Annotated in this window: 46 protein-coding genes and 2 pseudogenes (1 of these 48 running past the window's edge); 9 read left to right on the top strand and 39 right to left on the bottom strand. The window is 56.1% G+C overall.

The annotated features are described in order from the left end of the window. The 3 genes from AACY18_RS25485 to AACY18_RS25495 all read left to right on the top strand — a co-directional run. A partial coding sequence (locus tag AACY18_RS25485) for an RHS repeat-associated core domain-containing protein (RefSeq protein ID WP_339466469.1) occupies positions 1–722 on the top strand: 722 nt, incomplete at its 5' end. Next, complete coding sequence (locus AACY18_RS25490; RefSeq protein ID WP_339466470.1) at positions 722–1,090, top strand: hypothetical protein; 369 nt, start codon at positions 722–724, stop codon at positions 1,088–1,090. The genes AACY18_RS25485 and AACY18_RS25490, both read left to right, overlap by 1 nt. Further along, on the top strand, positions 1,087–1,617 hold the full coding sequence (locus AACY18_RS25495) for a hypothetical protein (RefSeq protein WP_339466471.1): 531 nt from the start codon (positions 1,087–1,089) through the stop codon (positions 1,615–1,617). The genes AACY18_RS25490 and AACY18_RS25495 overlap by 4 nt, the downstream gene beginning before the upstream one ends. 66 nt (positions 1,618–1,683) lie before the next feature. Here the strand turns inward: AACY18_RS25495 and AACY18_RS25500 are convergent, their stop codons facing one another. Both AACY18_RS25500 and AACY18_RS25505 read right to left on the bottom strand, forming a co-directional pair. Then, entirely contained in the window at positions 1,684–3,474 is a 1,791-nt protein-coding gene (locus AACY18_RS25500; protein ID WP_339466472.1) for a bifunctional diguanylate cyclase/phosphodiesterase, read from the bottom strand. A 134-nt stretch (positions 3,475–3,608) separates the two neighbouring features. Next, the gene (locus AACY18_RS25505; protein WP_339433942.1) at positions 3,609–5,693 is read right to left on the bottom strand and encodes a carboxy terminal-processing peptidase; all 2,085 of its coding nucleotides are present in this window, start codon (positions 5,691–5,693) and stop codon (positions 3,609–3,611) included. A gap of 138 nt (positions 5,694–5,831) precedes the next feature. Here AACY18_RS25505 and AACY18_RS25510 point away from each other — a divergent pair, with 138 nt between their 5' ends. Continuing rightward, the gene (locus AACY18_RS25510) at positions 5,832–6,794 is read left to right on the top strand and encodes a zinc-binding dehydrogenase (RefSeq protein WP_339433943.1); all 963 of its coding nucleotides are present in this window, start codon (positions 5,832–5,834) and stop codon (positions 6,792–6,794) included. A 116-nt stretch (positions 6,795–6,910) separates the two neighbouring features. On the opposite strand, the gene AACY18_RS25515 is transcribed toward AACY18_RS25510, so the two are convergent. From AACY18_RS25515 to AACY18_RS25540, 6 genes are all read right to left on the bottom strand, one after another. Next, positions 6,911–7,564: an HAD family hydrolase gene (locus tag AACY18_RS25515; protein ID WP_339433944.1), complete on the bottom strand. Its 654-nt coding sequence runs from the start codon at positions 7,562–7,564 to the stop codon at positions 6,911–6,913. Between the two features lie 34 nt (positions 7,565–7,598). Then, entirely contained in the window at positions 7,599–8,588 is a 990-nt protein-coding gene (locus AACY18_RS25520) for an ABC transporter ATP-binding protein (RefSeq protein ID WP_339466473.1), read from the bottom strand. Continuing rightward, a complete protein-coding gene (locus tag AACY18_RS25525; RefSeq protein ID WP_339433946.1) occupies positions 8,585–9,385 on the bottom strand; it encodes an ABC transporter permease in 801 nt (266 codons plus the stop codon). The genes AACY18_RS25520 and AACY18_RS25525 overlap by 4 nt, the downstream gene beginning before the upstream one ends. Beyond that, the gene (locus AACY18_RS25530) at positions 9,372–10,208 is read right to left on the bottom strand and encodes an ABC transporter permease (RefSeq protein WP_339466495.1); all 837 of its coding nucleotides are present in this window, start codon (positions 10,206–10,208) and stop codon (positions 9,372–9,374) included. Before AACY18_RS25530 ends, AACY18_RS25525 begins: the two co-directional genes overlap by 14 nt. Positions 10,209–10,213: 5 nt before the next feature. Continuing rightward, positions 10,214–11,020: an alkaline phosphatase family protein gene (locus tag AACY18_RS25535; protein WP_221734244.1), complete on the bottom strand. Its 807-nt coding sequence runs from the start codon at positions 11,018–11,020 to the stop codon at positions 10,214–10,216. A 99-nt stretch (positions 11,021–11,119) separates the two neighbouring features. Then, the gene (locus tag AACY18_RS25540) at positions 11,120–12,187 is read right to left on the bottom strand and encodes an ABC transporter substrate-binding protein (RefSeq protein WP_221734243.1); all 1,068 of its coding nucleotides are present in this window, start codon (positions 12,185–12,187) and stop codon (positions 11,120–11,122) included. 351 nt (positions 12,188–12,538) lie between these two features. Here AACY18_RS25540 and AACY18_RS25545 point away from each other — a divergent pair, with 351 nt between their 5' ends. Beyond that, entirely contained in the window at positions 12,539–13,252 is a 714-nt protein-coding gene (locus AACY18_RS25545) for a UTRA domain-containing protein (RefSeq protein WP_339433948.1), read from the top strand. Between the two features lie 62 nt (positions 13,253–13,314). On the opposite strand, the gene AACY18_RS25550 is transcribed toward AACY18_RS25545, so the two are convergent. From AACY18_RS25550 to minC, 8 genes and pseudogenes are all read right to left on the bottom strand, one after another. After that, positions 13,315–15,468, bottom strand: a complete 2,154-nt coding sequence (locus AACY18_RS25550) for a mechanosensitive ion channel family protein (RefSeq protein ID WP_339466477.1) — start codon at positions 15,466–15,468, stop codon at positions 13,315–13,317. A 77-nt stretch (positions 15,469–15,545) separates the two neighbouring features. Next, positions 15,546–15,722 (bottom strand): hypothetical protein, encoded by a 177-nt coding sequence (locus AACY18_RS25555; RefSeq protein ID WP_339433950.1) that lies wholly within the window; start codon positions 15,720–15,722, stop codon positions 15,546–15,548. Between the two features lie 196 nt (positions 15,723–15,918). Next, the gene (locus AACY18_RS25560; protein ID WP_339433951.1) at positions 15,919–17,208 is read right to left on the bottom strand and encodes a M18 family aminopeptidase; all 1,290 of its coding nucleotides are present in this window, start codon (positions 17,206–17,208) and stop codon (positions 15,919–15,921) included. A 178-nt stretch (positions 17,209–17,386) separates the two neighbouring features. After that, positions 17,387–18,488: pseudogene (locus tag AACY18_RS25565) on the bottom strand (hypothetical protein). A gap of 49 nt (positions 18,489–18,537) precedes the next feature. Further along, the gene (locus AACY18_RS25570) at positions 18,538–19,173 is read right to left on the bottom strand and encodes an RluA family pseudouridine synthase (RefSeq protein ID WP_007960625.1); all 636 of its coding nucleotides are present in this window, start codon (positions 19,171–19,173) and stop codon (positions 18,538–18,540) included. A 91-nt stretch (positions 19,174–19,264) separates the two neighbouring features. Continuing rightward, entirely contained in the window at positions 19,265–19,519 is a 255-nt protein-coding gene (gene minE / locus AACY18_RS25575; RefSeq protein ID WP_007940845.1) for a cell division topological specificity factor MinE, read from the bottom strand. Next, complete coding sequence (gene minD / locus AACY18_RS25580) at positions 19,519–20,331, bottom strand: septum site-determining protein MinD (protein ID WP_007913953.1); 813 nt, start codon at positions 20,329–20,331, stop codon at positions 19,519–19,521. The genes minE and minD overlap by 1 nt, the downstream gene beginning before the upstream one ends. Positions 20,332–20,500: 169 nt before the next feature. Further along, on the bottom strand, positions 20,501–21,238 hold the full coding sequence (minC, locus tag AACY18_RS25585; RefSeq protein ID WP_339433954.1) for a septum site-determining protein MinC: 738 nt from the start codon (positions 21,236–21,238) through the stop codon (positions 20,501–20,503). A gap of 117 nt (positions 21,239–21,355) precedes the next feature. Between minC and AACY18_RS25590 the strand changes: the two genes are divergently transcribed. Continuing rightward, positions 21,356–22,288 (top strand): lipid A biosynthesis lauroyl acyltransferase, encoded by a 933-nt coding sequence (locus AACY18_RS25590; protein ID WP_339433955.1) that lies wholly within the window; start codon positions 21,356–21,358, stop codon positions 22,286–22,288. Positions 22,289–22,320: 32 nt separating this feature from the next. Continuing rightward, complete coding sequence (locus AACY18_RS25595) at positions 22,321–23,478, top strand: patatin-like phospholipase family protein (RefSeq protein WP_339466478.1); 1,158 nt, start codon at positions 22,321–22,323, stop codon at positions 23,476–23,478. A 103-nt stretch (positions 23,479–23,581) separates the two neighbouring features. On the opposite strand, the gene AACY18_RS25600 is transcribed toward AACY18_RS25595, so the two are convergent. From AACY18_RS25600 to puuE, 11 genes are all read right to left on the bottom strand, one after another. Continuing rightward, positions 23,582–25,384, bottom strand: a complete 1,803-nt coding sequence (locus AACY18_RS25600) for a hypothetical protein (protein ID WP_339466479.1) — start codon at positions 25,382–25,384, stop codon at positions 23,582–23,584. A gap of 249 nt (positions 25,385–25,633) precedes the next feature. Next, positions 25,634–28,522: a calcium-binding protein gene (locus AACY18_RS25605; RefSeq protein WP_339466482.1), complete on the bottom strand. Its 2,889-nt coding sequence runs from the start codon at positions 28,520–28,522 to the stop codon at positions 25,634–25,636. Positions 28,523–28,543: 21 nt separating this feature from the next. Further along, positions 28,544–29,167: a hypothetical protein gene (locus tag AACY18_RS25610; RefSeq protein WP_339466483.1), complete on the bottom strand. Its 624-nt coding sequence runs from the start codon at positions 29,165–29,167 to the stop codon at positions 28,544–28,546. A 326-nt stretch (positions 29,168–29,493) separates the two neighbouring features. Beyond that, the gene (locus AACY18_RS25615; protein ID WP_339433959.1) at positions 29,494–30,279 is read right to left on the bottom strand and encodes an outer membrane protein OmpK; all 786 of its coding nucleotides are present in this window, start codon (positions 30,277–30,279) and stop codon (positions 29,494–29,496) included. A 368-nt stretch (positions 30,280–30,647) separates the two neighbouring features. Beyond that, positions 30,648–30,836, bottom strand: a complete 189-nt coding sequence (locus tag AACY18_RS25620) for a hypothetical protein (RefSeq protein ID WP_339433967.1) — start codon at positions 30,834–30,836, stop codon at positions 30,648–30,650. A gap of 43 nt (positions 30,837–30,879) precedes the next feature. Further along, positions 30,880–32,238, bottom strand: coding sequence for a nucleobase:cation symporter-2 family protein (locus AACY18_RS25625; RefSeq protein WP_339433960.1), 1,359 nt, complete (start codon positions 32,236–32,238; stop codon positions 30,880–30,882). Positions 32,239–32,460: 222 nt separating this feature from the next. Beyond that, positions 32,461–33,768, bottom strand: coding sequence for a urate hydroxylase PuuD (locus AACY18_RS25630; protein WP_339433961.1), 1,308 nt, complete (start codon positions 33,766–33,768; stop codon positions 32,461–32,463). Between the two features lie 51 nt (positions 33,769–33,819). Beyond that, positions 33,820–34,323: an ureidoglycolate lyase gene (locus tag AACY18_RS25635; protein ID WP_016982872.1), complete on the bottom strand. Its 504-nt coding sequence runs from the start codon at positions 34,321–34,323 to the stop codon at positions 33,820–33,822. 120 nt (positions 34,324–34,443) lie between these two features. Then, positions 34,444–35,439, bottom strand: coding sequence for an allantoicase (gene alc / locus AACY18_RS25640; RefSeq protein ID WP_339433962.1), 996 nt, complete (start codon positions 35,437–35,439; stop codon positions 34,444–34,446). A gap of 87 nt (positions 35,440–35,526) precedes the next feature. Beyond that, positions 35,527–36,042 (bottom strand): 2-oxo-4-hydroxy-4-carboxy-5-ureidoimidazoline decarboxylase, encoded by a 516-nt coding sequence (uraD, locus tag AACY18_RS25645; RefSeq protein WP_339466484.1) that lies wholly within the window; start codon positions 36,040–36,042, stop codon positions 35,527–35,529. After that, a complete protein-coding gene (puuE, locus tag AACY18_RS25650) occupies positions 36,039–36,965 on the bottom strand; it encodes an allantoinase PuuE (RefSeq protein ID WP_339466485.1) in 927 nt (308 codons plus the stop codon). Before puuE ends, uraD begins: the two co-directional genes overlap by 4 nt. 420 nt (positions 36,966–37,385) lie before the next feature. Between puuE and uraH the strand changes: the two genes are divergently transcribed. Next, positions 37,386–37,739, top strand: a complete 354-nt coding sequence (uraH, locus tag AACY18_RS25655) for a hydroxyisourate hydrolase (protein WP_339433965.1) — start codon at positions 37,386–37,388, stop codon at positions 37,737–37,739. Between the two features lie 176 nt (positions 37,740–37,915). Here the strand turns inward: uraH and AACY18_RS25660 are convergent, their stop codons facing one another. From AACY18_RS25660 to AACY18_RS25695, 8 genes are all read right to left on the bottom strand, one after another. Then, positions 37,916–41,467 (bottom strand): calcium-binding protein, encoded by a 3,552-nt coding sequence (locus tag AACY18_RS25660; RefSeq protein WP_339466486.1) that lies wholly within the window; start codon positions 41,465–41,467, stop codon positions 37,916–37,918. 225 nt (positions 41,468–41,692) lie between these two features. After that, entirely contained in the window at positions 41,693–43,402 is a 1,710-nt protein-coding gene (locus AACY18_RS25665; protein WP_339466487.1) for a hypothetical protein, read from the bottom strand. Positions 43,403–43,750: 348 nt separating this feature from the next. Then, the gene (locus AACY18_RS25670; RefSeq protein ID WP_339466489.1) at positions 43,751–45,445 is read right to left on the bottom strand and encodes a hypothetical protein; all 1,695 of its coding nucleotides are present in this window, start codon (positions 45,443–45,445) and stop codon (positions 43,751–43,753) included. A gap of 652 nt (positions 45,446–46,097) precedes the next feature. Next, a complete protein-coding gene (locus AACY18_RS25675; RefSeq protein WP_339466490.1) occupies positions 46,098–47,489 on the bottom strand; it encodes a hypothetical protein in 1,392 nt (463 codons plus the stop codon). Between the two features lie 245 nt (positions 47,490–47,734). Beyond that, the gene (locus tag AACY18_RS25680; RefSeq protein ID WP_339433857.1) at positions 47,735–51,235 is read right to left on the bottom strand and encodes a calcium-binding protein; all 3,501 of its coding nucleotides are present in this window, start codon (positions 51,233–51,235) and stop codon (positions 47,735–47,737) included. 136 nt (positions 51,236–51,371) lie between these two features. After that, complete coding sequence (locus AACY18_RS25685; protein ID WP_339433858.1) at positions 51,372–52,001, bottom strand: LysE family translocator; 630 nt, start codon at positions 51,999–52,001, stop codon at positions 51,372–51,374. An 89-nt stretch (positions 52,002–52,090) separates the two neighbouring features. After that, positions 52,091–53,440, bottom strand: a complete 1,350-nt coding sequence (locus tag AACY18_RS25690; RefSeq protein ID WP_339466491.1) for an NCS2 family permease — start codon at positions 53,438–53,440, stop codon at positions 52,091–52,093. A 233-nt stretch (positions 53,441–53,673) separates the two neighbouring features. Continuing rightward, entirely contained in the window at positions 53,674–54,120 is a 447-nt protein-coding gene (locus tag AACY18_RS25695) for a MarR family winged helix-turn-helix transcriptional regulator (RefSeq protein ID WP_339433860.1), read from the bottom strand. A gap of 82 nt (positions 54,121–54,202) precedes the next feature. Here AACY18_RS25695 and AACY18_RS25700 point away from each other — a divergent pair, with 82 nt between their 5' ends. After that, positions 54,203–55,369, top strand: coding sequence for an aminotransferase-like domain-containing protein (locus tag AACY18_RS25700; RefSeq protein ID WP_339466494.1), 1,167 nt, complete (start codon positions 54,203–54,205; stop codon positions 55,367–55,369). Between the two features lie 130 nt (positions 55,370–55,499). Here the strand turns inward: AACY18_RS25700 and AACY18_RS25705 are convergent, their stop codons facing one another. From AACY18_RS25705 to AACY18_RS25720, 4 genes and pseudogenes are all read right to left on the bottom strand, one after another. After that, the gene (locus tag AACY18_RS25705; RefSeq protein WP_339433862.1) at positions 55,500–55,871 is read right to left on the bottom strand and encodes a glutathione S-transferase N-terminal domain-containing protein; all 372 of its coding nucleotides are present in this window, start codon (positions 55,869–55,871) and stop codon (positions 55,500–55,502) included. A gap of 102 nt (positions 55,872–55,973) precedes the next feature. Further along, a complete protein-coding gene (gene folE / locus AACY18_RS25710; protein WP_010456659.1) occupies positions 55,974–56,519 on the bottom strand; it encodes a GTP cyclohydrolase I FolE in 546 nt (181 codons plus the stop codon). Between the two features lie 88 nt (positions 56,520–56,607). After that, positions 56,608–56,775 (bottom strand): annotated as a pseudogene (locus AACY18_RS25715) (site-specific integrase); the annotation flags it as partial. Positions 56,776–56,907: 132 nt separating this feature from the next. After that, positions 56,908–57,671 carry the 3' portion of a hypothetical protein gene (locus tag AACY18_RS25720; protein WP_339433863.1) on the bottom strand. The gene runs 430 nt beyond the window's last position, so only the last 764 of its 1,194 coding nucleotides appear in the window; its start codon lies off the right edge, out of view; the stop codon is at positions 56,908–56,910.

Genomic DNA, 57,671 nt, shown 5'->3' on the forward strand with positions numbered 1-57,671 from the left:
GTCAGTATTTCGATGGGGAAAGCGGGCTGCATTACAACCGGCACCGGTATTACGACCCACGGCTGGGCAGGTATCTGACACCGGACCCGGTGAAGTTGGCGGGTGGGTTGAATCAGTATCGGTATGTGCCGAATCCGACGGGGTGGGTGGATCCGTTGGGGTTGAGTTCCAATTGTCCGCCGCCGAAACCGCCTCGTCGTCCAATGGAGTACAGCGCTGGTTGTGTGATAGTTGACGAAGGACATCCTCCACTGCCAGCGATGACTGCACAGGAGCGACGAGCGAGGATTGATGAGCTAGGCGAAGAAAATGCTTATAGGCGGTTACATGAGATGGAGGATCCAACAAATGGAGAGCATTTTCTGGAAAAGCATGGCACTCAAACCACTTTGAATTCTCAGTATGAAAGATCGACCTCAGCCAAAAACCCAACCACAGGAACCGTGGAAACTTACAATAGTGGGAGGAGGAGAGGACAGCCTATGATTCCAACGGCTGCAACACACTTCTTAAGTCATAGAGATCAGCTGAATGCTATTTACAGAGCACAACTGATTCTCCGATATACGAATCTACAAATATCAAAACGGCCAATTGATATGGGTAAGGTCATCGGTGAAGGATACAAGCGTGGAGGTCTTGACTATGGAAAGCAAACAAAGGCAGTTGTCATTCTTGAACCAAGTGGGCGAGTTAAAACCTCATATACGGATTTTGACTGATGAAAAATAAATATAAAATTGTAGATATAAAAAATTTGCTTTTTGTTTTTGATATAGAAAATACAAGGAATGATGAGAGGGAGAAAATTATAGTTTCTAAGGATGTGAACGATGATAAAGAGCTTGCTGATCTGTTTGATACTCTTTTGAAATCTGAGTTTTTAGATTATACCACTCAAGAACAGGTATCTCTAACGGAGACCGTCGCCCATTTTTTAAAAGAGGATGACAATTTTGATCGTGTATTTGGACGAATGACTACCTATTTTGATGAGGATGTTATAAATCAGCGGCGATTCATGCAGGTTTTACTTAATTGTTTGAAGCGGTATCAGCTTGAAAGCTCAAACATTGGGACTGATCAATGATTGAGGTCATTGAGGGAAGGTGGACATTCAACGACTTTAAGCGATGGACTCGCGGCGAATCGAATGCGGAGCTATTTGGCGATCAGTATAGTGAGGATCCCGATGCAGTGGATCTAAATGTTTTGAGCGAATGCGGAGACGCAGGTTTGCTGGAGCTAATATCAAATCCAAATTGTAGGGAGCGCTTGTATTTTACATGCATTTTGGTTCTTAGTCTTTGTGATGTTTTTAGGATGGGGCGAGGCTTACCGTTTCATTTTTCGAGATTGATCTGTCTTGAAAGTCGCGAAGTGTATTTGGAGAATGTGATGGTAGATGCGGGTCGCGTGTTCGAAAAGTGTAAAGTTATTGATTCAATGATTAAGTCTGATGATCCAGCCATCGAGTCTATTTATAAGCAGCTAATGGCTTTTCGACAAGACAGGATAAGTCTTGTCAGTGATTTCTATCATGGTTGTGTAGCGCGATTCGATTTGAAGCTGTTTGATGACCCACAAGGTAGTTTTGAAAAAATAGTCAGAAACTAATTGAGGATGTATGAAGTGCCCCTTCGCGAGCAAGCCCGCTCCCACAGGGAGGGGGGGCTGTGGGAATCAGCGTTGGCCGATTAGTTGTGGAGGATGTAGATCGGACGCAGTGAGGCTATCAATCACATGCACGCTATACCCCGGAACATTCTTCGCATGATGCTTGGCCTGCGATGCCATTTCCGCGAGTTGACTAGCATCGAGTTGTGCGCAGGCTTCGGGGTGTAGATGCACGACGCCGATGGACAGCGACAACAGCGGAAACTCCTGCCGCACCCCTTGGCGATTCGGTGCGATGAAACAGCCAGCTTCGAGGTGTTCGGGGCGATAGAAGCGCCGGCATTGGCTCTGGAAATCATCGAGCAGTTGATTGAGGCGTTTGCGCCAATCCTCGGGGCCAAGGACCAGGAGGAAGTCGTCGCCGCCAATATGGCCGACGAAGTCGCGCGACGGGTCGACGCGCTCGTTTAGGCATTGCGCCAGACACAGCAGGACTTCGTCACCGCGCCCATAGCCATAAATGTCGTTGAAGGGTTTGAAGCTGTCGATGTCGACGTAGCAGATGACCGACTCGCGGCCCTGTTGCAGCAGGCGCGTCAGGCATTGCTGGATCGGCACGTTGCCGGGCAGCAGGGTCAGCGGGTTGGCGTAGCGGGCTTGCTGGATTTTCAGTTCGGTGATCAGTTTGAGTACGTCGATCACGCGGCCGAGGCCGAGGTAGCTGCCGTTGAGCGTGATGATGAAGTCTTCTTCGATGCGCTGACGGGCACGGCTGGTGATCAGGCGGCTGACCTGTTGCAGCGACTGGCTCATCTCCACGGCCAGGAAGTCGTCGTTCATCAGTCGGCTGATGGGTTTGCGTGCGAACAGGTCGGTGGCGAACGGTTTGAGCAGAGCATCCGAGAGGGAATGACGATGGACGATGCCGCACGGTTGGCCTTGTTCGTCGAGTACTGCCAGTGAGTTGAGGTTGGCTTGGCGACGGAAGGCTTCCAGCACGGTGGCGGTGGGTGTGTCGCGCGGTACGGCCGATTGGTCGTTGAGCAGGGCGCTGAGGTCGCTGCCTTCGTCGTTCAGGGCCACGGCGCTGCTGTCGTGCTTGGGCATCAGGGCGCGGGCATCTCGGGGCGGGTGCTCCTGTGGACGTCCCAGCAAGTAACCCTGCACCAGATCGACCCCCATTTCGGTCAACACCGCCAACTCTTCCGGCAGTTCGATGCCTTCGGCAATGACCTGTGCCCGGGACGCTTTGGCGATTTGCAGGATCGAGCCGACAAACTCTCGCTTCAGCGCATCCTGATGAATGCCGTCGATAAAGTGTCGATCAATCTTCACGTAATCCGGACGCAGTTCCGACCATAGACGCAGGCTGGAATACCCGGCACCGAGGTCATCCAGCGCAATCGAAAACCCCATCGCCCGATAGTGATGCAAAGCGGTTTGCAGCAACTGGAAGTCATCGATCGGGGTTTGTTCAGTGAGTTCGATCACCACCTGACTCGGCGGGATCCCGAAGTCTTGCAGCAATTGCAGTGTCCGCCCTGGCTGATGCGCTGCTTCGAGCAAGGACTCCGGCGAGACATTGAGAAACAGCTTGCCCGGTAATTGCTGCTCGTTGAAGCGACGGCAAGCGCTTTGTCGGCAGGCGATTTCCAGTTCGCTTAGACGACCGGCCTGACGCGCCACCGCGAACAGCGCGATGGGCGAGTGAAGAGGGCTATTGGACGGACCACGGGTGAGGGCTTCGTAGCCAAGGATACGTCGCTCGGAGAGGCAAATGATCGGCTGGAACAGGCTGTTTAAACCGCTTTGAGTCAGGATCGAGCTCAAGGCACTCAGCTGTTCGGTCGTGGTCATGGCGATCTCTGGCGATAAAAAAAGGACTGGGAGCGTTCTCGTTGAAGAGAGTGGCTCCCAGTCCTTTATTGCACGACAGAATGATGACTGTTTGATGACGATCCGGGGATCGTCAGCATTAAATTGCCATCACCTTACTTCTTCGCCACCTGATTGCTCAGCTTCAAGTAATCCAGCAGAACCCGGCCGGTCTCGGCCAGATAGGCGTCGTCTTCCGGTTTGACTTTGTCCGGATCGGCTGCGGCGAGAGCGTCTTCGTCTTCTTTCTTCAGCTCTTTGAGCGGTTCTTCGCCCTTGGCCTTGCGACGGATGTTCTCCATCACCAGTTGCTTGGCATCGATGTCGGCATGCTGGGCGCGGCGCTCGGTCTCGTTGAGGCTGACGGTTTTCTCCTCCATCAGCTTCTGTGCCAGTGCCAGCTTGTCGCGGATGAACACGAACTCGGCGTCTTTTGCAGAGCGGGTATCATGCTCGGACTTGAGTCGCACCAGGTAGGGCTTGAACGGATCGGCCGCCGGTTTGATTGCTGCCTTGATGGTGTCCCATGGCATGGCTTCCGGCAGAGCACTCTCGCCGATTTCCTTGGTGTCGATCAGCGACGGGTAGTCGATGTCCGGCAGTACGCCCTGATGCTGGGTGCTCTGGCCGGAAACCCGGTAGAACTTGGCCAGGGTCAGTTTCAGTTCGCCGTGGTTGAGCGGCTGAATGGTCTGCACGGTGCCTTTGCCGAAGGTCTGGCCACCGATGATCAGCGCGCGGTGATAGTCCTGCATGGCACCAGCGAAGATCTCCGAAGCCGATGCGGACAGGCGGTTGACCAGCAGCGCCATCGGGCCTTTGTAGAAGGCACCCGGGTTTTCATCCTCAAGCACGTCGACGCGGCCATCGGCGTTACGCACGAGTACGGTCGGGCCCTTGTCGATGAACAGGCTGGTCAGCTCGGTGGCTTCCTGCAGAGAGCCGCCGCCGTTGTTGCGCAGGTCGATGACCACGCCGTCAACTTTGTCTTTCTGCAACTCGGTCAGCAGTTTCTTGACGTCGCGGGTGGTGCTCTTGTAGTCCGGATCACCGGCACGGAACGCCTTGAAGTCGAGGTAGAAGGCCGGGATCTCGATGACCCCAAGCTTGTAGTCCTTGCCGTCCTGTTTCAGATGGAGGATGGACTTCTTCACGGCCTGATCTTCGAGCTTCACCGCTTCACGGGTGATCGAGACGATCTTGGTGGTCTGGTCGTTCGGCGCATTGCTCGCCGGAATCACTTCCAGGCGCACCACGGTGCCTTTCGGGCCGCGGATCAGTTTGACCACTTCGTCCAGACGCCAGCCGACCACGTCGACCATCTCTTTGTTGCCCTGCGCAACGCCGATGATTTTGTCGGCCGGTGCGACTTGCTTGGTCTTGTCGGCAGGGCCTGCTGGCACCAGGCGCACGACTTTCACTTGATCGTTGTCGCTCTGCAACACTGCACCAATGCCCTCGAGGGACAGGCTCATGTTGATGTCGAAGTTTTCCGCGTTATCCGGCGACAGATAGTTGGTGTGCGGATCGTAAGACATGGCGAAGGTGTTGATGTACGCCTGGAAGATGTCTTCCGGACGGGTCTGGTCCAGGCGCGCCAACTGGTTCTTGTAGCGCTTGGTCAGGGTTTCCTGGATCTGCTTCGGCTCTTTGCCGGCGATCTTCATCCGCAGGACTTCGTCCTTGACCCGTTTGCGCCACAGGTCGTCGAGTTCTGCTGTGGATTTGAGCCAAGGGGCGTCCTTGCGATCGATCTGCAAGGTTTCCTTGGTGGTGAAGTCCATCTTGTCGACGCCTTTGTTCAGCTCGGCAAGCGCGAAGTCCAGACGCGCCTTGACGCGGTCCAGATAGCGCTTGTAGATGGTGAACCCGGCGTTGAGGTCGCCGCTTTTGAGGAAGTCGTCGAACTGGGTCTTCCACTTGTCGAATTCGGCGATGTCGCTGGCCATGAAGTAGCTGCGCGATGGGTCCAGCAGCTTGAGATAGCTCTCGTAGATGATCACCGAGCGCGCGTCGTCCAGCGGCGGCTTGCTGTAGTGGTGGCGCTTGAGCAACTCGACGACGTTCAGGCTGGCGATGACCTCATCGCGATCAGGCTGCAACTTGTCCCAGCTGTTGGCTGCGAAGGTATTGCCCGACACCGGCAACAGGCCGATACCGATAAAAAGAGCGAGGGCGGTGCTGGGGAGCAAATGCTTCATGCTGATTCGACGCGGGGACAATTGATAACGCATATTAGGCCGTCTTTGAAGTCGCCGGATCTACAAGAGCCGGTCGCATAATGCAAAAAGCCCGGCGCTACAGCTTCGGGCTCAGTCCAGACTCACTATGGAGGCACTGTGAAGGCATTGCAAGGCGTTGAAGGTCAAGTGGTATGGGTTGAAGAGGCGAGTCCTACGTGCGATGTAGGACAAGTTCGCATCCGAGTGGCGGCAGCCGGCCTTAATCGTGCCGACTTATTGCAAAAGGCAGGGCTTTATCCGCCGCCGCCAGGGGCCAGCCAAGTGCTGGGTCTTGAGTGCTCCGGGGTCATCAGCGAGGTCGGTGCGGGCAGTTCGTGGCAGGTCGGTGATCGTGTCTGCGCCTTGTTGGCTGGGGGCGGGATGGCCGAAGAGGTGGTGGTCGACGGGCGTCACGTATTGCCGGTACCTGAGGGTGTTTCGCTGGTCGAGGCTGCGGCATTGCCCGAGGTTTACGCAACCGTCTGGTTGAATGTGTTTCAACTTGCGGCGCTCAAACCGGGTGAGAAAGTTCTCTTGCACGCCGGGGCAAGTGGAATTGGTTCAGCCGCTATTCAGCTGTGCAAGGCGTTTGGCAACCCATGTTGGGTCAGCGTCGGCTCGACCGAGCGTTTGGCTTACTGTGAGGCGCTGGGGGCCCAGGGCGGGGTGGTGCGTACCGATGATCTGGAAAGCCTGCGCGACTTCGGTCCGTTCGATGTGATCCTCGATCCGGTGGGCGGCAATTACTCTGCGCTGAATCTCAAGTTGATGGCATTGGATGGGCGTTGGGTGTTGATCGGTTTGATGGGCGGCCGTGAGGCGAAGCTGGACCTGGCGCAGGTGTTGGCCAAGCGTGTCCAACTGCTGGGCTCGACATTGCGCAGTCGTGACGATCAGTTCAAGGCCGATCTGTTCAGTGACCTGAGCCAGCATGTATGGCCATTGTTCGCTGAAGGGCGGTTGAGCCCGCAGTTGGCCAAGGCCTTCCCGATCAAGGATGCCGAGGCGGCGTTTGCCGAGCTGGCGAGCAATACCGTGGCGGGGAAGGTGGTGTTGGTGATTGATGACAGTCTGAGCTGATACCACACAACCATTGTGGGAGCGGGCTTGCTCGCGAAAGCGCAGTGTCGGTCGATAGATTATTGACTGATCCACCGCCTTGGCGAGCAAGCCCGCTCCCACATTTGGATCTATGTTTACTTCCAGAGATGAATTGGCCAGCCGGCCTTTTCGGCGTGTTCAAGCAACACCGGATCCGGATTGACCACATGCGGGAAATCCACCTTCAGCAACAACGGCAGATCATTGCGTGAGTCGGAATAAAAACTCGCACCTTCCAGGTTCTCTTCCTCAGCATCCAGCCATTCCAGCAGGCGGGTGATCTTGCCTTCGCGGTAGGTCAGGGTGCCGACAGTCTGGCCGCTGTACACGCCGTGCGCCAGGTCCAGTTCGATGCCTAGAATCTCGTCGATGCCCAGTCGATCGGCAATCGGTTTGACCAGATGGGTGCCCGACGCCGAGATCACCAGAATCCGGTCGCCCGCCTTGCGATGGGCGGCGATGGTTTTGGTGGCGTCACTGAAAATGATCGGCTCGATGAAGTCTTCCACCCACGGGCCAACCAGATGTTCGACTTCTTCCGGCGAACGGCCGATCAACGGCTCCAGGCTGAACGCCATGTAGTCTTCCATGCGCAGTTTGCCATGGCTGTAGGCGTCCATCAGTTCGTTGTTCTTGCGCATGAACGACTCGGGATCGACCCAGCCCAAACGGCCCATCTGCTCACTCCAGAGGGTGGCGCAGTCGCCGTGGATCAGGGTTTCGTCCAGATCAAAAATTGCCAGGGCCATCAGTGCAGTTCTCTCTTCAACTTCAGCGAAGTCATCAGGCTACCTCACACAGGGCCGTCGGATCGATGGAAAGCGCCAGACGCTGACCGTCCGGGTGCAGATCGGCCGCCGAGCGGTTGAGTACATCCACCACCAGTTCGACGCCACGGGCTTCGATCCGATAACGGATGACATTGCCGAGCAGGCTGTGGCTGCGGATCTGTGCGTCGAGTTCGCCATTGAGGCTCAGTTCGATGGCTTCCGGGCGAATCGCGATGCGGTGGTGGATCGGCCGTTGCAGCAGTTTCGAGGCGCTGTCAGCATCGAGCAGATTGTAGTTGCCGATGAAGCCGGCGGCGAACAGATCGACCGGCGCGGTGTACAGGGTTTCGGCGTCGCCGCTCTGGACGATTTTCCCCTGGTTCATCAGGAAAATCCGGTCAGACATGGTCAGGGCTTCTTCCTGATCGTGGGTGACGAAGATCGTGGTCAGGCCGAGTTCGCGCTGGATCTGACGGATCTGTTCGCGCAGGTGTTTGCGAATGCGCGCATCAAGGGCTGACAGCGGTTCATCCAGCAGCAACAGGCGCGGGCGAGTGACCAGCGAGCGGGCGAGGGCGACACGCTGACATTGGCCTCCGGACAATTGATGCGGATAGCGGCGGGCAAAGTCGTTCAACTCAACAAGTTTCAACACTTCGGTGACGCGCTTGTGGCTGTCGTCGGCATTGACCTTTTGCATGCGCAAACCAAAAGCGACGTTTTGTTCCACGGTCATGTTGGGGAACAGCGCGTAGCTTTGAAACACCATGCCGATTCCGCGTTTCTGTGGGCTCAGCGGCACGATATCGACGCCATCGAGCAGGATCTTGCCGGCATCGACCGGCGTCAGGCCGGCGATGCAACGCAGCAGCGTGGATTTGCCGCAACCGGACGGGCCGAGCAGGGTGACGAATTCGCCCTTGTTGATTTCGCAGTTGATGTCGCTGAAAACCGTGGTGCCAGAATAGTTTTTCTGCAGATGTTGGACGCTGACATAGCTCATTGGCTTTTGTCCTTGTTCAAGATGTTGGCGATCCAGGTCAGGACCAGCACGAAAAAGAAATACGAGATGACCAGCGCACTGGTGAAGTGGCCGCTGCTGTTGCGCATGTTGTTGAGGTAAACCTGCAGGGTTTCGTAGCGCGTGCCGACGAGGATGTTGGCGAACACGAACTCGCCGAACAGGAACGAGAACGACAGCAACAAGGCCACCATCAGCCCTTTACGCAGATTGGGCAGCACCACCAGAAACGCCGCCTGAAAGGTGCTTGCACCGAGCAGTTGTGCGGCGTCCATCAGGTCGCGCAGGTTGATCGCTTGCAGGTTGTTGGTAATCGCCCGGTACATGAACGGCAGTGCCACGGTGAAGTAGCAACCGATCAGAATCCAGGGCGTGCCGACCATCGCCATCGGCCCGGAACCGTACAACTGCAACAAGCCGACCGAGGACACCACGGGAGGCACCGCGAAGGGCAGCAGGATCAGGATGTTCATCAGGGCATCGAGTTTCGGAAAGTGGTAATGCACCACAAACAGCAGCGGCAGAATCAGCACCACCGACAGCACCAGCGCGCCGACACACACCAGCAATGATTGACCGAACGCGTGCAGGAAACGCGGATCGCTCCACAACTGGATGTACCACTTGAAGGTGAAACCGCTGGGCAGGATCGTCGCCGACCAACTGCTGGCGATCGAGTAGACCAGCGTTCCGGCGAGCGGCAGCAACAGAATGGCAAACAACAGGTAGACCACGACGCGGTGGTAGAGACCGGCCGGGCCGGATTCAGCGCGAGACATGGTAGCTCCTCTTCAGCAGCAGTTGATGCACGACGGTGACGATGGTCATCAGCGCTATCAGCACCACGGCCAGCGCACTGGCCAGATTGGGATCGAGCGAAATATCGCCGGAGACCATCGCCGCGATGCGGATCGGCAGCACGTTGAAGTTACCGGTGGTCAGGGCGTAAACCGTGGCGTAGGCGCCAAGGGCATTGGCCAGCAGGATCACGAACGTGCCAAGCAGCGCCGGGGTCAGCACCGGCAGACCGATGTGTCGCCAGAACTGCCAGCCGTTGGCGCCCAGCAGCGAAGCCGACTCGCGCCAGTCTTCACGCAAGGCGTCGAAGGCTGGGTAGAGCAGCAGTACACCGAGAGGAATCTGGAAGTAGGTGTACAGGATGATCAGCCCGGTTTTCGAGTACAGATTGAAGTCTTGAATGATTCCGGTCTGCTTCAACATCAGGGTGATGCTGCCGTTGAAACCGAGCAGGATGATGAACGCGAAGGCCAGAGGCACGCCGGCAAAGTTGCTGGTCATGTTGGCAAAGGCATTGACGAAATTGCGCAGTTTCGAATCGACCTGGCGCAGGGAGTACGCTCCGAGCACGGCGATGATGATGCCGAATACGCTCGACCAGAAACTGATCTCAAGGCTGTACTGGATCGCCTGTCGATAGAACTTCGAACTGAAGATCTTGGTGAAGTTTTCCAGGCCCCAACCAAACTCTTCCGATTGCAGACTGTTGATCATCACCCAGACCAGCGGGGCGATTTCGAACACGATGAAGAACACTGCGAAAGGCACCAGGCACAGCACAGCAAGCCATTTACCACGATTCATCGCGTTCACTTGAGTAACTCCCGGCAGACGGGTTTGTCGTGTGGCACGCCGAGCAGTTCGCAGACGGTGCCACAGATGTCGGTCTGCTTTGGCGCGGCGTCAGCATTGAGGCTAAAGGCGTCGCCGAGGACGAACAGCGGCACTTGGCGTTCTTCCGCGAGCAAACCGTTGTGCGAGCGATCATTGTTCATGCCGTGGTCGGCGGTCACCAGCACTTGATAACCGGCATCGAGCCAAGCCTGTAGATAATCGGCGAGGATGATGTCCGCCGAGCGCGCGCTGTTGCGGTATTGCGGGGTGTCGAGGCCGTGCTTGTGGCCGGCGTCGTCAATGTTCATTGGATGGATCAGCAGGAAGTTCGGCGCATGGCGCAGGCGCAGGTTTTCGGCGTCGGCGAACAGGTGCGAATCCGGGTAGTGATCGTTCCAGTAGAAATGCCCATGCTGGATCGGCAGCGATGGATCGTCGGTGTGACGGTCGCGGGCGGCCTCGAACGGCGAGCGGTTATACAGTTCACTGACCCAGTGATAGGCCGCTGCGGCGGTTTTCAGGCCGGCGTCGCGAGCATAGTGATAGATGCTGCGCTGATTGGACAGGCGCGAGACGTTGTTGTGGACGATGCCGCTGTCGATGGGCGGCACGCCGGTGAGGATGCATTCATAAAGCGGTCGGGACAGGGCCGGCAACTCGCACTCCAACTGGTAGAGCGCGGCGCGTTCTGCGCCAACGTAAGCCTGCAGATGCCCCATGGCGTGACGTGCGACCTCGTAGTTGAGACCGTCGAGCACGACAAGGATGACGTTGTGCTTCATAGGGGCAAAAACTCCGCGAAATTTTCAAAAACTCTCAATCAACTCGATCCACTCCCACAGCTGGATCCCTGGTGGATCCAGTTGTGGTGAGCTACAGGGTTATTTCATCTCTACGATGACTTCTTCGTTCCACTTCTGTGGCAGAGATTTGGAGGTTTTTTCCCACGCATCGGCGTCTTTGATCGGGGTGACGTTTTTGTACTGCTCGTTCGGCAGCAGTTTGGCTTTCACGTCTTCCGGCAGTTGCAGGTGTTCGGCGCGGATTGGACGGGCGTTGCCGCGAGCAAGGTTGGTCTGGCCAGCGTCGCTGAAGATGTATTCGCGGGTCAGCTTGGCGGCGTTCGGGTTTTTCGCGTACTTGTTGATGATGGTTGTGTAGCCGGAAATCACCGAGCCGTCAGACGGGATCAGCACCACGTAGTCATCCGGGTTGGCCATCTTGGCCTTGTAGCTCAGGCCGTTGAAGTCCCAGACCACGCCGACTTCGATTTCGCCTTTTTCCATGGTGGCGATGGTCGGGTTGGCCATCGACAAACGACCTTGCTTGGCGATGTCTGCGAACATCAGCAGGGCAGGCTGGATGTTTTTCTCGTCGCCGCCGTTGGCCAGTGCCGCAGCCAGTACACCGTTGGCCGCTTGTGCAGCGGTGCTCACGTCGCCGATGGACACCTTGTATTTGCCGCCCTTGAGGTCAGCCCATTTGGTCGGCACTTCGGAGCCGTGCAGCAACTTCTTGTTGACGATAAACGCGATGGTGCCGGTGTAGGCCAGTGCCCAGTTGCCGTCCTTGTCCTTGGCCCATGCAGGCACTTGATCCCAGGTGCTTGGCTTGTAAGGTTGCACTACGCCTTGCTTGACCGCGATCGGGCCGAAGGCAGCACCGACGTCGCCGATGTCAGCGCTGGCGTTGTCTTTCTCGGCGGCGAATTTGGCGATTTCCTGGGCCGAGCTCATGTCGGTGTCGATGTGTTTCAGACCGTAGGTCTTGGCCAGGTCTTCCCAGGTGCCTTTCCAGTTGGCCCAGTCATCGGGCATGCCGACGCTGTTGACGGCGCCTTCCGCTTTCGCAGCGGCTTCGAGGGTTTTCAGGTCGGTGTCGGCCGCCATGGCGGCTGTACACATTGCGATGGTCGAGCCTAACAGTGTTGCCAGGAAAAGCTGTTTCATTACGAAGCTCCTTGGTCGTGTTCAACGCTGCGATTGCGGTTTGTGTTGGTCTAGGTCAGCAATACCTGAGCCAATTTAAGGGTGCTGGATGACACTTTGATGTCGATGGCCTTGCGCAAGACCCTTTATTTGCCCTGGATCGGCGAGTGCCAAGTAAGCGTAGACCATGCTCAAAGCCCCGCAGGGCAGGGAAACTGGCCGGTGTATTGCAAGTCGTGAGAGCGACCGCTGGGCAGTTTTGTCATCTCTCGGTCATCTGCACTGCCTAGGCTTGCTACACACTCAAACGGTTCATTGGCCGTTCGGTTTTGCCCCGAAACAGTGCTGGTCTAGTCCAGATAGGTAACGTTGATGCGCGATGAGGCAACAAAAGCGGTGACAGCCATTGGGCAAATCCTGCAGGAGCAGCTCGACCACGGGCTGTTGGCTCCCGGCAGCAAGTTGCCGGCCGAGCGCAAGCTTAGTGAGTTGTTCGGCACGACCCGCATTACGGTGCGTGAGGCCTTGTTGCAATTGGAGGCGCAGGGGCAGATTTATCGTGAGGAGCGGCGTGGCTGGTTCGTCTCGCCGCCGCGTCTGGCGTACAACCTGATGCAGCGCAGCCACTTTCACGCGATGGTCAGTGCGCAGGGGCGGGTGCCGTCGACCGAGGTGATTTCGGCACGACTGCAGCCGGCGTCGGCGGCGGTATGTGCGTGGTTGCAGTTACCGGCGCTGTCGAGCGTGATTCAGATTTGCCGGTCGCGGCGCATTGATGGGCGGTTGGTGCTTTATGTGGAGCACTATTTGAACCCGCGGTTTTTTCCGGGAATCCTTGAGTTCGATTTGAATCAGTCGATTACCGAGTTGTATGCGCGGCATTACGATTTGCACTATGGACGGGTGCGCTTCGAGATTGTGCCTACGTCGTTGTCTGTTGATGCGGCGGCGGCTTTGAAGGTGTCGGTGGGGAGCCCGGGACTGCGGATTGCTCGGGTCAATTATGACCAGCATGAGCGCTTGATTGATTGTGATCTGGAGTTTTGGCGCCATGATGCGATTCACGTCGGTGTTGATGTGGTTTGATCTTGGCGGCCTCTGGGCCGATCAGGTTCTTGTTGATGGGGTGAATATCCGCTGCTTAAGCGCTATTCCTTCGGCTGACCACCGCCGGCAGTGATCACTTGCACGCTCATCCGCGGCGTCGCCAGATCCAGTCCTGCCTCATCCAGATGTCGCTTGAGCGACAGGTTGAAGGCTCGGGAAACTTCCCACTGTTTGATCGGCGCGGTCTTGAAGCGGGCGCGCAGAATCGCGCTGCCGGATTCGAAACTTTCCACACCTTGAATTTCCAGTGGCGACCAGATGTTGCGGCGTTGCAGCGGGTCGGTGCGCATTTTCTGGCCGACTTCGCGCATCAGCTTGATCGCGTCGTCGATTTCCATGTTGTACGGCACTGCCACGCGGAAGATCGCGTAGCCGAATTCCCGCGAATAGTTCTTGATGCTTTTGATTTCGCTGAACGGGATGGTGTGGACGATGCCGTCAATGTCACGCAGGCGCACGGTGCGGATGGTCAGGCCTTCGACGGTGCCGAGGTGACCGCCGACATCCACGTAATCATCGATGGCCAGGGAGTCTTCGATGATGATGAACAGGCCGGTGATCAAATCTGCCACCAGCGACTGTGCACCGAAACCGATGGCCAGACCGATCACACCGGCACCGGCCAGCAGTGGCGTGACGTTCATGCCCATGTTCGCCAGGGCGACGATCAGCGCAATGATGAAAATCGTGATGAACAGGACGTTGCGGATCAGCGGCATCATGGTTTGCGCGCGTGCGTTGGCCAGACTTTTGCGCGAGCGCGTGAGGGCGTGGTGCACGGCGGTGTCGCTGAGTATCCAGATCAGCCAGGCGAAGATCAGCGTGCCGATCAGGCTGAACAGTTTGACGCTGATATCGTGACCTTCGCCCTCGGTGAAACCGATCAGCGACATGCCCCAGACGCGCAGCCCCAGCTCAATGAACACCAGCCACACGAGCAGGTGGGCGAGGGTGTAGAAAAAGCTCTTCAAGCGATCGGAATACAACGCATGGCGTTTCGGCCCGCGTGGGGGTTTGAGCGAATGGCGGCGCACCAGCCCGTTGATGACCATGCACAACACCAACAGCACGGTGCAGAGCAGCGACTGGCGCAGCGCGGTACTGGTGTCACCGGCGGAGACGAAAGTGGCGAACAGCGAGATGCCGACCAGCACCAGTGCTGGCACGTACCAGAAGGTACCGAGGATTTCGATGGTGTCGCTCAGGGCGCGGCGGGTCAGGCGGCGTGACAGCGGTTGGTTGCGAATCAGGTGCGCGATCGGCCGGCGGAAACGCAGGATGAATAACCCGGTAGAGAGTGCCGCAAGGACATTGGTAACCGTTGCAGCGGTATGCGCAAGATGCACGCCGAGACTCTCGATCAGGCGCGGATCGTTCAGCGCTTCGCCGAAGGCGGCGAAGCTGCCGATCAGCCACAGTGGGCGAAACGCCTGATGGCGCAGGATGTACAACGCGCGATGACGGTGCGGACCGTCGAGCACGGAAAAAGCGATCACGCAGATCGCCGAGAAACAGGTGCCGACCACCAGCGCATAGGCCAACACCATCGCCAGACTTTTGCCCAGTGACGATGGCAGGGCGTAGCTCATGTAGACGGTAATGACCAATGCAATCAGCCATGGCCCGAGTTTGCGCAGTGCGAAGCGCAGCATGTCGAGGGCCTTGGGATGCTGTGGCAGTTCTTCGGTGAGACCGAAACGCATGCGTACCCGATGACCGAGCCAGATCAGCGCGGCGGCGAGCAGACTCCAGAGCATCAGAATCACGGCGAAGCCGAAGATGATCGGCAGCCATTCACTGGCCGGCAGCATCAGGGCTTTGAGCTCATCCTTGGCCAGATCGAACTCGTTGGACCAGCGGTTGACCGGGCTGTCGGCACCGGAAAACTGCTTCTCGAAATTGGCCAGCGTGCCGCCGATCAACCCGAGTACGCCTTCTTCGGGAGAGGCTTGGGCTTTTTTCGTGGCATCGCGCAATTTCTTCAAATCGCTCAGCAACTGCGCACGTTGCTTGTCGTTTTCCAGCGACCTGATGACTTCGTCCAGCGACTGGTCGAGCGGTTCCTGAGCTTCGGGTTGGGCCTTGGTGGTGTTGAGCAGGCCCGGCAGACCGACCGCTTGCGCCGGTGCCATGGGCAGTAGCGTCATCAGGCAAATGAAGAACAGACTGGGCAAAGCAAAAAGACGAGCGAACACTAGGCGGTCAACCTCGCAAGGGGCGGATTCGCTGGAGTGTACGAGGGCGCATTACTCAATGCGAGCCGGACGCGGATTTATTCGTTGAGTTTGGCGAGGATCTTGTAAACCACGGTGGCGAGGATCATCAGCATGCCGACCCACATCGCGAACACACCCATGTTCTTGTCGCGGAAGTTGAAGCCGACGGCCAGCAGAATCATTGCGCACAGGATGGGAATGAGCATGGCGTGGAAGGAGGACATTGAGATCATGGTGACTGCCTTGTCGGAGGGGATGATTCAAGTCTAGGTCGGTTTTGTTTGAGTCGGGGTGATGTGAGTCAGAATTGAGTCGCAGCAAGGAAAAGTCGGTATTCCCCGAACTGGCGCTTTCGCGAGCAAGCCCGCTCCCGCATTTGAAATGCATTCCAGTGTGGGAGCGGGCTTGCTCGCGAAGCTTTTAACGCTGTTATGGCAATTCGCGGCAGGCGTAGAACGCGCTCAGCACTTTGACCAGGTGCGCCAGGTCGTGGCTGCCGCACAGTTCGCGGATCGAGTGCATGGCGAAGGTCGGCAGGCCGATATCGACCGTGCGTACGCCCAAGTGGCTGGCGGTGATCGGGCCGATAGTCGAGCCACAGCCCATGTCACTGCGCACCACGAAGCTTTGCACCGGCACTTCTTCGGCCATGCACAGATGGCGGAAGAACCCGGCGGTTTCGCTGTTGGTGGCGTAGCGCTGGTTGCTGTTGACCTTGATCACCGGGCCGGCGTTGAGTTTCGGGCCATGGTTGGCGTCGTGCTTGTCGGCATAGTTGGGGTGTACGCCGTGGGCATTATCGGCCGAGACCAGCAGGGATTTCTGAATGGTGCGAACGAACTCGTCACCTTCTGGCAACAGACGGCGCAGGGTCTGTTCCAGCATCGGGCCATCGGCGCCGCACGCCGAGCAGGAGCCGACTTCTTCGTGGTCGTTGCACACCAGCACGCAGGTTTCGTCGGTTTCGGCAGTCAGCAAGGCTTGCAGGCCGGCGTAGCACGACAACAGGTTGTCCAGGCGGGCGCCGGCAATGAAATCACCATTGAGGCCAATCACCGCAGCGCTTTGTGTGTCGTAGAAGCTCAGCTCGTAATCGAGCACCACATCGGCATTCAGACCATGTTCGCGGGTCAGTTGATCGGTCAGCACGGCGCGGAAGTCGACACGCTCGTCACCGGCAAACTGCGCGAGGATCGGCGGCAATTCGGTCTGGGCATTGATCGCCCAGCCTTGATTGGCTTCGCGGTTGAGGTGAATGGCCAGGTTGGGAATGATCGCGATCGGTGCTTTGAAGTCGATCAGCTGGCTTTCGACCTTGCCGTCGCGGCGGAAGGTCACGCGGCCGGCCAGCGACAGGTCACGGTCGAACCACGGGGCGAGCAGGGCGCCGCCGTAGACTTCGACACCCAGTTGCCAGAAACCCTGGCGCTGTAGTTCCGGTTGCGGCTTGACCCGCAGGCATGGGCTGTCGGTGTGCGCGCCGACCAGACGGATACCGCCATGCAAAGGCGAGTGGCGGCCCATTTTGATCGCGACGATCGAGGAGTCATTACGGGTGACGTAATAGCGACCGTTGGCTTCGGTGGTCCATGGCTCGCGCTCGTCGAGGCGCACAAAACCGGCGGCCTCCAGACGTTGAACAAGGCTGGCAGTGGCGTGGAACGGGGTAGGGGAGGCCTTGAGAAAGTCGATCAGGCCTTGGTTCAACTCTTCGCGCATAAGAAACTCCAGACAGCAGTGGGCGGGAGTTTAACGCATCGGCTCGGGAATTGGCGCGGACTGAAATCGATACCCGGGGGAGTAAGCCTGCTTGCAAAAGCGTCAGGTCAGTCGACGTCGATTCGACAGACACACTGCTGTCGCGAGCAAGCTTGCTCTCACAAGGGGAAGGTAGGGTTCACCGGGCGGCGGCCAGGCTGTTTTTCAGGTAGCTCATGATGATTTTTTCGTCTTCCGGTTTATTCGGACGCGGCAGCTCTTGCGGCCAGCGGTTGTGGCTCAGCAGTTTTTTCTGACGGCTTTCGTCCCAGCGCAGTATTTCCCGCGAGGCACATTCCCACCATTCGTGTCGGCATGCGCTGTAATACTGATACCTCGGGTATGGCGCTGCCATACAGCAGGTCGCGGCCGACCTTGCGCAGAGGGCCTTTGAGGTGGCGCAGTCTCCATTTGATTTTAAAGCGCTGCCAAGCGGACGGAAACGGTTTGACGCTCGGCACATCCGTACACAGATCCACCAGGCGTTGGCTGAACTGTTCACCATGTTGAGAGAAGAAGTACGCATGCATCCCATGGAAGAAGCGTTTTTCAGCGAAGTAGTGATAAACGTGTTGGCGCGCCTCCACCACCTGACGGCCACGCATGGCATACGACAGGGCGATCTATTCGATGGTGTGGATTTCGAAGCCATCGCGGGTCCATTCATCGATCAGGCGGATCGACTCTTCGAACAGCGCCGAATCACTACAGGTCACGCCACACAAACCACTGTTGTAGAGTTTGAAACCGTTGTCCGGCGTCACTCCGTGGCTGCGTAAGTCTCGGCCCAGTTTTTGATAGGCGGTGCGCTGGTGCACATCTTTCCAGTCGTATTCGAAGCGATCCATCACCGAGCGACTCGGCTCGATGAATTTGAACAGGCGGCTCGGGTGGCTGGTGAACAGCGTGTCGGTGTCGACGAACAGGGTCTTTTGCGCCCACTGCATACCGGCGGCGATGGCGCAGGCTTTGCGTCGGTGGTGATAGCCGTGAGTGCCTTGCCAGCGGGTCTGTGTCGCCTCGTCCAGCAGCACGGTGTCGACCGGCCAGTCGGCGTAGTCTTCGGGCCGATCGGTCAGAATCCTGATGGCTGGACGCTCGCCGTTTTTGGCATGGGACAGCGCGGTCAGGATGCTGAACTTGGCTTCGCGTCGGTACACATCCTGATTGCCATAGACCAGGTAAAGCAGTTGGTGGCGAACTTTTCTGAGGGAAGGCACCAAGGGATCAATGCAATTCATTCGAAACTAAATCCTTGTCTTAACTACAGCACTGGTACTCAAACAGTACTTAGAACGGTGCCGGGCACTCGAAGCGCAGACGTTCGCCCGTTTGCGGATGGGTGAAGCTGAGCATGCTGGCGTGCAGGCACAGGCGTGGCCAGGCGGCCAGGGCTTGCTCATGTGCGTAGAGGCCATCACCGAGCAGCGGGTGACCGATGGACAGCATGTGTACGCGCAATTGGTGCGAGCGGCCGGTGATTGGCGTCAGTTCGACGCGACACCAGTCGCCGCAACGTTCCAAAACGCGCCAGAAGGTCAGCGCATGTTTGCCGAATTCGTGGTCGACCACATGACGCGGCTTGGTCGGCGGGTCGTAGCGCAGCGGCAGGTCGATGCTGCCACTGTCCAGTTCCGGTTGACCCCACGCCAACGCGGTGTAGGCCTTTTCGGTTTCGCGGTCGTGAAACTGGCGCGACAGTTCGCGATGGGTGTCGGCGTCACGGGCCAGCAGAATGATGCCGGACGTTTCCCAATCCAGGCGATGGACGATGCGCGCTTCCGGGTAGCCGTTTTCCTGCAGGCGGGTAATCAGGCAGTCTTTGTTGTCATCGGCGCGACCGGGCACCGAGAGCAGCAGGGTTGGCTTGTCGACCACCAGTACGGCGGCGTCCTGATGGATGATGCGGATGTTGGACAACGGCATTAAAACAGCCTCGTAACAAATGCCAACGGCGGTTCAGGGCCATTCCACTGTCGGAATGGCCCTGAACCGCCGTCGTTCCTGCTGGATCGACTCAGCGATCAGGCAGGGTGATGTTGAGTTCCAGAATCGAGCAACTGCCCTGGTTTTCCAGCGCTACATGCACGTCATCGGAGCCGATGTTGACGTACTTGCGGATCACTTCGACCAGCTCTTTCTGCAAGGCTGGCAAGTAGTCCGGCGTGCTGCGCTGGCCGCGCTCATGCGCCACGATGATCTGTAGACGCTCTTTCGCTACCGAGGCGGTACTTGGCTTTTTGTTGGCACGAAAGAAGTCAAAAAGGTTCATTACCTACCTCCAAAAAGTCGCTCGAAGAATCCCTTCTTCTCGACATCGAGGAAACGGTGGGCTTTTTCTTTGCCCAACAGGCGGTCGACGGTATCGCTATAGGCCTGACCGGCATCGCTCTGGTCGTCGAGAATCACCGGCACACCCTGGTTGGATGCCTTGAGCACCGCTTGGGATTCCGGGATCACGCCGAGCAGGGTGACCGAGAGGATTTCCTTGACGTCTTCGACGCCGAGCATTTCGCCCTTTTCAACTCGCTCCGGGTGATAGCGGGTAATGAGCAGGTGTTCCTTGATCGGGTCTTCGCCACGTTCGGCGCGTCGCGATTTGCTGGCCAGCAGGCCGAGCATGCGGTCCGAATCTCGTACCGAGGACACTTCCGGGTTGGTCACGACGATCGCTTCGTCGGCGAAGTACATCGCCAGGTGCGCGCCTTTCTCGATGCCCGCCGGGGAGTCGCAGACCACGAACTCGAATTGTTCCTTGAGCTCCATCAGGACTTTTTCCACGCCTTCGACAGTCAGCGCGTCTTTGTCGCGGGTCTGACTGGCGGCCAGTACGTAGAGGTTTTCCAGACGTTTGTCTTTGATCAGAGCCTGTTGCAGGTTGGCTTCGCCGTTGACCACGTTGACGAAGTCATACACCACGCGGCGCTCGCAACCCATGATCAGGTCAAGGTTACGCAAGCCCACGTCGAAGTCGACGATCACTGTTTTGTGGCCGCGCAGAGCGAGGCCGGTACCGATAGCGGCGCTGGTGGTGGTCTTACCCACACCACCCTTGCCGGATGTAACCACGAGAATCTTGGCCAAGGTGTTTCACCCCTAAGGAAGAAGGACTTTTTAGCCCCTGAAAAACATCTCTTGAAAACTACTGCAGTCGGACAGCCTTGGCTGGAATTCGGCTTTTGGCCTTTTTCCTACTTCGTTTGAGCCGTTTTCGCTACGTTTTAGAGATGCTTGGAAAATGCGGCAGTATCCGTTAAAGCCGAATGATGTTCAACACGTCGCCCGACAGGCTGACCTGGACGCCCGAGCCCCACATTGGATCGCGACGCAGGTCTTCGGAAACCTTGTAGTGGCCGGCGATGGAGATCAGTTCAGCGCTCAATTGCTGACAGAAAATCCGTGCCTTGGTGTCACCTTTGACGCCAGCCAGCGCACGACCGCGCATTGGGCCGTATACATGGATGTTGCCATCGGCCAGAAGTTCCGCCCCCGGACTGACGGAGGACACCACTACCAAATCGCCACCCTCGGCATATATCTGTTGGCCACCACGCACTGGCGTAGTGATGACGCGGGTCGGTTTGATGGTCGGCTCCGGCGGTTTTTCCGGTTTCTTTTTGACTTCGGCTTCAGTGGGTTCCAGCGGCCTTTCACGGGCGCCGGACGGCGGCAGTACCGGAATGTCGATGGCGATGGCAGCGGCGATGTCTTCGATGCGGCTGGCGCGAATCGCCAGGGTGCGCAGGCCATGCTGACGGCATACGCGCATCAGCCCCGGCAGATCGACCGCGCCTTCGCTCGGCGGCAGCTTGTCCAGTGCCAGAACCAGCGGTGCATTGCTGAAAAAATTCGGCGCCTGGGCGACTTTGGCGGCCAACTGCCGATCGAGGTTTTCGAGGTCGTTACGGGCCAGTTCCAGCACAGTGATGGCCAGCATGCTGCCCTTGAGCTGAAATACGGGATCTTGGTCTAACGGTTCGGTTTGGCTCATGTCGGCATACAACGGCTTGTCACTAAAAGTGCCGAGACTTATAACGAGAACGCCGACGAGCCGCAAGCCGGGTCGAACGATGTAGAATGCGCGGCCACTGTATTTACGGAAGCTTTAATGGATCGCCCGCGTTTTCGAACAGCATTTCTTTCTCCACGCTTCTGGCCGCTCTGGTGCGGTCTGGCGCTTTTGTGGCTGATCGTGCAATTGCCGTATCCGGCATTGCTGACCATCGGTCGAGTTCTGGGCGCGTTGATGTATCGCGTGGCGGGCGACCGGCGGCGTATCGCCAAGCGCAATCTTGAACTGTGCTTCCCGGAAAAATCCGCCGCCGAACGCAAGCGTCTGCTCAAGGAAAACTTCGCCTCCACCGGCATCGCCTTTTTTGAGATGGCGATGAGCTGGTGGTGGTCTCGTGAACGGCTGGCGAAACTGGCCCACGTCGAAGGCCTTGAGCATTTGCAAAAGGCTCATCGTGAGGGCAAGGGCGCGATCCTGATGGCCGCGCATTTCACCACGCTGGAAATCGGCGCGGCCTTGCTCGGCCAGCAGCACACCATCGATGGCATGTACCGCGAACACAAAAACCCGTTGTTCGACTTCGTTCAGCGTCGGGGCCGCGAGCGGCACAACCTCGATTCACTGGCGGTGGAGCGCGAGGACGTGCGCGGCATGCTCAAGCTGCTGCGCTCGGGTCGGGCGATCTGGTACGCACCGGATCAGGACTACGGTGCCAAACAGAGTATTTTTGTGCCGCTGTTCGGCATTCAAGCCGCGACCGTGACCGCGACCAGCAAATTTGCTCGGTTGGGCAAAGCGCTGGTGGTGCCGTTCACGCAGGAACGTCTGGCGGACGGCAGCGGTTATCGGTTGGTGATCCACCCGCCACTCGAAGACTTCCCCGGCGAGACTGAAGAAGCCGACTGTATTCGTATCAACCAGTGGGTCGAGAGTGCGTTGCGTGCCTGCCCCGAGCAATATCTGTGGGCGCATCGTCGCTTCAAGAGCCGCCCACCGGGCGAGCCGAAGTTGTACGCCAAACGCGGTTGAACCCATTTCTTTAAACACCATGGAGCGTTGCGATGAGCCTAGCTGAACCGGTCACAGGTTTGATTCTTTCCGGCGGCGGGGCTCGGGCGGCGTATCAGGTGGGCGTGCTGGCGGCGATTGCCGAATTGCTGCCGTTGGGCGCTGACAATCCGTTTCCGGTGATCGTCGGCACCTCGGCCGGGGCGATCAACGCCGTCAGCCTGGCCAGCGGCGCCACCGATTTTCGTGCCGCTATCGAACGCCTGACGCTGTTCTGGCAAGGCTTTCGCAGCCATCGCGTGTTGCGCAGTGACTGGCCTGGCGTGATTCGTCAGGCCAGTCGTTTCGTCAGCCACAGTTTGCTCGGCATGGGGCGGCACCTGCCGGTGGCTTTGCTCAACAGTTCGCCACTGCGCGAGCTGCTCAATGAAAAGCTGCACATGCCTGGCATTGCCGAGTCCATCGCTCGCAAGCAATTGCATGCTGTTGCAGTCACTGCGTTCGGCTACGAGTCGGGGCAGGCGGTGACGTTCTATCAGGGCGGCGGCGCCATTGATGCTTGGTTACGGCATCGACGGATCGGTGTGCCGACGCAGTTGTCGGTGGACCACTTGCTCGCGAGTTCGGCCATCCCCTTGTTGTTCGCACCGGTGAAAATCGGCGAAGAGTATTTCGGTGATGGCGCGGTACGGCAGTCCGCGCCGATCAGCCCGGCGCTGCACCTGGGGGCGAGTCGGGTGCTGGTGGTCGGCGTCAGCGGAAACCCGCGCGGTGTCGACCCGCAGCAGCCGCTGGAACGCGCTTACACGGGGCTGCAACCGACGCTGGCACAGATCGGCGGCCACATGCTCAACAGCACGTTCATCGACAGCCTGGAAAGCGATATCGAGTTGCTTGAACGCTTGAACCAGTTCAGCCATCTGATGCCCGATGGCACGCCAAAGCGCGCCTTGGGCGTGGCGCCCGTGGAGGTGCTGGTGATTTCCCCCAGTCAGCCGATCGATGAGATCGCGGCGCGGCATCGGCAGGAGTTACCCGCGGCGTTACGCCTGTTCTTGCGCGGCCCGGGTGCGACCAAGACCAGCGGGGCGGGGGTAATGAGTTATCTGCTGTTCGAGGCGGGGTATTGCAGCGAGTTGATTGATCTGGGGCGGCGCGATGCGTTGGCCAAGCGCGAGGCGTTGTGCCGTTTTCTCGGGTTGCCCGTTTAACAACCAACGTTCACAGCCGTCGACAGTCGGGTAGGCAGATGAAGCCGTCCCGGGCGTTGAATCACCAGGACGGCTGACCGTCGATTTTACTCAGCCAGATGGATCAACTCTCTCGAACAATATAGAACAGCGTTTGTTGGTCCGAGACTTTCTGCATGCCGCCTGCCAGATAGACAACCTTGTTGTAATCAAGCATCCGTTGCCATTTCGACGTTTCCAAACGGGCCCTGAGTTTCGGATCATTTATTTCAGCAGCAGGACCGACTGTTCGAAGTAACTCTCCACCAATCGCCGGGAAGGGGAATCTCAATACGAATACGGTATCCAGGTCTTTGCGTTCGAAGAGCAAAGCGTCCTCCCTGAACATGCGACTGGTGCGATCTACCTCATAACCGTTACTTTCGAGAAGGTTGCTGAATATGGAGCGCAAGCTGGAGTCCTGCGAGATCAGGAATCGGCTGGCATCGAAATCGAGTCGGCTGAAGGGCTCGGCAGACGGCGATGGCAATAAAAGCTTGTGGCCTGGCAGATTGTTGCCGGGGGATGGCAGCAGGGCGCGCAACATCAGCAGCGGGTCGGCCAGCTCCGGTCTTCGTGCACGGACGGTGGACCTGTTTTGCCAGTGATAAAGCGTGTCGAACAGAATGGTCAACCCATCGCCGTTGATGGTTTCAGACTGGTTCGCCTGATTGAACACGGCTTTGGCGATGGCGTTCGACGAATCACTCGACAAATACCGCATGGATTTGCCGACGTACTCGTTCAGCGAGACAGCAAACGGGTTTTGCTCCAGCACAGCCCATGCGCCAGCGGATTTGATGACCCACTTTGGTTGCAGTGATGGATCGGTTTTCAACATCTGCTCGAAGGCGTCGTAACGGCCGGGCGTGAAGAGGGGGTTCTGCAGGTACACAAGAACGGTATCGTCCTGAATCCGTTGCGGCACGATCACGTAGTGCAGGCCGTCTATTTCTATCGATTCACTGCCCTCGGGTTTGCTGGATTTGCCCCAGCTTTTCCAGACTCCGGCGGTGGGTTGCGTGCCCGTTAAGCGCGCCGTCGATGGCCCGACAAGTGGTGGTTGATCAGCGTCTGTCAAACGTTGGCGTTTGCTTGATCCCGGCAGTTGATCGTCGTTCGTTTTTATCCGCCAGCGTTTGGTTCCGGCAATAGGCTCAACCCGCGCGCCCAGCACGTTGCGGTCATGAGCAGCGGCTTGCTGATAACCGCCCTCCGAGTGTTTGCGTACCAGGAAAGTCGTCCCATCCTCCATGTCCACGTAGGATGCCCGGCGTTTGGTGTCGTAACGAATACCGTCCGGGCTCTCTTGCGCGCTGCTCAGGCTGGCGGCCTGCCTGGGGGAAAGGGGCGTTGGCGATCCTCCTGCTGTCTCGACGTTCGCCACAACATGCATGGCCGCAGAGGACGCTTCGGGGCGCCAGTAAGGCTGTCCTTCTACCTGCTTGATGAGTGGGCCCTGTTCGCCCAGTTGCTCTGGCCAATGCAAGCGGTAGCGGCCATCGGCTTGGCGTTCGGCGCGAAAATAGCCTTCGTTGGCGACGTGGGCATAGGTATTGCCCTCTGGACTTTCGAACAGCCCACTTTCGCCGCCGAGGGGGCGTAACTGGTCGATATTGTCAGCCGGCCAGGTAATTGCCTCCATGTTGGCTTGCAGCAACTCGGCAAAGGGGGACGGGTCGCTCACAATGACTGCTGGCGCAAGTTCGTTTGGGATTTGTGGGGTGTCTCGGGCATGAGATTCAAGTACATGACCCACTGATGTTGTCGGGTCGGAGCCGGCGATATGAGGAAGGTGGCCCACAGCCTCGTGAGGGAGCGTTTTCGGACTTGTCAGGTGTGTGTCGGTTGCAGGGGAGGAGGAGATTTTTTTCGGGGGTTTGGCCATATCGGATTTCTCTTCAACATGAGAGCTAAAGCGTTGTTGGAGAACGACGCAAGTGAACGCAGAGTCGACAGTCATCTCTTTTTGACAATCAACCGTTCGGACTCTGCGAGGGGGCATATGCTGGATAATCCGACGCCGTCTTGTGCGGTATATATGTATCGCGATCAAGGCAGTAAACGTTTCTTTCATGTTTTTTAACGGCCTCGAATCCAGCGCTGCGTTTATCAAGTTGAAATAGCAGCGGATTATTTATGCGACGGGTACTTGCGAAAGTTGATCTGAAACCGATAGAACCGGAGCGGTTGGTTTATGATCGCATCGAGCGGAAATCACCAGATCTGACCTGTTAATGGTGCTGGCTGTCGAAGGTCTGCTGAACCAGTGGCGTCCTGGAAAGCTGTAGAACACACGTTTGTCCGGGTGGTTGTACAACTGGGCATGAAGGACTGGAAGTTCATGGTCTCCAAGCAATGCTTGACTGTCGGGCAGCGTGGCGGGGTAAGCCGGTGGCTCGACAAAATAACGAGCATCAATGCCGGAGACTGCAATTTGGTCGAAGGAAAGATCGACTGTCCGGATGATGCCTTCTTCGGTCGTCACGTACACCCTGTCGATAATGTCCGCGCTGTCTTCATAGACGGGCAGATGAACAGTGCAACTTCCGATGTACAGTTTGTTGTTGGTCAGTTTTATCTCAATAGTGCCCAGCGCTGTAGCATCGATATACCAGGTGGAAGAGTGCGACAATCTCACACGGGCGCTGGCGAGACCGCCTGGCGTCGAAATCTTGATGGTCATGTTGGCTACCAGATGAAGGAAGTACGTACCGCCTTCACCTTCCAGGCTCTCCATCGCCGTTTGCGCGGGATGAGATGAAAATTTGGCGCAGGCCCTCCCTGAGCTCAGTTTATAAGGTTCGTTTTCAGGAAGTTCAAACGGGTATTTGCCTCTTCGGTACCGCAGCGGCAACTGAATGAGATGTTTCCAGCGCATGAATTCAGATGTTTTATAGTCCGAAGGTTCTTCTGTTGTGGTGAGTCCGGCATTGGCCATCAGGCCGTCGTTGAAAATAAACAAGTATTGTTGGTTGGGGTGTTCGCGCATGTGTTGCAAGGCGAACCCCATGTCTGCCGACAGTTTGAAGCTCGAAAAATTTCGAAGTGTTAGTGTTTTTTCATCGAATGTATAGATCAAGTCACATTGAATGTCGATCTCGCTTTCTTGACTCACAAAGGCACCGTAGGATACTTCTACTTTTGTCAGTTCGGTGCTCGCGTAATCCAGATAAAGCTTGATGGCTTCTTTGGGGCGTTTTACCGAGCGGAAGATGATGTTTTTATCGGTGTGTGGGAGGTAATAACCGGTGAATCTCTGGTGCTCGATAAAGCAATCGGGGGTGTAAAGAATAGTCGGTTCTATGGGGCTTCCTTGGCGGGTGATCACCGCTTTGACGTATTCGCGTTTAGAGTAGGTTATCGTTTCAGGGAGATCCGGGGTCAGGTGATAGCCGTCCTTGGTAACGAATGTCAGTGTCTTGTTTTTTAACTGACGTTTATTCGCTACTTCTTCATAAACGTCGTGTATGACTACACGGGTTTTCGGCGAATCGTCCATATCAAAATTCAACGTGACCCACAGAGAGTTATCGGCTCTCACCTCGAAACCATCTATCAGGTCCTTTCGGCAGCCCAGTTCAATAATGCTGTTCTCTTTACCGTCTTCGGTGATGGATAGTTGCCCGGGAACATGGGCAACGAAATATTCATCTGCGCCGGCATCACCCCAGGCTTCTGCACCCGAGGCCAGCAGTTGGATGATGTCGTTTCCTGCCCCCGCTCTGACGATGTCGGCGCCATGGGCCTTGATGACGTTGCGCTCCGGGGTTCCGGTCACGGTGCTGGACGCATGCGCTACGGTTTCGACATTTTCGATGCTCTCGACAACGCCGAGCGGGATACGGTTGTTCCCGCTTTCTGTAGCTGAGTCTGCAGTGATCGCATGGACCGTACCGGCCGGCAAGTCGACGTCATATCCGGCCTGTGGCTGCTTCTGGTGATGGTTTTTCAAATCAATCCTGCCCAGGATCAACGAGTCGTCGCCTGCCCCGCCCTTCAACGTCCAGCGATCAGAAAGTTCTAGAGTTGCCTGATGATTGATTTTTGCGCCCTGGAAGACGAAGAAGTCATCCTTCTCGCCGCCTGTCAGTTGTTTGTTTCCAGCGCCGTAGTAGAAAGCGTTCGGCTTCTTTTCTACCCCTTCAATGGAGTCATCACCACCGCCAATGAACCACAGGATGCTCTTTTCTGCTCCTGCTATACCCAGTTCAGCACCGGGCGTTTCGGCTGTCACCCCGTTTCGGCCGTCAATGATGTCGTTGCCGTCCTTTATTTTTGGCTTCATGACGGTATGCCGTTCCCACTTTCTGGTTAACCAGTGATGACGGCCTTCCAGGGTTGGTTCCAGTTCCACGTCGAAACTACCGTTAACGACGGCTTCGGTGGTGTCCTTCAATTGGACGTCGAGCAATGCCCTGGCCGTTTGCTTCAATTGTTTTGCGTGGTCGATCTTGGCTTTGGCGCTGAGAAAACGATTATGGACATCTTCGTCCGGATCCATGAAGCAGAATGCAAACCAGCCTGTGCGCCAGCGTTCTTCGACAGTGAGTTCGATGTAGTCATCGATGTCATCAACTATCCGTACAGCGGCATAGACCTGTGAGCCGAAAGCCATCAATGCTCCGGCAGCAAGGCCCACGGGACCTGCGGCCGAGAAACCGGCCATGGCTGCAGAGCCAAGGATGATCGTCATCGCGCCGCTGGCGACACTCAGGCCACCACTGACATAGAGATCCATCGCTGCCTTGCCAGTGGCATTTTCCGCTGCGATGAATGATCTGACGGCCGTGGTAATGTCGAACGGCAGGGTCAGTGCTCCTCCGACCAAACCACCGGAGCGGCTCAATCTGATTGCGGTACGAGTCTTGGCAAAATCCTTGAAGGCATTCTGGCCAGCCTTGAGCATTCTCGTGGCTTCTTGAGTAATTGTTACGTCGGTGATGATAGAGCCAACTTCTGCGAGAAGGCCGGCACCGTTGATTTTAAGTTCAGTAGAATCGTGGGCTTTGTACGCGTAGTACAAACCGCGAATTCCCATGAATATTCAGAATGCTTGAATGCCGACGCTAGAACCGAGCGTGAAATTGCTCCACGCCTTCGATATCCAATGAGGCGGATTTTTCGGTAAGTTGGCGTGCCGTAGATCCAGTTTGTGTGCTGAATTCAATAGCTTCTCTAATTTGCTGCGAAGTTTTCCTGCGTCATCAGTACGGTCGGTGTCCTCTCTGATCAATCGCGCAGAAGTGATCGGTCGCCGACTGGCCATTTCGAACAGCAGATCTGGCAACAAGTAACTGTCCCGGCCGGTTGCCGATTTCATAATGCTTTCTATATCGTTTAAACTGAACTGTAACGAGTTGATGAAAGATCGCTTCGGTACGCGGAAGAATGTGTTTGTTCCATTTAAAGGCTGGCCGTCAATACGTGCGCCCAATACTGCGAGGGATACTCGTGTTACGGATATAGGGCCGATTTCAATTGGGCCAAAGATACGGTCGTTTATTTTAAGTTGGCTTGTTTTTTCGCTGCTTTGCGCATTTTTCCCGTTAGCTGTCTCACTGTTCAGATCAAGAGTCGAATCAGTGTGTTGATTGGGGCCCAAAGGTTCCAGTTCGGTTATGATAACCGCATCATGATGTATCGAGGCGTCTTGGAAGGGGGTGGCCATTTGAATATCCTTATTCGAGTGGTCTTTATATTGAGCGTCGGGTGGCATGTTAGTGTTGGGTTTTTACTTCTGTATATCTTTGGTTTGTTGCCATGTATTGCACATGCGCAGAAGTTATTGTTGATGTTTTAGTTTGCCATTTTCAGGTTCGAGTGGGTGCAACCGGCCTTGACATTATTAAACCGGTTTTAGGGCCGGTCTGGTTTTGTTTGAACGCTGTATTGTCTTGGCGGGTATCATCGCGGGCGAACTCCCACAGGTTTTGTGAACGGCACGGATCACTGTGGGAGCTTGTTCGCGAAGGCGCCCCTGAGGACGCCGCGGGATCAGAAGTGGAACTTCACCAGGAAGCTGGTCACGTTCTGATTGGTGGTGAACGCACGGGTGTCGTCAATCCCGTACTTGTCTTTCCAGTAGTCGTACTCGACACCCACATACAACTGCTTCTCGCCGAAATTCAGCGCCTTGCCCAAGTCATATTTGACCTGAGGGTTGAAGTGCAGGTTGGCGTGGTATTCGCCACGGTGGTTGACATCGTTGTCGACCACCCAGTCCATGAAACCGTCGATCAGAATATTCGAATCGCCGACCGGGATGGTGTAAGACCAGACCGGCGTGATCTGCCAGACGTTGTCGCCCGGACGCGAACCTTCGGTGTGGCGCTGGTAGAAGTTCAACTGAAAGTAGTCGAAGCCCGGGATCGCCAGGTCAAAGCCAGGACCGATCAGATACGACTCGACGTCGCCTTCACCGAATTCATAAGTCATTGCCAACAGCACGTCTTTGACCGGGCCGAACTCGATTTTCTGGTCGAGAATCTTGCCAAGCGACAGGCGCGGGCTGAATTCGCCATAGTAGGTGTTGTTGCCGACACCGCCGTCTGGTTTGCCGTTATAGAAGATCTTGTCGACGAACAGGAAGTTGTCCCCATACTTCCAGCCGTCGGCGTGCTCGAAGGTCACGGTCTGCTGAATGGCAGGGTTGACCTTGAAGTCCTTGCCGTAGAGGTAGGTCAGGCTGTTGTTTTGCCACTGCAGCAGACCATCGGCCATGGCCTGGCCCCCGGCCAGCATGGATCCCGCGAGTATCAGGCTGGTGCACATACGTTTCATTCGGTTGCTCCCAAAGTAGGTGTTCCACGTTTATTTTTTTAAGATCGGCGCTCTGGTGTGGCGCCTTTTTTCTTCGTTGCAAAAGTCATCCAAACGGTCAGCTTTCATGCTGTTAGCAAAAGCTGAGCCAAGGCTTTCAAAAAGCAAAAAAACGCCCTTTCGTCTGCTGAAAAACAGTCGATTGAGTGTGTTTTCGGGATGCCTCGGCACTGACCGGGGCCGGGATAAGTTGGCTTTTGGGTCAGAAATTAAATCCGGGCTTTTTTTTAGACCGAATTCAAGAGGCCGCGGAGAATACTGACTCCTCGGCCAGCTCTCAAGTGCCCCGCAACAGAGCACTGGCAACAGGTATGGGGCACGGTTGCGGGTCATCTTAAAAGTGCACCTTCGCCGTACTCGTAGGTCATCGCCAGCAGGAACTCGATCTTCTGGCCGAAGTTCTTGCCGTACAAGTCGCTCAGGCTGTTGGTCTGCCACCGCCGTAAATCGCCGGCCATGGCTTGGGAGGCGGCGAGCAGGTCGCCACTCAATAGCGAGTTCGATTGCGTGGGAATCATCGGGTGCTCCCTCTTGTTTTTATTGTTTGAGGCGGGGGTGCTGTTAGTGCTGGTGTGCGTGGCAGTCGTTGATCACTGCGCGCTCTTTGCCGCCGAGGATGTTGAACAACAAGTTCAGCGTCAGTGCGCTGAGGGTTGCCATGGCGATACCGCTATGGGTGATCGGACTCATCCACATCGGCAGATGTGCGAAGAACTCCGGACGGACCACCGGGATCAGCCCCATGCCGATGCTCACCGCCACCAGCAACTGATTGCGACGGTCACCGATGTCGGCTTCTTGCAGAATCTTGATGCCGGTCGCCGCGACCATGCCGAACATCGCAATTGCCGCACCGCCGAGCACGGCCGGTGGAATCGACGCCACGAGGAACGCCGCTTTGGGCAGCAGGCTGAGAACGATCAGCAAGCCACCCGCAACGATCGTCACCGAGCGGCAGCGCACGCCCGTCATCTGTACCAGGCCGATGTTCTGCGCAAAGGAGGAGTGGGTGAAGGTGTTGAAGAACCCGGCGAAAAACGACGCCGCCGCGTCACACATCAAACCGCGACGCAGCATGCGCGGGCAGACGTCCTGGTCGGTGATCTTGCCCAGTGCCAAAAACATTCCGGTGGACTCGACGAAGATGATCACCACGACCAGGCACATCGAAAGGATCGGCGCGAGTTCGAATTTCGGCATGCCGAAATGCAGCGGGGTGACGAACTGAACCCATGGCGCGTTGGCCATGCCGCTCAGGTCGACCATGCCGATGGCGCCGCACAACACGTAGCCGAAGCACATGCCGATCAACACGGAAATATTCACCCAGAAGCCACGCATGAAACGGTGGATCAGCAAAATGGTGCCCAGCACCAGTGCGGCGATGGCCAGATAAATCGGTGAACCGAATTGCGCAGCAGCGGCACCGCCACCGGCCCAATTCACGGCCACGGGAAACAACGACAAACCGATCGAGGTGATGACCGTGCCGGTCACCAGCGGCGGGAAGAAGCGTACGACCTTGGACATGAACGGCGCGATGATCATGCCGAAGAATCCAGCGGCGATGGTTGCACCGAAGATCCCTTGCAGACCGATACCGGGCATGCCGGCCATGGCGACCATGCTGCCGACAGCGGCAAAACTGGCGCCCATCATCACGGGCATGCGGATGCCCATCGGGCCGATGCCGAGCGACTGCACGATGGTGGCGATGCCGGCGACCAGCAGGTCGGCGTTGATCAGGAAGGCGATTTCTTCACGACTCAGGCCAGCGGCCTGTCCGATGATCAGCGGCACCGCGATGGCGCCACCGTACATCAGCAGAACGTGTTGCAAACCGACCAGGATCAGTTGCAAAAAGGGCAAACGCTGAATGGCGGGTGCGTCGGGGATGCGCGCTTTGGACAGCTCGGACATGCAACACCTCGGATCTTTTTTATTCTTGTGATTGAACAGCTGTCGGGTTGCTCACAGCTGTTTCTTTGCATCAGGTAAACCTGTGGGAGCGGGCTTGCTCGCGAAGGGGCCATAACATTCAACATCACGTTGACTGCCCCGACGCTTTCGCGAGCAAGCCAGCTCCCACAGGGATAAAGGGTGTCCTTGTGGGAACGAGCCTGCTCGCGAAATTTTCAGGGCTTAGTTGGTCTGGGCTCCCTGCGCGATCCATGCACCGATCAGGTCACGTTCCTGCTGGGTCATCTGTGTGATGTTGCCCAGTGGCATGATCTGTGTGGTGATGGCTTGCGCTTGGATCCGCGCCGCGTTCTGGCGGATCTGCTCGGGGGTGTCGAACATCACACCCGCTGGCGCTGCGCTGAACAACGGGCTGGTTGGTTTGGCCGAATGGCAGACCGCGCAACGTTCCTGGATCACGTTGTGCACCTTGTCGAACGCAGGACCTGCATTGGACGCTTGCGCCGGTGCAGCAGGGGCAGCCGGAGCTGCAGGTGCCGCCGCTTCAGCCGGTTTCGCGCCACCACCCAGCGCCGTTTCCGGCAGCGGCTGGTATTCGATTTTCGCAGGCGCCTTGGCCACGTCCGGGCTGGTCATCGGTGCAGGGCCGGTGACGTAAGCCAGGCTGATCATGCCCACCGCTGCCACCGGCAGTGTCCAGGCAAACTTGTGGCTGTCGTGACGGGTGTTGAAGTAGTGACGCACCAACACTGCCAACACGGCGATCCCGGCCAGGATCAACCAGTTGTACTGGCTGCCATAAGTGCTCGGGAAGTGGTTGCTGATCATGATGAACAGCACCGGCAGGGTGAAGTAGTTGTTGTGACGCGAACGCAGCAAGCCTTTGGCGGGCAGCGCCGGGTCCGGGGTGCGGTTCTCGGCAATCGCGGCGACCAGTGCGCGCTGCGCCGGCATGATGATACGGAACACGTTACCGACCATGATGGTGCCGATGATCGCGCCGACGTGCAGGTAAGCACCACGACCGCTGAATACTTTGCTGAAGCCATACGCCGCGCCGATGATCAGCACGAAAAGAATGAAACCGAGCAGAGCAGGGCGTTTGCCCAGGGCCGAGTCGCACAGGAAGGAGTAGATGAACCAGCCCAGGAACAGCGAGCCAATACCGATGGCCACGCCTTCAGGGCCGCTCAGCGTGCTGCCCGGAGCCAGCAGATAGAGCGTCGGGTTGGAGTAGAACACCACGCACAGCAGCGCGATACCCGACATCCAGGTGAAGTAGGCTTCCCATTTGAACCAGTGCAGGTTTTCCGGCATTGCCGGTGGGGCCAGTTTGTATTTTTCCAGGTGATAGATACCGCCGCCGTGGATCGCCCACAGGTCACCGGCCAGACCGGTTTTCGGGTTGACGCGGTTGAGGTTGTTCTCCAGCCAGACGAAGTAGAACGACGCGCCGATCCAGGCCACGCCAGTAATCATGTGAACCCAGCGCACGCTCAGGTTCAGCCATTCCAACAGATGTGCTTCCACAGTCTTTACCTCTCGCCTGTCACTCTTGTTGTCGAGTGATCAGACCTTCTCTTATTGGTGGGGGGCGAGGATCAAACGCTCATCCTCTTTGAAAAAATGCTCATCGCAGTTATTGCCTGTGCCACTGCGATCAACCACCAGGAAGTCATCCCGCTTTTCGATCGTCAGCACCGGGTGGTGCCAGACGCCGCGATGGTAATTAATGCCCTGCCTGCCGTTGGTGACGAAGGCGCGGACCAAGCCTGATACAGGTTCATCGCCAAGTGGCGCGACCACGATCAGAAAGGGGTTGCCGAGCAGCGGAATGAAAGCCTGGCTGCCCAGCGGATGGCGTTCCAGCATGCAAACGGTCAGCGGCATGTCCTGCGCGTCGGCGCGGAAGATGCTGATGATCGCGTTGTCCTCAGGCTGGGCGGTTTCGACCGTCGCCAGTTTGTGGAAGCGCATGGTCGAACCGTTGTTGATCATGAAGTGATCGCTGCCGTCGGTTTCGATCACGTCACCGAAAGGGGCGAAGGCTTCTTTGGTCAGCGGTTCAATCGTCAGTGTGCGCATGCTGTTCTTCTTATCCGAATACTATGTTGACTGTTCTGACGCCTTTGCGAGCAGGCTCGCTCCCACATTTGGAATGCAATCCCCTGTGGGAGCGAGCGTGCTCGCGAATGGCTTCACTGCTTACTTAGCGACCTTGCCCAGTACGCGCAGGCGACTCACACCACCATCAGGGAACACGTTCAGACGAATGTGAGTGATCGGGCCCAGTGCCTTGATCTGCTCGGCGAAGGTGTGTTCGGCGTGCATTTCCAGCTTCTGGCTTGGCAGCAGTTCGCGCCAGAACAGCGACTGGGTTTCGATCTGGCTGTCGGTGCCGCCTTTCACGAATGCGCCCTGGATCGAGCAGGTGTCCGGGTAGTTGCCCTTGAAGTGCAGGGTGTCGACGATGATTTTTTCGATCTCGCCCGGGTGACCCAGCGCAACGATGACCCAGTCATTGCCCGGAGTACGACGACGTGCAGTTTCCCAGCCGTCGCCCATGTTGATGCCACGGCCCGGGTTGAGGATGTTGCTCATGCGGCCGAAGTGTTCATCGGAGCAGGCGAGGGCGCGGCCACCGTTGAGGGCTGCAGCAAGGTCGACTTGCTCGTTGTCGCCAACAGCAGACCAGTCGCGGAACGGCACGCCATACACGCGTAGACGGGCTACGCCGCCGTCCGGGTAGATGTTGAAGCGCAGGTGGCTGAACGCTTGGTCGTGGCTGATTTCGTGGTAGTGGTGGCTGTTGCCCTGCAGCTCGACGGCCGACAGCACTTCGGTCCACTGGGTGTTTTCGTCAGGCTCGCCCGAGGCCAGGAAGCACGCTTCCAGCGAGGCCGATGGCGGGAAGTTGCCGGTGAAGAATGAAGTGTCGATGTCCACGCCTTTGATCGAGCCCGGTACGCCCAAACGAATCACCGCGCTGTCGTAGCCTTCAAAGCGCTTGCGACGCGATTCCCAGCCGTCCATCCACTTGCCGTTGTCATCGAACACGCCCTCCTTCCACACGGCCGGGGTCGGTTGGAACAGACGATTGGCGTCTGCGAACCAGTCATCGGTGACCGAGATGATTTTGGTGCCCAGACGGGCATCGGCCAGGTTGACGAACTTCTCGAAAGGTACGGCGTAAGCTTTCATTCTTCTTGTCTGCCTTTAATAAGTTGGCTGGGGATGCTTGCGAGGCCCTGGGCATTCTCCGCGTCTGACATGCTCGGGCCAGGCTTGCTAAAGAGTCAGTAAACGGAACAGGGCGATCTTGTTGATCTGCGCCAGCGCGCATTTGAGTTCGGTGTCGACCGAGTTGTGAATGCGCGTTTCGAACGCTGCGAGGATCTGATGCCGGTTGCTGCCTTTTACCGCCATGATGAAGGGAAACTTGAACTTGGCTTTGTAGGCGTCGTTCAGCTCGGTGAAGCGCTGGAACTCTTCGGCCGTGCATTGGTGAATCCCCGCGCCCGACTGTTCTTCAGTACTGGCCGCGGTCAACTGGCCCTGAACGGCAGCTTTGCCGGCCAGGTCCGGGTGAGCGTTGATCAGTGCCAGTTGGCTGGCATGATCGGCGCTCAACAGGATGTCGCTCATGCGCTGGTGCAGGGTTTCGATCTCGTCGATCGAAGCGTCCGCGCCCAGGTCATAGGCCTTCTCGGCCACCCATGGCGAATGTTCGTAGATGTCGGCGAAGGCTTTGACGAAGGCGTCGCGGCTCAGGGTCGACGGTTGCAGGGTTTGAAAGCGGCTCATTGGGCGGCCTCTTGGTACGGGTGGGTTTCGTGCCAGTGACGTGCGATGTCGACGCGGCGGCTGAACCACACCTGTTCATGACTTTTGGCGTATTCGATAAAGCGTTTGAGCGATGCGAGGCGACCCGGACGGCCGATCAGACGGCAGTGCAGACCGATCGAGAGCATCTTCGGTGCTTCGGCGCCTTCGGCGTACAGCACATCGAACGCGTCTTTGAGGTATTCGAAGAAATCGTCACCCTTGTTGAAACCCTGCACTTGGGTGAAGCGCATGTCGTTGGTGTCGAGGGTGTACGGGATCACCAGATGCGGCTTGCCGGTCGGGTTGTTCGGTTCCCAGTAAGGCAGGTCGTCGTCGTAGGTGTCGCAGTCGTAGAGGAAACCACCTTCTTCCATCACCAGGCGACGGGTGTTCGGGCCGGTGCGACCGGTGTACCAACCCAGTGGGCGTTCGCCGGTGATTTCGGTGAGGACGCGGATCGCTTCGAGCATGTGCTCGCGTTCCTGCGCTTCATCCATGTACTGGTAGTCGATCCAGCGATAGCCGTGGCTGCAGATCTCGTGGCCGGCATCGACCATCGCACGGATCACATCCGGATGGCGCTGGGCGGCCATGGCAACGGCGAAGATGGTCAGCGGAATGTCGAATGCCTTGAACAGCTTGAGGATCCGCCAGACGCCGGCGCGGCTGCCATACTCGTAAAGCGATTCCATGCTCATGTTGCGCGCGCCTTGCAGCGGCTGAGCGGCAACCATTTCAGACAGGAAGGCTTCGGATTCTTTGTCGCCGTGCAGAATGTTGCGCTCGCCGCCTTCTTCGTAATTGAGTACGAACGACAGGGCGATGCGGGCATTGCCCGGCCAGTGTGGGTGAGGAGGGTTACTGCCGTAACCGATCAGGTCGCGTGGGTAGTCAGCGCTCACTGCAGTCTTCCTTCTTATTCGTTGACAGAGTTGTGTGGCGGCCTGGCAGGCTGGCGTCACAGCGATGGGCTGATTGTATACAACTTTATTCTCAATTTGTAAGCCTGATTTTTTGCATTTTTCACCGACTGTCATCTTTTACGGCCAATGGCGTGAGCCTGCAAGAAACCTGCCTGGTCAGTCAGCTAATGGATCGCAGGCTCAATAGATAAGTGCGTAGGGGGCAGATCCTGGGCAAACGCCCGAGTGTCGGGGGTGAAGTGAAAAATGTCGTTTTTATTGTGTACAATTTTTTTGAAAAGTGTCTTAATCAGTCGCTCGCCGCAACTTTTCGTGCTCCGAATCGGTGCGGTCTCCTTTTCACCTGACTTCGGGAGGCGCGAAGTCTGACTGCTCTTTGCGGCCAGGCGCGCAGAATCAATGGGACGTTTGACAACTCACGTATTGGACGCTGCACACGGTTGCCCGGGCAGCTCGATCAAGGTCGAGCTCTACCGCGTTGAAGGTTCGCACCTGGAATTGGTCGCCAGTGCACTCACCAACAGCGATGGCCGGGTTGATGCGCCGCTGCTGCAAGGCGATGACTATCGTAGCGGGGTTTATCAGGTCCAGTTCCATGCGGGCGACTACTACCGCGCCCGTGGCGTTCAGTTGCCTGAGCCGGCATTTCTGGACGTGGTCGTGCTGCGCTTCGGCATCTCAGCCGAGCAGGATCACTACCATGTGCCATTGTTGATTTCGCCTTACAGCTATTCCACCTATCGGGGCAGCTGACCCCCAAGCAGCTGCCCCTACCGGGAAGCGACTGCGCATATAGCTTCTTTGGTCTTTTGCCCGCTCACACTGCGGGCTTTTTTTCGCCAGGTGAGTGCAATCGTACCGCTCACCTGACAGCACCCTTTGAGATATTCTGAATGTTCTCCCAGCGACGCGCCGGAAGAACATCAGTATCAATGATCAGGCAGTGAAATCTTGAATAGATCTGGAGTCTGATGGGGGCATTGATTAAATACTTTCAGGTCGGAGTAACTTATTTTTCGAGACTTATTGCTGTCTAGAATCCACTTGCGCTCCGGTATGTTGAATTTTAGTTTTCCGGTACTGCCATCATTCATTGCAATGTGCTTGACCGGGAGTTCGCGTTGTTTAATGGCAGAAAGTTCCTTGGGAAGCTCGGTTTCAGCATCGACTGGTGGCACAAAAAAACGAGCGTCCAGACCGATAATGGAAAAATTTTCAAAAATGAGATTGACGGTATAAATGACGCCCATTGGCGCAATCACGAGGATTTCGTCAATAAGGTCTTCGGGATGCGAATATTGAGGTACATGAATCGTAGTCGTTCCAATATACAGTTTGTTATTTGCCAGGCTGATTGTGAATTCGCTGAGTTCAGTGGCATCAAGTTCCCAGGTCGTCGAGTTTCTCAACCTGTCTTTGGCGTTGGCCAGCCCGCCGGGAGTCGAAACTCGTAAAACTCTATTGTCAGACAGATGAAGAATATGGACGCCTCCCGCACCCTCTATGTTGTCGATGGCTATCTGTTCGCTCACAGGTAGTACCGTGGCGCAACGAACCAAACGGTCCACCTCCAGCGTCTCGGTTTCGGGAAGTTCAAAAACTGCATCGTCTTTCATTCGTAACGGAAAACGGTAGTCGTGGCTGGTAAGCGTATTTCCGCTGACGCTATGCTTATAGTGTTTCGGTGGGATGGCGTATTGTTTCTCAAGGTTAAGGGTGTGGGCTTTTTCATCCCTGAACACCAGCATGTATCCATGAATGGACACTTTTTCCATGGCTTGTTTGAGTGCGGCGTCGAGTGTGGTTTCCGTATATTGTCCAAATCCGGAAATCTGCAGCAGATTTTTTCCAAAGTAAAACAGGAAATCACATGAAACGTTGACTTTGTTTTTGTCGGCTGCCTTGTTCATCTCTATGGATGGTGTTGTCGCAAATGCCACATGGGCGCTCGTCAATTCGGAACTGTCATAGTCGAGGAATATACGAGTGCCGTAATAAGAGCTGGGGTTGCGTTCGGTTACGAATTGAGTGTGTGAGTTAAAACGCTGAACGTAATAGTGTGTGTTGCGGTCGGTAGGAACACTGCACAGGGATTTGTGGAGGATGACCGTGTTCTCCGGGCGGCCGGCTTTGATGATTTCGGCTTTGATTTCAATGGGGTTGTAGTGTTCTATTGTTTCAGGAAGGTCAGGCTTCAGATAATAACCATCCCTGGTAATAATGGTCAGTTTGTTGTTTTTCAGGGCTCGATGTTCGCCAGACTCTTTGTAAACGTCATCGATGCATACCTTGTAGCGGCGCCCATAATGAAAATCGAACTTTAATATGATAATGAGACGGTGCCTGCGCAATTCCCATTTCTCAATATGATCCATTCTCCAGCCCAGCGAGATAATACTTTCCTCAACACCATCTTCTGTAATGCCTACTGAGCCCTCCGCCAGCGCCACATAATAAAAATCCGCTCCGGATTGGCCGAATGCGGACCCACCACCCAGCAGGTAAATTTGGTCATTACCCGCACCGGCGTAGATTTTGTCATTGCCTCTGGACTTGATTACATTGGATTCATCCGTGCCAGTGACAATACTCGTTCCGCCTGGCAGGGTTTCCACATTTTCAATACTGTCGAGTTGTGCTTTCAAGGAATATTTTTTTGAGCCTTCAATCCACGGTTCCGGACCGGGTGTGAAGACCCGCAAGGTGCCCGCCGACAGGTCGACATCGATGCCCCGACCGGATGTACGAAACAACTGTTCGCCCTCAAGAATCAACGTGTCGCTGCCTGCACCACCCTTAAGTGTGGAAAACTCAGCACTTTCGATATTGCTTTCGAGCACTTGAGCCGCATTCTCGGCGACGAATTTGTCATCTTTATCACCCCCTGTCAGATTCTTTGTCCCCGATCCGTAACAAAAGTTATTGGGTTTTTTTTCGACCCCGATAATCGTGTCGTCTCCCTCACCCATCAGCCAGATAACACCTTTATTTTCCCCTGGGGAGCCGAGTACTGCGCCGGGCGTTTGCGCGGTGACGCCGTTTCGTGCATCAATCGTATCGGCCAGACCCACTACTTCAGGTACGTAGACGATCGGCATGATATCCAGCCCCCATTTTCTTGCTTGCACTCTTCTTTTCTTCAGTCTGTCTTCGTAGTTGCCATGTACGATGGCCTCAGTGGTGTCCTTATGTGTCTGGTCAAGCATGTTTCTGGCTGCCGTATGCAACCGCTTGGCAGTTTCGATTTTTGCTTTGGCAAGTTCGTAGCGATTCTTGATGTCTTGATCGATTTCCATCAACGGCACAAACGAGAACCATCCGGTACGCAAGCGCTCCTCAGCGGTCAGCTCAATGTAGTCGTCGATTTCGTCAACCACACGAACTGCCCCGTAGATTTGTGAGCCGATGGCCATGAATAGACCACATGCAAGGCCGACGGGGCCTGCGGCAGAGAAGCCGGCCATGGCGGCGGCCCCCAGAATGACGGTCATGGCAGCACTGGCAACATTCAAACCTCCGCTGACGTAATGATCCATGGCTTCTTTGCCGGTTTTATTGCTGGCGGCATTGAACTCTTTGACTGCGCTATAGATATCGAACGGTAACGTCAGCGCTCCCCCAGCAAGCCCGCCTGAGCGGCTCAATCTGATTCCGGATCTGGTTTTGACGAAGTCCTTCATCGCACCATTGCCAGCCTCAAGCATGCGCTGCCCGGCTTTGGTGAGGGCAATGTCCGTGACAATCGACCCGACTTCCACCCCGACACCGACACTGTTGAAAATGATTTCATCCTTCTCATTCTTCTGGACGGCATCGTAAATACCCCGAATGCCCATGAAGATGCCGAAGGCCTGAATACCTACGCTTGCGCCGACGGTGGAATGATTTTTGATGATGATCCAGCTTGGACTGCTTTTCTTTTTTGAGTAAGCCACTCGCAGATCAAGATTTTGGGCCGAGTTCAGAAGCCGAGACATTTTTTTGTGGTAGCCACCTTCCTCGACTTTCACACCGGCTTCTTCTCTTATTACCGGAGGAGCAGTGGGCGGGCGCAAGTTGGCCATCTCGAACAGCAGTGAGGGGAGTAGATAGTCACCGCCGAAAGTAGAAATTTTCATGCGTTTCTCGATTTCGGGGTAGCTCAGTTGCAGGGAGTTTACGAATGATCGAGGGGGTGTACGAAACTGAGTGTTATGGCCAGTCAGCGGTTGACCATCAATAGTCGCACCCAAAGCATCCAGGCCGCGTCGAGTTATTGTGTAGGGGCCTATTTTAAAAGGGCCGAACAGATCGTCGAGCATCTTGAGTTGACCGGGTTTACGTCGACTGTTCTCGGGCGCCGTATTATTACCATCGTTGTCGATGTCAGCTTCGAAGTCCATCGTCGAGGCGGTTCGTTCGTTGGCATGAATTCCCATATCGAAAACGGCGATAGCGTCATCTTGTGGGTAGGTTTTTTCAACCGGGATGGGCGTTGACATCTAAACTTCCTTGTTGGTGATGTTTAACTTGAAAAGTATCGCTGGGCGCTGCTGCGGTAAAGCTGGTATTTGATGCAATAAGTTTTTTTGTTTTTTGTTTTTTGTTTTTTGTTTTTCGCAGCAGCTGACGATCGTGCGCTGTTTTTCGCAAGCGTGGTCTGGAAGGATATGACGCAGAGTTAGTGTTATGTGTTTTCTGCCGGGCGGGTCGCTTAATCGTTCTGATCAGCGCTCTCTTATGATGAACAGCGTTGTTTGTCCCAGAGCATCAGTTTGAACACCTCCGAGCAGATAGACAATTTTGTTTGCATCCATGTAACTGGCCAGAGGGCGCTGTTGCTGATCGACCCGGGTCTGCAACATGGCAGAGGTCAGTGTCAACCCCGGGGCGATGGGGCGCTTTAGTCTCCCACCGATAATGTCGGGAAGGTTCAATACGAATACCGCGTCTATTGTTTCCCGGTGAAACAGCAAAACATCCTCGCTGTGCGGCTCAAATGTGGAACTGATGACATAACCGTCATCCTCCAGCACATGGCTGAACAGCAATCGCAAGCTGGATATTGCAGGCGCCTTTGCATACGCGTTCCAGTGGTGGGGGAATCGTCCTGGATCGAGATCCAGACGCTGCAGGCCCTCTCCCAATACCGAAGGAATTGCCAATGATGTACCGTGGCCTCTGCCTTGTTCGCTGAAGAGGTCGCGCAACATCAACAAGGGGTCAGCGAGTTCGCGTCGCGGGGGTTGCAGGAAGCTCCTGTCCGTCCAGTAGCTAAATGTCTGGTTCAAGACGGCCAACCCATGAGCGGTGATGATTTCGGATCGATTTGCCTGATTGAATATGGCCCGGGCAAGAAAACTTACAGACTGATCCGACAAGTATCTGAACGTCCGGGAAATATATTGAGTGATGGGCATTTCAAAAGGGAAACGCCGGTCCAGGACAATCCACCGATCATTTCTTTTGATCGCCCACTTTGGTTGCAAAGACGGATTGTCGCGGAGCATGTATTCGAAGGCGTCATACAACGCGGGCGAAAACAAAGGATGTTGCAAATAGGCGAGCCGCGAGTCGGAATTGAGCGTCTGCTGGACAATGCGATAATAAAGCTCGTCTATCTCGATGTGTTGGCCCAGTTGCGGTTGAATTCTTTTTCCCCAGTTGCGCCACAGCCCATAAGACAGATTAATGGCTTGCGGGTTGGCTGACAGCAGGCGCTCGGTCAACGTTTGTGTCTGGTGAGGGGCATCATCCAGGTGCGGTGGCTTACTTGGGCCCGGTATCGGTTCTTCAGTGTCGGTTGGAAGGCGACGCCTGTCTTGCTGCGAACGCTCTGGTACGGGATCGGTTTCAGGGGCTTTGCGACGCCAGATTTTCGTTCCGGGGATCTGTTCAAAATAGATATCCGGCGAGTAGGTTGTCGTCGCGAATGCTTGCTGATACTCATCGGCGGCGTTTTTACGCACCATGACCGTTCCGTCTACCGTGTCAACGTAGGTTTTGCGATGTTTGTCATGTCTGATTCCGTCCGGCGTGTTCTCTGCGGGAGAGAGTTGGGCCGCGTCCCAAGGGTTCAGGAATACCGGTGCTTCTGGCGGCCGGGGGGCATCAGCGGTGGTATGTGGTCTGTCCGCCTCGGAATCGTTGGTCAGCCAGTCCGGGCGTTCGAAGGTCCAGGTCGGCTGGCGCTCGGATTTGTTCAGGAAAGGGCCAGGCAGCGTCGGCATGAAGTCGAAAGGCACTTGATATCGGCCGTCGCCCTGGCGCTGGACAAGGATATGCCCCTCATTTTCGACGTGAGCATAGAGCTTGCCATCCGGACTGGTGAAAAGACCGCTGTCAGATCCGAGAGGATTCAACATGTGCAACCGATCGGCAGGCCACGTAATCGAGCGTAGAACGGTACTAACGGTTTTCGGGCGGGTATCAGGCATTTCGCTGACCCTTACAGAAGGCGGCGGCGAAGAGCTCCCGGTATAACCATGAGAGGGAATTGTGGGCGTTTGATTGTCCCCCGGCACTCTCCAGAACGCGCTATCGAAGTTCAGCCGATTACTTTCCAGAGTGCCCGGCGAAGGACTTCTGGGCGTTGGAGGTGTATGGGGCGCAGCTATACCGTGCACAGGCTTCGGTGGTTTGGCCATTAATATATTCTCTCTATTTAAATATAAGGTGCGTATTGTTCGATGCGGCGCTGAGGGCTAGCGCCATAAAGCGGCCACTAAAAAATAATCAAGACGTTTGGCCGATTGCAGTAAAGCATTCGCGCTAAATAGCGAGTTTCATCCCTCCCTCACGACAAAGAGCGTTGGTGTGTAAGGGGTTGATTCTTGTACGCCGCCGATTAAATAGACGATTTCGTTTTGTGCAAGATAACTGTCCAGTTTTTCTTTCTCCGGCGACTTTAGTTTGTTTCGAAACACTGGATTAGTGAGTTCTGAACCAGCAGTCGTGCTACGAGGAACAGTATCGCCGGTGAAGCGTGGAAGTTTTAATACGAACACCGCGGCAACACCTTGCCGGTGAAATATCAAAGCGTCTTCGCTGTGCTGCCGCGTGGACGGGTTGATGCTATAGCCGCTCTGTTGCAGGACGAAACTGAACAAGTTATGCAAACCGGCGCTGGTCGGTGCGGCCGTGTAGGTGCCCCATTCCTGGGGAAAGCGCTGTGGATCAAAGTCCAAGCGCTGCAGAAGATCGGAGCCTCGGGCAGGCAGAGTTAGCAATCCGCCCGGCACGAGAGGGGAGGGCTGTGTTTGCAGCTTTGGCAACATCACCAACGGATCGGAAAGACTGTGCAAGACTTTCTCGTTAGTGACCCGGTCTGTCCAGTGACGGAGTGTCAGGGCCATCACCGAGATTCCATGGGCGTTGATCCCTTCAGGTCGGCTGGCTCGCGTAAATACGGCTCGGGCGACAGCGCTGGCCGAATGTTCCGACAGATAGTTGAAAGCGTCGCAGACGTATTGCGTCAAGGGTTTGGTAAACGGCGGATGGTTATCCAGAACTTTCCATTGGCCATCCCGTTTCAGCGCCCATTTTGGTTGGCGCGAAGGCTCATCGCGCAACATGTTTTCGAATGCGTCGAAGTGATCAGGTACGAATGCTGGATGTTGCAAATAGACCAGTCCGGTCTCTGGGCGTAAACCTTGGCTTACGATCACATAGTGCTGACCGTCTATTTCGACAGACTCGCCTGTCTCCGGTCCTATGGATTTTCCCCAGTTTTTCCATTGGCCCAAGGACAAGTCCAGTGCGCTCGTTTGTTGATGAAAAAGATTCTGCACCAGTGCACCGGCATCGGTCGCGACATGGGTTTCATCCGACACACGGAAGCGTTTACTTGGGCCCGCCGTTACTTCGGGCGTGTCGGCAAGGGCTTGATCAATCTCAGGGAGAGGGCGTTTCGAGGGGGTGTTGACAGGTTCAATTTGGCGCCAGAGGGTTGTATCGGGAATTTGTTCAACCCATTCACCGGACGGGCTCGATTCCCCTGCGTGGGTCTGGCGGTAACCGCCCTTGTCTTTGCGCACCATGACGATTCCTCCTTCCATTTCGACATACGCCTTTTTGAACTTGTCGTAGCGGATGCCTTCCGATGTGGCTGGATTTCTTTTCAGTTGGGCGGCCGATTTGTCATCGATGAATACCGGATGCTTTGGCCTGTCGCCAAGCGATGTATCGACAACCGGAACCTGATGGGGGGGTGGTGTGTCCTGGGTTCGCGCCACGGTTGCAGTGTGCCGCGAGGGCTGTGGATCTGGCAGGCGATTGATGATGACACTGGCGCGCGGGATGGATGTCCCTGGCGAGGCGATGGATGAGTGGGCAGTCGATATCGGATCCCCACCTACAGCGCCTGAGACGGATAAGGTGGGGTCGCTGTGGGTACCTGTAAGCGGCGACGGGCTTCTTGGTGTTGTCGTAGACGTCTGCGGCGAAGGCGAGCCTGGCGTTTTCTTGGATGGCTTTAACATTGCGTTGCTCCGATGAATTGTGGATTCATTTATCCGAAAGGACGCGCCGGGTAATAGAAGCGCAACTGCGAGGTTGCCTGCGGCGAGTCTTCAAGGGAGCGATGTTCAGTAAAATGGCGTCAGCGCGTGCGGTATATATGTCTTGATCCAAAAACAATGATGCAAGGCATTACCGGTTTGTAGAGGGCCGATATGACGCTCCCCTCGCCGTTGGCGGGCGAGGGGAGAACGACAGTCAGCGCTCTCTAATAATGACCACCGCTACCGGATTCGACGCAACCTTCGCCACCCCGCCTACCAGCCAGACCACTTTGTTTTGGGCCTCGGCGGTCTGAAGAGCGAGCAAGGCGGCACTGCCGATTCTTTGTGGCAAATTCGGATCAGCGAGTTCGTTGCCCGGGGTATGCGATAGACCTGGATCTCCGACCGTTCCCAGTTTGAGATAAAAGACCTCTTGATGATTTGTGCGTCTGAATACCAACGTAGGACTGCGGTGTTCATATGTCAGGGGAAAGATGTCGTAGCCGCTGCGAACCAGCAATGCGCCGACGAGGCGTCTGAGATTGAGGTCGCTTGGATAGGTCAGGTAGTGACGCCATTCGACCGGAAAGTGTGTTGGATCGAAGGTCAGCCGTTGTAAATCTCCATCACCCTAGGGGCGCAGCGGAAGGATCCTTTTGTTTCCGATATCAACGGATGTCACCACGGGCAGCATGTTCATCGGATCTGCGTAAGCGGGTGCGGTGGGAAACGGTTTTTGGTTCCACTGGTGCAAGACAGCCTGAATGTTGATCAGTCCGGTGCCTGTGATGGTGGGCGAGTTATCGGAGAGTTCAAACAGTTTCCTGGCGACGGCCCGCGAAGTGAAATCAGAGAAGTCCGGAAATGTATCGGCTACGGATTGCGACAGGGGCTTTTCAAAAAAACGTTTACCGGGACGGATTTCCCCCGGCTCGGTACCGATACGAAACGTTGCCACCGGTTGGCGTTCGGGATTTGTTTGCAGCATCTGCTCAAAAGCATCGAAATGTGTCGGAACAAATTCGGGGTGCTGTAGAAAGTACACTTTGGGCAGGCTGTTGGGGGCAGAGCCGATGGGCACGATGGGATAATGGAGCCAGCCGAGCTGGATGGAATCTGCGGATGATGGTGGGTTCAGATCGCCCCATGGTAACCAGAAGTAGGGTGTCTGGACCGATGAGGCACTGTTGTCGTTCGCCGGCGGTGTAGAGTCCTCGGGCTCATTGAGTCGCGGTCGCTTGCTCGGGCCGGGCGAGGGTTCGTCAAATTCGGCGACGGCGCGAAGAGGGTCTGGTGCGAAGCTTTCGTCTGTTGTCGTGCTCTGCGCTTTTCGGCGCCAGAGTTTTGTCCCGGGAATGTGTTCAAAAAAAATGGCGGGTGAGTCACTTGTCGTGGCAAAGGCTTGCTGATATTCGCCATCGGCGTTTTGACGCACCATGACGGTTCCTTCTGCCGTATCGACATAGGTCTGTTTGAGCTTGTTGTAGCGGATTCCGTTCGCTGAGAGTTCAGCTTTGCTCAGCTTTGCTGCGTTTTCTGGTGAAAGGTAGGACGGTGTTTGCGGTTTTACGGCTTCAGCGCCCGAAGTCCGAGTAAGTTGCCAGCCCGGTTGTTCGATGCGCCAACTGGCCTGGCCTTGATTTTTCGTCAGAATCGGGCCTGGAACGCCCGGTGCAAAGGAGAGTGGAACGTAATATTGTCCTTGCCGATTCTGTTCTACAACGAACTGGCCCTCTGTTCCGATCTGGGCGTAGGTTCGCAGATCCGGCCCAGTGAACAATCCTGTGTTGTCTGCAAGCGGCACCAACTCGTTGAATCGGCTTTGAGGCCAGGCAATCTGGCTGCGAGCGGTGATGTAGCTATCAAGTTCGGCACCGGGCATCCTGCTCACTGTGACGTTGGCTACACGAGAGGTGGCGTCTTGAGAGATATTCGGAAAGTGCTGTGCGGACGTTGAATCGATGCCAGGCAGGTATACGTCCGGAAGGTGTGTTGTACCGCGGTTATCTGAGAGATAGTCCACAGATCGGGTCGTTGTACTTGTTGTACTCGTAGTACCGGATCCAGTTGTAGTAACAGGCGCTTTTTTTGTTGGCTTGATCATATAGGTTTATTCCATCCATTGGATTTTTTGAAAGCGGGAGAAACTGCCTTTTCGTGGCGTTCAGGCGCAGCCGATCAACGCGCGGTAATGCCTGAGCGCTTCAACCGCTGAGTGCGCAATAAGTTGTCGGTTTTAAATCGATTTTTGTGTGTTGGTGGGGCAGGCTAATTTATGGCGAAACCTGGCGTTGATAGACCCGGTGTCTGATGGGTGCAGCGATTCAAGACCTGCAGTTTCGCGTAATCAACAACTTCGCTGTCCAGCAGCCAACGGCGTCTGGCAAAGCTATAGCTGAGTATTCCGGCTCGATTGTCGATCACACTGATATGTCTGACCCTGATGTCCTTGTCGGCAATGGCGATGAATTCTTCGGGCAACGCTGTGGCCCAGTCGTCGGGGGCTTCGAAAAATCTGGCATCGAGGCCATCGAAATAAATTGTGTCGAAGGAGAGGTCGACAGTTTTGACAATGCCTTTCGCAGTGACGACACGCACTTGATCGACAAGATCTTCACTGTCGTAGTCTGGTAGATAGACCGTACACGTTCCAATCTGCAGTTGATTTTTCTCCAGTTTTATTTCGACATTGCCCAGTGCGCTGGCATCGAACTCCCACGTGGACGAAAAGCGCAATCTGTTGTTGGCCTTTGCCAGTGCGCCTGGCGTAGCGATTCTGATTATTAGGTCTGCCGCGAGATGGATCAGATATGTCGCCCCGTCACCTAGCAGACTTTCGATCGCGGTTTGTTCAGGATAAGACGTCAGCGTGGCGCAGGCGGATCTGGCGCTCAGTTGATAGGCTTCGTTCACGGGAAGTTCAAACAGGTACAGACCTGCGCGGTATTGCTCTGGAAGAGGGATCCGGGTTTTCCACTTCGTGAATGCGTACACCTTATAGTTTGCAGCCACGGGAGGCACGTCAGTTTTCAGTGTGAGATGAGCATTGAAAGCGACGCCGTCACTGAATGCAAAAACATATTGATGATCGGGGTAGAGCGCCATGGTTCTTAGCGTTTTCACGCTATTCATTGGATCGTTTCCACCCCTTGCCTGCGCGAACAACTTGATTGTTAATGTCTTTTTCCCAAAGTAATAGACCAGATCGCAACCCATTAACAGATCATGTTTTTTTGCCGATATTCTCGCCAGGAAGTGTGCTTCTGATTTAGTCAGTTCATCACTCGCGAAGTCCAGAAAAATTCTGGTGACAGCGTTGGTACGCTTTACTGCGTAAAACCGGGTGTGTTGTTGAGTTCTTGGAATGTAATAGCTGGCATCGTTGTTGTGCCGGATTATGCAATCGGATGTGTAAAGAATGACCGGACTTTGCGGTCGTCCTTTGCGGGTGATGACCACCTCGACGTCGATGGGTCTTTCGCTTTTGATTGATTCAGGAAGCTCAGGTACCAGATAAAAGCCGTCCTCGGTAATGAAGGTGAGTTTGTTGTTCTTTAATTGATAATCGTCACCGAGCCGTTTGTAGATGTCACGGATGATGACCTTGCTTCTGGGCCTGTCGTGGAAATCGAATTTCGAAGTGATGACCAGCGCGCTCTTCTCGATGATCCAGCTTTCAATCAGATCCATTCGCCAATTCAAGACAATGACGCTTTCTTGCTTACCGTCTTCGATGATGCAAATGCAGCCCGCTTCATGGGCAATGAAATACTCGTCTGCTCCGGATTCACCCGATGCCGTTGCACCTTTGTGAATCAAATGAATCTGGTCGTTTCCTGCACCAGCTCTGATGGTGTCGATGCCACGGGACTTGATGATGTTGCGTTGTGCTGTACCGGTGACGGTGCTTGTGGCATGCGCGACGGTTTCAACATTCTCGATACTTTCCAGAACGCTGTGGAGCGTACGTTTTTTTCCGCCTTCGGCCGATGGATCAGGGGTGATTACCTGGAGCCTCCCCGCCACCAGGTCGATGTCATACCCGGGTTGCTCCGCAGCACTAAGGTTATAAAGGCCGCCAAGGGACAAAGTGTCGTTGCCTGCTCCGCCCTTCAATGTCGAATAATGGTCATCCCTGGAAACATTCTTGAGTCGATCGGCAGCGCCTTCGAAGACGAATCGATCGTCTTTGTCCCCCCCTGTCAGCTCTTTTCTTCCGGTCTTGTAAAAAAAGGCGTTTGGTTTTTTTTCAACCCCTCGGATTGAGTCTTTACCGTCACTGATGAACCACAGGACCGCTTTGTGCTCTGCCGCGGAGCCCAGTTGCGCGCCCGGAGTGGCACCGCTAACACCTTCGCGGGCGTCAATGGTGTCATCGACTCCTGTTATTTGTGGAAGATTGACGGTTTGCCACCGGTCTTGTTTAGTCCACCAGTTACGTGCCCATATCCGAGTCGGCTTGAGGTTGACCTCAAAAGCACCATGAACGATGGCTTCGGTGGTGTCCTTCAGCTCGCCATCCAGCAGTTTCTTTGCCGCGTCCTTCATTTTCCTGGAGTGCTCGACCCTGGTTTTGGCAATGCTGTAGCGATCCTGCACATCGGCGTCAGGATCCATGAAACAGAACGAGAACCAGCCTGTGCGCCAGCGCTCATTGGTGGTGAGTTCGATGTAATCGTCAATATCGTCCACCAGTCTTACGGCAGCGTAAGCCTGAGCGCCAATGGCCAGAATCGCTCCCGCCGCGAGTCCGACCGGACCTGCAAAAGAAAAGCCTGCCATCGCTGCGCTGCCGAGTATCAGGGTCATGGCGGCACTCGTTAGGCTCAAACCGGCACTGATGTAATGATCCAGCGCTTCTTTCCCGGTTGCATTGTCTGCAGCGGTCAAGGATGTGACCGCGGCATGTAAATCGAAAGGCAGCGTCAGCGCTCCCCCGATCAACCCACCGGAACGACCCAATCTCACGGCGAATCGGGTTTTGGCGAAGTCCTTGTAGGCAAATTGGCCAACCTTGATCATTTGCGTGGCCATTTTAGTCACGGCCATGTCTACAGTTATGGAGCCCACTTCAGAGGTGATGCCCGCGCTATTGATTACGGCTTGCGCGGTGTCACTGTTTCTGACCGCATCGACCACCCCGCGCAAACCCATGAATATTCCAAAGGCTTGAATCCCGACACTTGAGCCGAGCAGGCAGTCGCTCTTGATCATTGACACCCAGCGAGGGCTGCTCTTGGACAGGTAGGCATGACGCAAATCGAGTTTTTGCGCGGAGCCTAGAAGTTTCGCAAGTGTGCTGTGGTATGTACCCTGATCAACATCGCTCGTGGGATTGTTTCCAAGCATCGGCGGGGCGTCTAATGGACGTCGGCTGGCAATTTCGAACAGCAGCGACGACAACAGGTAGCCCTCCGTGACCGTAGTTGATTTCATTCGGGTTTCTATATCGGGCGAGCTGAACTGTAACGAGTTGATGAAGGAGCGCTTGGGCGTTCGAAAGAAAGTGTTCTGACCATTCAGGTGTTGTCCGCCCGTCGTTGCGCCCAAAACGTCCAGGGAAACTCGTGTAATTGAAATAGAGCCGATATGAAGTGGACCGAACAGATCGTCGACGATTTTCAGCTGTTGTGTTTGGCGTTTGTTCGCGGTGGCGATTTCGCCATCAAAATCGATGGTCGAAGCTGTGCGCTCATTGGCATGGAAGCCTATATCGGTGATTACTACGGAGTCAGTTTGCTGGAACGAATCCGGTGTAAAAGTGGCCATTTGAACATCCTTGTTCTGCCCAATTATTTGTCGAATAGCGCGGTTATATTAGGTTTTGTTTTTTAGAGTTGTACATCCATGGGTTGTTGCGTTGTATTTCGCCCGACGCGGCAAGTTGAAATGCCCTTTAAATATCTCAGTGGCTGCTGAGTAACGATACGGCTCCTGCACTACCGAACAAACCGGCGCTGATCCGGTTGAACCAACTTTGTCCCTTGCCGCTGCGCAGATAGCGCGCAGCACCATGGGCGCCCAGTCCGTAGGCCAGTTTGCACAGCAGGTCCAGCAAGGTCCAGGTTGCAATCATCACCAGTAACTGCGGCAGGAAAGGCTGTTCGGCGCTGAGGAACTGTGGCAGAAACGCGGCGAAGAACAGAATGTCTTTCGGATTGCTCGCGCCCAGCACGAACGCGCGCCCGAACAGTGCACGAAAACGTGGGACAGCCGTCGCTTGTGGCACTTCGGCGCCTGTCGAAGGCTGGCGCGACTGCTGCCAGCTCTGCCAGGCAAGATAGAACAGGTAAAATGCGCCGATGATTTTCAGCGCGCTGAATAACTGTTCCGAAGCCAGTAGCAGGGCCCCCAAGCCAAGCGCGGATGCGCTGAGCAAACAGATCGAAGCAATCACGCCGCCGAGAAACGCCGGGTAAGAGCGCCGCAAACCGTAATTCAGGCTGTTGCTGATCATCAGCAACGACAGTGGCCCCGGAATCAGGATCACCACCAGTGCAGCGCCGCTGAACAGCAGCCAGGTTTCCAGACTCATCACTTTCCTCCTTTTTTGTTGTACTCAAGAATGTGCAAAAGCCCCACCCGCCAGGGTGAGGCTGTTTTGAAGCCAGAACCGCTTAACGCTTACAAGAAGATGAACTTGGCGATGAAGATCGCGCAGAGCACCCACAGGCTGACGGAAATTTCCTTGTACTTGCCGGTACCGGTCTTCAGCGCCACATAAGTGATGAAGCCCAGCGCGATACCATCGGCGACCGAGAAGGTCAGCGGCATCATGATCGCGGTGACGATGGCAGGAATCGCGTCAGTGGCTTCGTCCCATTCGATGTGGGCCATGCCGCCCATCATCAGCATCGCAACGTAGATCAGTGCACCGGCGGTGGCGTAAGCGGGAATCATGCCAGCCAGTGGTGCGAAAAACATTGCCGCTATAAATAGCACACCTACGGTGACGGCGGTAAGACCAGTCCGACCGCCAGCGGCCACGCCGGCAGCACTTTCTACATAGCTGGTGACAGGCGGTACACCGACCACGGCACCGAAAACGCTGGAAGCACTGTCGGCTTTCATGGCGCGGGAGAGGTTTTCGATGCGACCGTCAGCGCCGACCAGATTGGCACGCTGGGCAACGCCCATCAGGGTACCGGCGGTGTCGAACATGTGCACAAAGAGGAAGGCCAGCACCACACTGATCATGCTGACGTTAAACACGCCAGCAACGTTCATCGCCATAAAGGTCGGCGCCAGGCTCGGCGGCGTCGACATGATGCCCTCGTAATGCACGATGCCCAGGCTCCAACCGGCCAGCGTCACGGTGATGATGCTGATGAGGATCGCGCCAAAAACTTTGTGGTAGCTGAGGATGGCGATCATCAGGAAGCAGATGGCGGCGAGCAGCGGGCCCGGTTCACGCAGGGAACCGAGTTTGATCAGCGTGGCCGGGCTGTCGACGACGATGCCTGCGGTTTTCAGGCCGATCAGGCCAAGGAAAAGACCGACCCCTGCGCCCATCGCAAAGCGCAGGCTCACAGGAATACTGTTGAGCAGCCATTCGCGAATCCGCGAGAAGGTCAGGATCATGAACAGCACGCCTGAGACGAACACTGCGCCCAGCGCCGTTTCCCAGTTGTAGCCCATGGTGCCGACCACGGTGTAGGTGAAGAAAGCGTTCAGGCCCATGCCCGGCGCCAGACCCACCGGCCAGTTGGCGTAAAGGCCCATCAACAGGCAGCCCAGCGCAGCGGCGATACAGGTGGCGACGAATGCCGCACCATGGTCAATCCCGGCATCGGCCATGATGTTCGGGTTGACGAAGATGATGTAAGCCATCGTGATGAAGGTTGTCAGACCGGCAATCAACTCGGTCTTCACCGTGGTGCCATGCAAGCTGAGTTTAAACAGGCGCTCCAGCAGGCCATTGCGTAACGGCGGCGAGAGATCCAGCGTCGATGCTTCGGATTTGCGGCTTTCCACAGCGAGTACTCCTCAAGAGTTTTATTGTTATTTCCAGGGCCGGACCCATGAGGGGTGGCAGCGGCCCTTTGAGGCATACGCGAATTTGTTGACCATAAGGTCAGGAACTCGCACGCTGTGGATTATGCTTTTGTGTACAAATAAAGCAAATATTGTTTTTGATTTTGTTTGCGAACGGTCCGACGATAGCGATATATCGCCACTGCGTGCCCTTCGCGAGCAAGCCAGACGATTCAATGGAGATGTGCCTGACTCTCACCCAAGGCCAGATTCACCGCCAACCACCCATTCACCGCTGTCTCCCCAGCCTCGGCGAACACCCGCTCCAGCAACTTCACCTGCTCACGGCGCAACGACTGTTCGAACTTCCTCCCTTCGGCCGTCAATTCCAGCAGGCGCTTACGCTTGTCAGCCTGCGATGCCACGCTGTCGACCAGATGCATTTCCTGCAACTGGCGCAGCGGCATGTTCAGCGCCTGCTTGCTCACCCCAAGCAAGGCCAGCAACTCCTTGACGCTCAAATTTGGATAACGAGCGATGAAAAACACAATCCGTTGATGCACCCGAGACAACCCGCGGCGCTCAAGCATTTCATCAGCCTTGGCGGTGAAGGCCTGATAACCGAAGAAGAACGCTTCCATGGCCTGTTGCTGACTGGTTGGGTTTTTAAGGTCAATCATGTTGACGTACTCGCTCGGGTTATCGTAATTTCAGTCAATAAGTTTGACTCATTTTTCACATGCCTCGCTACCGGTGACTTCCATGGCTTTTTCCGAACGTGTCTCGCGCCTTAAAAGTTCTTTGATCCGTGAAATCCTCGCCGCCGCTCAGCGTCCGGAAGTGATGTCATTCGCCGGCGGCCTGCCTGCCGAGGCCATGTTGCCGAAAGTCGAATGGGGTGACATGCCGCTGTCCCTCGGCCAATACGGTATGAGCGAGGGTGAGCCGGCGCTGCGCGAAGCCCTGGCCGCAGAGGCGAGGGCGCTAGGCTTGGCGTGTGAGGCGAGTCAGGTGCTGGTGGTCAGTGGCTCCCAGCAGACTCTTGATTTGGCGGCCAAGCTGTACATCGACAAGGGCACCGAGATTCTTCTGGAAGCACCGACTTATCTGGCCGCTTTGCAGATATTCCAATTGTTTGGCGCCGAATGCCTGACCGTGCCGCAGGAGTCCGATGGCCCGAACCTGGCGCAATTGCGCAGTCGTCTGGAGCAACACCGTCCGGCGTTCATCTACTTGATCCCGACGTTCCAGAACCCATCCGCCGTGCGCTACAGCGAGGCCAAGCGTGCAGCCGTCGCCGCATTGCTCGATGAATTCGGTGTGACATTGATCGAAGACGAACCCTACCGCGAACTGACGTTCGACGGCGCCAGCGCCAAGCCGATTGCCGCACGGCTGCGCAATTCCAGTTGGATTTACACCGGCACGGTCTCGAAGACCTTGCTACCCGGTTTGCGTGTCGGCTACCTGATCGCCAGCCCGGATCTGTTTGCGCCTCTGCTCAAGCTCAAGCAATCGGCGGATCTGCACACCAATCGCATCGGTCAGTGGCAAGCACTGCAATGGATCGGCACTGAGCAATACCAGCAGCACTTGAGTGAGTTGCGCGGTTTTTACCGAGAACGGCGCGATGCCTTTCAGTCAGCGCTGGAAACGCACTTTTCGGATCTGGCGGACTGGAACACGCCGCAGGGTGGGCTGTTTTTCTGGTTGACGCTGAAACAGCCGCTGGACACGCGCACGTTGCTTAACGAGGCGTTGGCCAATGATGTGGCGTTCATGCCAGGGGAGCCGTTCTTTCCCGATCCCGATAAAAATCTCGGACATTTGCGTCTTAACTTCAGCCACATTGACGCGGCACGGCTGGATGAAGGGCTCAAGCGATTGGCGGCGGTGGTGCGTCAGGCGCAACGAGACAGGGCGGCCTGAACATTTTTGTCTGGATTTTTGTGCTGACTGGGCGGTCTTTTTCGCGAGCAACCCCGACCCCAAAGGGGAAATACATTGAACGATGTGCGGGCTTGCTCGCGAAGGCGTCAGTCAGAACGGCACAAAAACTTCAGGCCGCAGCAAACCGCTTATCCAGATAATCAATGATCACCTTGGACTCATACATCCAGGTCGTCTGGCCATTCTCTTCAATCCGCAGGCACGGCACCTTGATTCGGCCACCCTGTTCCAGCAGTGTCTGGCGATCCTGCTCGTTGTTTTTCGCATCCTTGAGCGCCACCGGCACATTGAGGCGACGCAAAGTGCGACGGGTCTTCACGCAAAACGGGCAGGCGTGGAACTGATACAACGTCAGGTCCTTCGCAGCCGCTTCCACCTGTGCCTGAGCGGCGGCGGGGCGGTTTTTCTTGCCAGGGCGGGTGATGAAATCGATGAAAATGATCAGTTGGCCGAGGCCAACACGAAGTGCTTTAACGAACACGTTACAAGCCTCACAGAGATATTGAAGAAGGCGCGCAGCTTACCCGATTTTTCACGGGTGAAAAAAAACCGGCGATCAACGCCGGTTTTTTACTGTTGCCAATTACTTGATCAAGCTGAGGAATTCGCTGCGGGTGGCTGCGTTTTCACGGAACTCGCCGAGCATCACCGAAGTGATCATTGACGAATTCTGCTTCTCGACACCGCGCATCATCATGCACATGTGCTTGGCCTCGATCACCACGGCAACGCCCAGCGCGCCGGTGACTTGCTGCACCGCATCGGCGATCTGGCGGCTGAGGTTTTCCTGAATCTGCAGGCGGCGGGCGTACATGTCGACGATCCGTGCGACCTTCGACAAGCCCAGCACTTTGCCGCTCGGGATATAAGCAACATGCGCCTTGCCGATGAACGGCAGCAGGTGGTGTTCGCACAACGAGTACAACTCGATGTCCTTGACCAGCACCATTTCGCTGTTATCGGAGCTGAACAGGGCACCGTTGGTGACCTCTTCGAGCGTCTGTTCATAACCGCGGCAGAGGTACTGCATGGCTTTGGCGGCACGCTTTGGCGTGTCGAGCAGGCCCTCGCGGGAGACGTCCTCGCCCAGTTGGCCGAGAATCGCGGTGTAGTTCTGTTCCAGTGTCACAGAGGCTGATTCCATAAGGGTTTCAGGGGGGTACTGTTTCTGTCTGTACCAATTTTGTACCAATCAAGCTGATTTCGAGCTGTCCGAGTTAACCCCAGTCGGTGCTGGAGTTGATCCATCGGGCGCAGGTCGATAGCAACTACTGAACGCTATGACCGAGCTGAGTGGCAATAAACGCAGGGTTCATACCCGCCATGAGGCACATGGTAGCGTAAGTGTGTCGGCAGTTGTATTGCCGGCGGGCGCGAATCCTCAAATCGGCCGGTGTGAACCTGAAGCCTTTGCCGAGCCCCCGGGACTGTCAGGCAAATTCAAAGAGACGGAACCGATCGGCATCAAATCGCACAACGGGGCCGGTAGTTCGACGAATCGCCGTCAAACGGTTTTCCTAGCTTGCGACCGGTTTTCCAAACAGGACTATACCGATGGCGATCAGCAACCCCACGGCAAATAGCGCCGCTTTGCCAGGTTCTTTACGGTCCAGTGACGACAGCAGCGCCTGTAGCGATTGCAACGCGTAGAAAATCACAAACGCCTTTGATGCATACGTGATGATTTCGTAAATACCAGCACTCCAAGTGATGCCGATTGCCACAAGCGCAGTCACGAGGCTGCCCACATTCACAGACAGGCGCTTGTGCGTCGCTTCAGCGAGCAGTCCGCTAGCGCCATTCATATCGGCAACGGCTGCCGATGATTGGGACGCAAGGGCGGCCGCGATCAATAGTGGGGTGACGGCGGCACCGACAGGGGCAAGCATGTCGATAATCGCCGTTTCCCCGCCTTCGGCGGAGGGGCTGCCGTGAAATAAATGCGTCAGGAGAAAAACGAACCCGACGTAGATAAATGTTGATATCCACTGGGCATAGCGCATTGTCCGCAGCCGGGTTTGTGTGTCGTATTCGGCGCCCAAATAACGGGATGTTTCAAAGCCTTGGACCAGTACGATCAGTCCCAATAGAACCTGGAGTTTTCCGAGTCCTTCCTGTGGCTCAACAGGCGAAGAGATTGTATGGCCGGTGGTTGCGAACAAAATCAGCGCAGCGAAAATTCCGAGAATGACGCAGAGCTTGAGGCCGACGGCGTAGACCTCGATACGCTCAAGCGCCCTGAGCCCGCCAGATAGTCCAATCACGCCAACAGTGGCAATCG

It is taken from the genome of Pseudomonas sp. EA_65y_Pfl2_P74 (assembly GCF_963970575.1).
In the GTDB taxonomy this organism is placed as follows: Bacteria; Pseudomonadota; Gammaproteobacteria; order Pseudomonadales; family Pseudomonadaceae; genus Aquipseudomonas; species Aquipseudomonas baetica_A.

Excerpts from the sequence above, each read along its gene's own strand:
- AACY18_RS25490 (WP_339466470.1), top strand. The coding sequence starts at position 722 with ATGAAAAATAAATATAAAATTGTAGATATAAAAAATTTGCTTTTTGTT.
- AACY18_RS25495 (WP_339466471.1), top strand. The coding sequence starts at position 1,087 with ATGATTGAGGTCATTGAGGGAAGGTGGACATTCAACGACTTTAAGCGA.
- AACY18_RS25500 (WP_339466472.1), bottom strand. The coding sequence starts at position 3,474 with ATGACCACGACCGAACAGCTGAGTGCCTTGAGCTCGATCCTGACTCAA.
- AACY18_RS25505 (WP_339433942.1), bottom strand. The coding sequence starts at position 5,693 with ATGAAGCATTTGCTCCCCAGCACCGCCCTCGCTCTTTTTATCGGTATC.
- AACY18_RS25515 (WP_339433944.1), bottom strand. The coding sequence starts at position 7,564 with ATGGCCCTGGCAATTTTTGATCTGGACGAAACCCTGATCCACGGCGAC.
- AACY18_RS25520 (WP_339466473.1), bottom strand. The coding sequence starts at position 8,588 with ATGAGCTATGTCAGCGTCCAACATCTGCAGAAAAACTATTCTGGCACC.
- AACY18_RS25525 (WP_339433946.1), bottom strand. The coding sequence starts at position 9,385 with ATGTCTCGCGCTGAATCCGGCCCGGCCGGTCTCTACCACCGCGTCGTG.
- AACY18_RS25530 (WP_339466495.1), bottom strand. The coding sequence starts at position 10,208 with ATGAATCGTGGTAAATGGCTTGCTGTGCTGTGCCTGGTGCCTTTCGCA.
- AACY18_RS25535 (WP_221734244.1), bottom strand. The coding sequence starts at position 11,020 with ATGAAGCACAACGTCATCCTTGTCGTGCTCGACGGTCTCAACTACGAG.
- AACY18_RS25540 (WP_221734243.1), bottom strand. The coding sequence starts at position 12,187 with ATGAAACAGCTTTTCCTGGCAACACTGTTAGGCTCGACCATCGCAATG.
- AACY18_RS25545 (WP_339433948.1), top strand. The coding sequence starts at position 12,539 with ATGCGCGATGAGGCAACAAAAGCGGTGACAGCCATTGGGCAAATCCTG.
- AACY18_RS25555 (WP_339433950.1), bottom strand. The coding sequence starts at position 15,722 with ATGATCTCAATGTCCTCCTTCCACGCCATGCTCATTCCCATCCTGTGC.
- AACY18_RS25560 (WP_339433951.1), bottom strand. The coding sequence starts at position 17,208 with ATGCGCGAAGAGTTGAACCAAGGCCTGATCGACTTTCTCAAGGCCTCC.
- AACY18_RS25570 (WP_007960625.1), bottom strand. The coding sequence starts at position 19,173 with ATGCCGTTGTCCAACATCCGCATCATCCATCAGGACGCCGCCGTACTG.
- minE (WP_007940845.1), bottom strand. The coding sequence starts at position 19,519 with ATGAACCTTTTTGACTTCTTTCGTGCCAACAAAAAGCCAAGTACCGCC.
- minC (WP_339433954.1), bottom strand. The coding sequence starts at position 21,238 with ATGAGCCAAACCGAACCGTTAGACCAAGATCCCGTATTTCAGCTCAAG.
- AACY18_RS25590 (WP_339433955.1), top strand. The coding sequence starts at position 21,356 with ATGGATCGCCCGCGTTTTCGAACAGCATTTCTTTCTCCACGCTTCTGG.
- AACY18_RS25595 (WP_339466478.1), top strand. The coding sequence starts at position 22,321 with ATGAGCCTAGCTGAACCGGTCACAGGTTTGATTCTTTCCGGCGGCGGG.
- AACY18_RS25600 (WP_339466479.1), bottom strand. The coding sequence starts at position 25,384 with ATGGCCAAACCCCCGAAAAAAATCTCCTCCTCCCCTGCAACCGACACA.
- AACY18_RS25610 (WP_339466483.1), bottom strand. The coding sequence starts at position 29,167 with ATGGCCACCCCCTTCCAAGACGCCTCGATACATCATGATGCGGTTATC.
- AACY18_RS25615 (WP_339433959.1), bottom strand. The coding sequence starts at position 30,279 with ATGAAACGTATGTGCACCAGCCTGATACTCGCGGGATCCATGCTGGCC.
- AACY18_RS25620 (WP_339433967.1), bottom strand. The coding sequence starts at position 30,836 with ATGATTCCCACGCAATCGAACTCGCTATTGAGTGGCGACCTGCTCGCC.
- AACY18_RS25625 (WP_339433960.1), bottom strand. The coding sequence starts at position 32,238 with ATGTCCGAGCTGTCCAAAGCGCGCATCCCCGACGCACCCGCCATTCAG.
- AACY18_RS25635 (WP_016982872.1), bottom strand. The coding sequence starts at position 34,323 with ATGCGCACACTGACGATTGAACCGCTGACCAAAGAAGCCTTCGCCCCT.
- alc (WP_339433962.1), bottom strand. The coding sequence starts at position 35,439 with ATGAAAGCTTACGCCGTACCTTTCGAGAAGTTCGTCAACCTGGCCGAT.
- uraD (WP_339466484.1), bottom strand. The coding sequence starts at position 36,042 with ATGAGCCGCTTTCAAACCCTGCAACCGTCGACCCTGAGCCGCGACGCC.
- uraH (WP_339433965.1), top strand. The coding sequence starts at position 37,386 with ATGGGACGTTTGACAACTCACGTATTGGACGCTGCACACGGTTGCCCG.
- AACY18_RS25660 (WP_339466486.1), bottom strand. The coding sequence starts at position 41,467 with ATGTCAACGCCCATCCCGGTTGAAAAAACCTACCCACAAGATGACGCT.
- AACY18_RS25665 (WP_339466487.1), bottom strand. The coding sequence starts at position 43,402 with ATGCCTGATACCCGCCCGAAAACCGTTAGTACCGTTCTACGCTCGATT.
- AACY18_RS25670 (WP_339466489.1), bottom strand. The coding sequence starts at position 45,445 with ATGTTAAAGCCATCCAAGAAAACGCCAGGCTCGCCTTCGCCGCAGACG.
- AACY18_RS25680 (WP_339433857.1), bottom strand. The coding sequence starts at position 51,235 with ATGGCCACTTTTACACCGGATTCGTTCCAGCAAACTGACTCCGTAGTA.
- AACY18_RS25685 (WP_339433858.1), bottom strand. The coding sequence starts at position 52,001 with ATGAGTCTGGAAACCTGGCTGCTGTTCAGCGGCGCTGCACTGGTGGTG.
- AACY18_RS25695 (WP_339433860.1), bottom strand. The coding sequence starts at position 54,120 with ATGATTGACCTTAAAAACCCAACCAGTCAGCAACAGGCCATGGAAGCG.
- AACY18_RS25700 (WP_339466494.1), top strand. The coding sequence starts at position 54,203 with ATGGCTTTTTCCGAACGTGTCTCGCGCCTTAAAAGTTCTTTGATCCGT.